The organism is Streptomyces sp. 840.1 (assembly GCF_003751445.1).
Classification (GTDB): Bacteria; Actinomycetota; Actinomycetes; order Streptomycetales; family Streptomycetaceae; genus Streptomyces.
The window spans coordinates 975606-1033276 of the sequence record NZ_RJUU01000003.1 but is presented as its reverse complement, the minus strand read 5'-3'; the positions used below and the strand labels follow the sequence as shown (position 1 = coordinate 1033276).

The 57671-nt window shown below is 72.5% G+C and carries 32 protein-coding genes and 3 pseudogenes (2 of these 35 cut by a window edge); 18 read left to right on the top strand and 17 right to left on the bottom strand.

Annotated elements, in window-relative coordinates:
- Together secD and EDD93_RS36955 are read left to right on the top strand one after the other, a co-directional pair.
- Positions 1-662, top strand: partial view of a protein translocase subunit SecD gene (gene secD, locus EDD93_RS36960; RefSeq protein ID WP_123530950.1) — the end only. Its footprint begins 1636 nt before the window's first position; 662 of the gene's 2298 nt are visible here — the last part of the coding sequence; its start codon lies beyond the left edge, outside the window; its stop codon occupies positions 660-662.
- Between the two features lie 130 nt (positions 663-792).
- A complete protein-coding gene (locus tag EDD93_RS36955) occupies positions 793-1536 on the top strand; it encodes a YoaK family protein (RefSeq protein ID WP_123530948.1) in 744 nt (247 codons plus the stop codon).
- A 28-nt stretch (positions 1537-1564) separates the two neighbouring features.
- On the opposite strand, the gene EDD93_RS36950 is transcribed toward EDD93_RS36955, so the two are convergent.
- Complete coding sequence (locus EDD93_RS36950; RefSeq protein ID WP_123530946.1) at positions 1565-2371, bottom strand: helix-turn-helix domain-containing protein; 807 nt, start codon at positions 2369-2371, stop codon at positions 1565-1567.
- 63 nt (positions 2372-2434) lie between these two features.
- Between EDD93_RS36950 and EDD93_RS36945 the strand changes: the two genes are divergently transcribed.
- Positions 2435-2740: a 4a-hydroxytetrahydrobiopterin dehydratase gene (locus tag EDD93_RS36945; RefSeq protein WP_123530944.1), complete on the top strand. Its 306-nt coding sequence runs from the start codon at positions 2435-2437 to the stop codon at positions 2738-2740.
- 38 nt (positions 2741-2778) lie between these two features.
- Here EDD93_RS36945 and EDD93_RS36940 read toward each other — a convergent pair whose 3' ends face one another.
- Positions 2779-3741 (bottom strand): LysR family transcriptional regulator, encoded by a 963-nt coding sequence (locus EDD93_RS36940; protein WP_123530942.1) that lies wholly within the window; start codon positions 3739-3741, stop codon positions 2779-2781.
- 90 nt (positions 3742-3831) lie between these two features.
- On the opposite strand from EDD93_RS36940, the gene EDD93_RS36935 reads away from it, so the two are divergent.
- Positions 3832-7029, top strand: a complete 3198-nt coding sequence (locus tag EDD93_RS36935; RefSeq protein ID WP_123530941.1) for a BTAD domain-containing putative transcriptional regulator — start codon at positions 3832-3834, stop codon at positions 7027-7029.
- Here the strand turns inward: EDD93_RS36935 and EDD93_RS36930 are convergent.
- The 4 genes from EDD93_RS36930 to EDD93_RS36915 form a co-directional block, all read right to left on the bottom strand.
- Complete coding sequence (locus EDD93_RS36930; RefSeq protein WP_123530938.1) at positions 6987-7775, bottom strand: ABC transporter permease; 789 nt, start codon at positions 7773-7775, stop codon at positions 6987-6989. The genes EDD93_RS36935 and EDD93_RS36930 overlap by 43 nt on opposite strands.
- Complete coding sequence (locus EDD93_RS36925; protein ID WP_123530936.1) at positions 7772-8752, bottom strand: ATP-binding cassette domain-containing protein; 981 nt, start codon at positions 8750-8752, stop codon at positions 7772-7774. The genes EDD93_RS36930 and EDD93_RS36925 overlap by 4 nt, the downstream gene beginning before the upstream one ends.
- Before the next feature lie 83 nt (positions 8753-8835).
- On the bottom strand, positions 8836-9201 hold the full coding sequence (locus EDD93_RS36920) for a DoxX family protein (protein ID WP_123530934.1): 366 nt from the start codon (positions 9199-9201) through the stop codon (positions 8836-8838).
- Complete coding sequence (locus tag EDD93_RS36915; RefSeq protein WP_123530932.1) at positions 9198-9815, bottom strand: TetR/AcrR family transcriptional regulator; 618 nt, start codon at positions 9813-9815, stop codon at positions 9198-9200. Before EDD93_RS36915 ends, EDD93_RS36920 begins: the two co-directional genes overlap by 4 nt.
- A 111-nt stretch (positions 9816-9926) precedes the next feature.
- On the opposite strand from EDD93_RS36915, the pseudogene EDD93_RS36910 reads away from it, so the two are divergent.
- Positions 9927-10683, top strand: a pseudogene (locus tag EDD93_RS36910) (methyltransferase domain-containing protein).
- A gap of 35 nt (positions 10684-10718) precedes the next feature.
- On the opposite strand, the gene EDD93_RS36905 reads toward EDD93_RS36910, so the two are convergent.
- Entirely contained in the window at positions 10719-11585 is an 867-nt protein-coding gene (locus EDD93_RS36905; RefSeq protein WP_123530930.1) for an NmrA family transcriptional regulator, read from the bottom strand.
- An 81-nt stretch (positions 11586-11666) separates the two neighbouring features.
- On the opposite strand from EDD93_RS36905, the gene EDD93_RS36900 reads away from it, so the two are divergent.
- Both EDD93_RS36900 and EDD93_RS36895 read left to right on the top strand, forming a co-directional pair.
- The gene (locus EDD93_RS36900) at positions 11667-12638 is read left to right on the top strand and encodes an AraC family transcriptional regulator (RefSeq protein ID WP_123530928.1); all 972 of its coding nucleotides are present in this window, start codon (positions 11667-11669) and stop codon (positions 12636-12638) included.
- Between the two features lie 20 nt (positions 12639-12658).
- On the top strand, positions 12659-13627 hold the full coding sequence (locus tag EDD93_RS36895; protein WP_123530926.1) for a trans-aconitate 2-methyltransferase: 969 nt from the start codon (positions 12659-12661) through the stop codon (positions 13625-13627).
- 169 nt (positions 13628-13796) lie between these two features.
- Here the strand turns inward: EDD93_RS36895 and EDD93_RS36890 are convergent, their stop codons facing one another.
- From EDD93_RS36890 to EDD93_RS36880, 3 genes are all read right to left on the bottom strand, one after another.
- Positions 13797-14633, bottom strand: coding sequence for an aldo/keto reductase (locus EDD93_RS36890; RefSeq protein ID WP_123530924.1), 837 nt, complete (start codon positions 14631-14633; stop codon positions 13797-13799).
- A 115-nt stretch (positions 14634-14748) separates the two neighbouring features.
- A complete protein-coding gene (locus EDD93_RS36885; protein ID WP_123530922.1) occupies positions 14749-16548 on the bottom strand; it encodes a long-chain fatty acid--CoA ligase in 1800 nt (599 codons plus the stop codon).
- Positions 16549-16881: 333 nt separating this feature from the next.
- The gene (locus tag EDD93_RS36880) at positions 16882-17766 is read right to left on the bottom strand and encodes a LysR substrate-binding domain-containing protein (RefSeq protein WP_123530920.1); all 885 of its coding nucleotides are present in this window, start codon (positions 17764-17766) and stop codon (positions 16882-16884) included.
- A 118-nt stretch (positions 17767-17884) separates the two neighbouring features.
- On the opposite strand from EDD93_RS36880, the gene EDD93_RS36875 reads away from it, so the two are divergent.
- Positions 17885-18919 carry a bile acid:sodium symporter family protein gene (locus tag EDD93_RS36875; RefSeq protein ID WP_123531652.1) on the top strand — a complete coding sequence of 345 codons (1035 nt, stop codon included), beginning with the start codon at positions 17885-17887 and terminating at the stop codon, positions 18917-18919.
- Positions 18916-19233, top strand: a pseudogene (locus tag EDD93_RS40885) (transposase); the annotation flags it as partial. The gene EDD93_RS36875 and the pseudogene EDD93_RS40885, both read left to right, overlap by 4 nt.
- Here the strand turns inward: EDD93_RS40885 and EDD93_RS36865 are convergent.
- Positions 19232-19342: pseudogene (locus EDD93_RS36865) on the bottom strand (IS481 family transposase); the annotation flags it as partial. The pseudogenes EDD93_RS40885 and EDD93_RS36865 sit on opposite strands and share 2 nt — an antisense overlap.
- Positions 19343-19471: 129 nt before the next feature.
- Complete coding sequence (locus EDD93_RS36860) at positions 19472-20296, bottom strand: SDR family oxidoreductase (protein WP_123530919.1); 825 nt, start codon at positions 20294-20296, stop codon at positions 19472-19474.
- Between the two features lie 883 nt (positions 20297-21179).
- Here EDD93_RS36860 and EDD93_RS36855 point away from each other — a divergent pair.
- The 3 genes from EDD93_RS36855 to EDD93_RS36845 all read left to right on the top strand — a co-directional run bounded on the left by EDD93_RS36855 (position 21180) and on the right by EDD93_RS36845 (position 43915).
- Complete coding sequence (locus EDD93_RS36855; protein ID WP_123530917.1) at positions 21180-21398, top strand: MbtH family protein; 219 nt, start codon at positions 21180-21182, stop codon at positions 21396-21398.
- 402 nt (positions 21399-21800) lie between these two features.
- A complete protein-coding gene (locus EDD93_RS36850; protein WP_123530915.1) occupies positions 21801-36350 on the top strand; it encodes a non-ribosomal peptide synthetase in 14550 nt (4849 codons plus the stop codon).
- The gene (locus tag EDD93_RS36845) at positions 36347-43915 is read left to right on the top strand and encodes a non-ribosomal peptide synthetase (protein ID WP_123530913.1); all 7569 of its coding nucleotides are present in this window, start codon (positions 36347-36349) and stop codon (positions 43913-43915) included. Before EDD93_RS36850 ends, EDD93_RS36845 begins: the two co-directional genes overlap by 4 nt.
- 331 nt (positions 43916-44246) lie before the next feature.
- Here EDD93_RS36845 and fdhD read toward each other — a convergent pair whose 3' ends face one another.
- From fdhD to EDD93_RS36820, 5 genes are read right to left on the bottom strand one after another with little or no spacing between them, the layout of a single operon-like run.
- A complete protein-coding gene (gene fdhD, locus EDD93_RS36840) occupies positions 44247-45098 on the bottom strand; it encodes a formate dehydrogenase accessory sulfurtransferase FdhD (protein ID WP_123530910.1) in 852 nt (283 codons plus the stop codon).
- 5 nt (positions 45099-45103) lie between these two features.
- Positions 45104-45964: a 2Fe-2S iron-sulfur cluster-binding protein gene (locus EDD93_RS36835; RefSeq protein ID WP_123530908.1), complete on the bottom strand. Its 861-nt coding sequence runs from the start codon at positions 45962-45964 to the stop codon at positions 45104-45106.
- Positions 45961-47802, bottom strand: coding sequence for an NAD(P)H-dependent oxidoreductase subunit E (locus EDD93_RS36830; protein ID WP_123530906.1), 1842 nt, complete (start codon positions 47800-47802; stop codon positions 45961-45963). Before EDD93_RS36830 ends, EDD93_RS36835 begins: the two co-directional genes overlap by 4 nt.
- Positions 47793-49730 (bottom strand): molybdopterin oxidoreductase family protein, encoded by a 1938-nt coding sequence (locus EDD93_RS36825; RefSeq protein WP_123530904.1) that lies wholly within the window; start codon positions 49728-49730, stop codon positions 47793-47795. The genes EDD93_RS36830 and EDD93_RS36825 overlap by 10 nt, the downstream gene beginning before the upstream one ends.
- Complete coding sequence (locus EDD93_RS36820; RefSeq protein ID WP_123530902.1) at positions 49727-50725, bottom strand: 2-dehydropantoate 2-reductase; 999 nt, start codon at positions 50723-50725, stop codon at positions 49727-49729. The genes EDD93_RS36825 and EDD93_RS36820 overlap by 4 nt, the downstream gene beginning before the upstream one ends.
- A gap of 315 nt (positions 50726-51040) precedes the next feature.
- On the opposite strand from EDD93_RS36820, the gene EDD93_RS36815 reads away from it, so the two are divergent.
- From EDD93_RS36815 to EDD93_RS36790, 6 genes are all read left to right on the top strand, one after another.
- The gene (locus tag EDD93_RS36815; protein WP_123530900.1) at positions 51041-51991 is read left to right on the top strand and encodes a beta-ketoacyl-ACP synthase III; all 951 of its coding nucleotides are present in this window, start codon (positions 51041-51043) and stop codon (positions 51989-51991) included.
- A 64-nt stretch (positions 51992-52055) separates the two neighbouring features.
- A complete protein-coding gene (locus tag EDD93_RS36810) occupies positions 52056-52733 on the top strand; it encodes a GntR family transcriptional regulator (RefSeq protein WP_123530898.1) in 678 nt (225 codons plus the stop codon).
- Positions 52734-52989: 256 nt separating this feature from the next.
- Positions 52990-54171 carry an ROK family transcriptional regulator gene (locus EDD93_RS36805; RefSeq protein ID WP_123530896.1) on the top strand — a complete coding sequence of 394 codons (1182 nt, stop codon included), beginning with the start codon at positions 52990-52992 and terminating at the stop codon, positions 54169-54171.
- A gap of 252 nt (positions 54172-54423) precedes the next feature.
- Positions 54424-55950 carry a sugar ABC transporter ATP-binding protein gene (locus EDD93_RS36800; protein ID WP_123530894.1) on the top strand — a complete coding sequence of 509 codons (1527 nt, stop codon included), beginning with the start codon at positions 54424-54426 and terminating at the stop codon, positions 55948-55950.
- On the top strand, positions 55947-56999 hold the full coding sequence (locus tag EDD93_RS36795) for an ABC transporter permease (RefSeq protein ID WP_123530892.1): 1053 nt from the start codon (positions 55947-55949) through the stop codon (positions 56997-56999). Before EDD93_RS36800 ends, EDD93_RS36795 begins: the two co-directional genes overlap by 4 nt.
- 70 nt (positions 57000-57069) lie before the next feature.
- Positions 57070-57671, top strand: the 5' portion of a protein-coding gene (locus tag EDD93_RS36790) for a substrate-binding domain-containing protein (RefSeq protein WP_123530890.1). It continues 439 nt past the right edge of the window; the window shows 602 of its 1041 coding nt (coding positions 1-602); it begins with the start codon at positions 57070-57072; its stop codon lies beyond the right edge, outside the window.

Here is a 57671-nt window from a genome sequence, read left to right as displayed (position 1 = left end):
ACACCCTGCGCGCCGCGCTGGCCCAGGAGGGCGGCGAGACCACCAAGGTCCGGGACGAGCTCATCGGGCCCAGCCTGGGCGACGAACTGCGGCGCAACGCGTTGATCGCGCTGGCCATCGCCGTACTCGTCCAACTCGTCTATCTGGCGGTCCGGTTCCGCTGGACGTTCGCGGTGGCCTCGGTCGGGGCACTGGTCCACGACGTGATCATTCTGGTCGGCGCCTTCGCCTGGCTGGGACGCACCGTGGACGGCATCTTCCTGGCGGCGCTCCTGACCGTCATCGGCTACTCCGTCAACGACTCGGTGGTGGTCTTCGACCGGGTGCGGGAGCTGTGGGCCAGGGCCCGCCGCGAGCCGCTGGGGAGCGTGGCGAACCGGGCCGTCCTGCAGACGGTGCCCAGAACCGTCAACACCGGGATGGGCGCCCTGTTCATCCTCGTCGCGCTGGCCGTCCTGGGCGGCGACTCGCTCGCGGACTTCGCCCTCGCCCTGCTGATCGGCATCGTCGTCGGAACGTACTCCTCGGTCATGACCGCGGTGCCGGCCGCGCTGCTCCTGGAACGCGGCAGCAAGGCTCCGCCGCCGGTCCGCAAGGGCGCCCCGCGCGGCAGACCAGGCGCCGGGCGCCGGGACCCGCTCGACAACGGGGCACGCGTGTAGCCCCGGCCGCTTCCCCTGCCTCGCCCCCGCGCCGCCCCATCGGCGCGGGGGTAAGGCGCGTCGGTCGTGGCATTCGTACCGGGCGCGACGGCACAATCACGATCGACCACCCACTGATCGGAGCGAGCCCGTGCCCGTCGTGCTGCGTGAGGCATGGACCACCCTCGTACCTGACATGAACGACCGGCACGGGCCGCTGCCGCCGCTGATGCTTGCCCTGACCGTCGTCACCGGACTGGTCGACGCCGTCAGTTATCTGCAACTGGGCCGGGTCTTCGTTGCGAACATGACCGGCAACGTGGTCTTCTCCGGCTTCGCCTTCGCCGGCGCCCCGGGCTTCTCGCTGGCCGCCTCGCTCGTCGCGCTCGCCGCCTTCGCGGCCGGGGCACTGGCCGGCGGTCTGCTCGTCCACCACTCCCACGCCCACCGCGGCCGCATGCTGCTGCACGCGCTGTGCGTCGAGACCCTGTGCGTACTGGCCGCCCTGGTCGTCACGCTGGCCTCGGGCAGCCCGTACGACGGCGGCGTACGGTTCGCCCTCATCGTGCTGCTCGCCCTGGGCCTCGGCGTGCAGAACGCCGTCTCGCGGGCGCTCGCCGTACCCGACCTCACCACCACCGTGCTCACGCTGACCATCACCGGCATCGCCTCCGACGGGCGGCTCGCCGGGGGCGGCGGCAGCCGGGCCGGCCGCCGGATCCTCTCGGCCGCCGCCATGCTGGCCGGTGCCCTGGTCGGAGCGGTGGCCGTACTGCACGGGCACCCGGTCCTGCCGCTGGTCCTGGCCGTGGCGATCCTCGCGGTGGTGTGCCTGGCCGCGCGGGTCCTGGCGCGCGACGACGGCCCGTGGAGCAGGCCCGTCGTCAAGAAGTGACCGCCGGGACGGGCCCGGCGCAGCACCGTCAGGAATCGAGCGAGCGCAGGTACGCCGCGGTCTCGGCGTCGGCGGGCAGGAACGTCTCGATGGCCAGCTCCGAGACCGTCACGTCCATCGGTGTGTTGAACGTGGCGATGGACGCGACGAACGAGAGCAGCCGGCCGTCCTGCTCGATCAGCAGCGGCAGCGCGAACGGCACCGACGACGAGGGCTCGTCCCACTCCTGACCGTCCGGCCTCGGCGCCACCGGATAGCCCGCGACCTCCTCGTACAGCGCACGCAGCTCCGCCGAACGGACCAGGGCGATCTGACGCTCCATCTGCGCCAGCAGATCGGTCCGCCACTCGCGCAGGTTGCGGATCCGAGGGGCCAGCCCCTCCGGGTGCAGCGTGAGCCGCATCGCGTTCAGCGGCGGGGCGAGCAGGTGCTCCGCCACGCCCGCGGTCAGCCGGGCGATCCCCTGATTGGCGGCCACCACGTCGTACATGCCGTCCACGACGAGCGCCGGATACGGGTCGTACCCCTGGACCAGCCGGTCCATCCCCTCGCGCAGCGCGCCCATCGCCGGGTCGTCGAGCGCGGTCTCCGTGTAGCGGGGCGCGTAACCGGCCACCACCAGAAGCGCGTTGCGTTCCCGGACGGGCACGTTCAGGTGCTCCGCCAGCCGCAGGACCATCTCCTCGCTGGGGCGGGCCCGGCCCGTCTCGATGAAGGAGATGTGCCGGGCCGAGGAGTCTGCCCGCAGCGCGAGCTCCAACTGGCTGATCCGGCTCCGCTCCCGCCAGCTGCGCAGCAGCGGCCCTACCCCCGTGTCAAGCGCGACAGTTGTCATGGCGAGACCGTAACGTCACCGGCACCGCCGACCGGCACCGACCACGAGTGAGGGAGCAACCGCATGCCTGCCGAACCGCTGCCGCGGAACGAGATCGAGAACCGGCTGGGCGAACTGCCCGGCTGGACGCTGGAGGGGGACCGGATCACCCGCACCTACCGGCTCCCGTCGCACTTCGCCGCCGCCGGGCTCACCGTCCACGTCGCCCAGATCCAGGACGAGCTGAACCACCACTCCGATCTGACGCTCGGGTACGACACCGTCGCGCTCTCGGTGAACTCCCACGACGCGGGCGGAAAGGTCACCGAGAAGGACCTGACGCTCGCCGCCAGGGTCGCGGCCGTCGCCCCGGGCCACGGGGCGCGCTGAGGGCTGTCCCATAATCCCTGGTGGATCAGCCCGCGCCGTCAGGACGTCGCGCCGAAGCGGGGATGCGCGGCCAGCCAGCGCGCGCAGCTCTCGCTGCGCTCCACCGCCTCGGCGTACGACGCCCGGGTGTGTCCGCTTACCGCCGGGGCCGCCGCCGACGCGGCCGCCGAGCGCGGATGCCAGCCCAGCAGATGGCGCCAGCTCAGCGGCGAGCCGGTGATCGGACGGGTCACCACGCCGGGCGTCGGCGGGAACGTTGCCCGGCACAGCCCGACGGCGCGCCCCACCCGCACCAGGTGCACCACCGACACGGTGTCCGTCTCGTACACCGACACCGGGCTGAAGCCCGCCCCCGCGCAGGCCGCCACGAAGCAGTCCGCGAAGCAGCCGTCGCCCGGCACGTCGGCCCAGCACTCGTCCGCCAGCGCGGACAGCTCCAGCTCGGGCTCCCCGGCCAGCGGATGGTCCTCCGGCAGCATCACGAAGACCGGATCGATCCCGACGACCTGCCACGTCAGCCGGTCCGCGTCCGGCGGCGGGCTCTCACCGCAGGCGCCGATGAGTGCGAAGTCGAGCCGTCCGTCGATCAGCTGGGCCGAGATCTCGGCCACCGACCAGCTGGTGTACGTGGACACCGGCGCGGCCGGGTGCGCCTCGGCCAGCCGGTCGACGAGTCCGCCGAGCAACGGGCCGTGCGTGCCGCCCAGCCGGAACCGCTCCATGGCCCCGCGCGCATTGGCGAACCGAACAGCCTCCGCCTGGAGTCCGCTGACGGCGGGCAGCACCACCCGGGCCCGTTCGAGCACCAGCTCACCCAGGGGCGTCGGCCGCGCACCCGTGTGGTCCCGGTCGAACAGCGGGCCCCCGAGCGCCTTCTCGATCCGCCGCAACTGCGCGCTCAACGCGGGCTGCGCGAGCCCGAGCGCGGCGGCCGCCTTGGTGAGACTTCCGGTGTCGGCGATGGCACGTACCGTACGCAGATGGCGCAACTCCAGCTCCATAAGCGAAAGTTATGGCCCCCGTGGGCTGCTGGCAATCGTGCGGAGCGGCGGGGCGGGCTCCGGTGGCCGGGGCTTGGCTAATCTGCACGGGTGACCACCGATCTGACCCTGCTGCCGCGTGTCGCCTATCGCGGGCAGGAGATCACCGCACCCCGGCTCCGCGGTCTGCTCGCGCTGCTCGCCGGCGACCTGCGCACCGGCTGCAGCACCGAGCGGCTCGTGGCGGGGCTGTGGCCGGACGAGCTGCCGCAGCGGCCGGGAAAAGCGGTGCAGGTCCTGGTGTCCAGGGCGCGGGCGCAGCTGGACGCCGGCGTCCTGGTGGCCACGCCGAACGGGTACCGGCTCGCGCTCGACGAGGACCGTGTCGACAGCTCCGTCCTCCTGCTGCGCGCCGGTGCGAGCGCGGACCGGGCCAGGGCCGGCGACCACACTGGATCGCTGGCGGAGGCCGAGGCCGGGCTCCGGCTCTGGGAGGGCGCGGGCGACGGGGCCGGCGGCGCGGCCGGCCCGGTGGCCGCGCTGCGCGCCGAGCGCGCTCCCGTCCGCCGCGCCCTCGTACGCGCGCGGGCCCTCGCGCTCGCCCGCCTCGGGCGGTACGCGGAGGCGGCCGGGCCGCTGGCCGAGGCCGCGTCCGACCGTCCGCACGACGAGGAGGTGCTGGCCGAACTGCTGCGCGGCGAGGCGGCGACGGCGGGCCCGTCCGCCGCGCTGAACCGGTACGAGGCGTACCGCCGCGAGCTGCGCGACGGGCTCGGCACCGATCCGGGCACCGGGCTCCGGGCCCTCCAGCACGAGCTGCTGTGCGGCGAGCCGCCGGTCGTCAGGCACGGCGTGCCGCACGAGCCGAACCCGCTCCTGGGCCGCCACGAGGACATCGCGGCGGTGGAACGGCTGCTGCGCGCATCCCGCGCCGTCACCGTCGTCGGCCCCGGCGGCCTCGGCAAGACCCGGCTCGCGCACGCCGTCAGCCGGCGGGCCGAGCAGCGCGTGGTGTACTTCGTGCCGCTCGCCGGTGTCACCGCGGACGCGGACGTGGCGGCGGAGGTGGCCTCCGCGCTCGGCGTGGGCGAGGGACGGCCCGGCGCCCTGGCCGGCCATGTCCCGGCCGACCCGGTGGCCGGGATCCTCGGTGTGCTCGGCCCCGGGTCCGCGCTGCTCGTCCTGGACAACTGCGAGCAGGTCGTCCGGGGCGCCGCCGGCCTCGTACAGGCTTTGGTCGCGTCCTCTGCGGACCTTCGGGTGCTCGCCACCGGACGCGCCCCGCTCGGCCTGTCGTCGGAGGCGGTGTACCCGCTGCCGGAGCTGGGTCTCGACACCTCCGTCGAGCTGTTCACCCAGCGGGCCCGAGCCACCCGCCCCGGCGTGCGGCTGCCGCCGGACTCCGTGGCAGGGCTGTGCCGCCACCTCGACGGGCTGCCGCTGGCCGTGGAGCTGGCGGCGGCCCGGGTACGGGTGCTCTCGGTGCCGGAGATCGCCCGCCGCCTCGGTGACCGGTTCGCGCTGCTGCGCGGCGGGGTACGGGGCGTGCCGGAGCGCCACCGCACACTGCACGCGGTCGTGGAGTGGAGCTGGAACCTGCTCACGCGGGACGCCCAGGCCGCGCTGCGCACCCTGTCCGTCTTCCCGGGCGGCTTCTCCGGCGATGCGGCGGAGCAGGTCATCGGTGAGGACGCGCTGCTCCTCGTCGAGCAGCTGGCCGGCCAGTCGCTGATCACCGTCACGGACACCCCGGCCGGTGTGCGGTTCCGGATGCTGGAGACCGTACGGGAGTTCAGCGCGGCCCGGCGGGCGGAGGCGGGCGAGGACGAGGAGGCCGCCGGCCGGTTCCTCGTCTGGGCGCGGGACTTCGGGGTCGCGCACCACGAGGTGCTCTGCGGCCCGGACCGGCCGGCCGCCTGGGAGCGGACCAAGGCCGAGCAGGACAACCTCGTGTCGGCCCTGCGGCAGGCCCTGGCCCGTACCGACGGCCCCTCCACCGCCGCTCTCACCGCCGTGCTGGCCGCCCTGTGGTTCACCGATTCCAACCTTCCCCGCCTCACCGCCCTCGCGGCGGACACCGGCCCACCGCTCTCGCACTACCGGCCGGGGCCCGACTACGTCGAAGTCGCCCGCTCCGCCGCGGTGTTGTGCACCGCGACCGTGCTGATGTGCCAGGGCCCGCGCGCCGTGCGCCAGCTCGTCACCCTCCGGAGGCTGCCGCCGGCCCGACCGGACACGCTGCTGCGGGCCGCCGCGACCGTACTGAGCGCGCTCCCCGCGATACTGCCCCCCGGCTACGACGTGCTGCGCGAGCTCTGCGGGAGCGAGCAGCCGCTCGTCGCCGGCGTGGCGGAGTGCACCGCCACCTACGTCTGGGAGTACGAGCACGAGATCGACCGGGCGCTCGCCTCGGCACGCCGGATGATCGCCGCACTGGGACCGGTCGACAACCCGGCCATGCAGGTCATGAGCCTGTCCCGGGTGAGCGAGCTGTGCCTGAAGACAGGGCGGGGCGACGTGGCGTACGGCTATCTGAGGACCGCGCTGGAGGCACTGCCCCGGCTCGGCGACGAACACGACTACATCGGCATCCGCAGCGGCCTGGCCCTCGCCTGCCTGCAGCGCGGCGACCCCGACGAGGCCGAGCACTGGCTGCGGGAGGCGGAGGGTGACGGCACGCCGCAGCAGGACCCCTTCTACAGCCCCGACCTCGGCGTGCGCGCCGAGATCGCGCTCGCCCGAGGGCTGACGGAGGCCGGGCTCGGGCTGTGGCGCGAGGCCGTGGACCGGCTGCCCGGGGCCGGCCCGATGTACGGCGGCGACCCGTGGGCCGACCCGTGGGCGCTGGAGATCCAGTCGGTTGCGGTGACGGCTCACGCACACGCCGGCCACCTCCGGTCCGTCGCGGAGGTGGTGGACCGGCTGCGGCGGCTCCTGCGGACGCCGGCCGCCGGACCGCCCATGGAGCTTCCCGTGGCCGGGACGGTGCTGCACGCGCTCGGTTCGGCGGGGCTCGCGTCCGGCGACGCCTCGGCCGCAGGCATGATCGCGCTGGCCGAACGGCTCGGTGCGCTGCGGGAGTTCCAGCCGACGATGTCGCGGGCCCGCGCCCGGCAGGCGGCCGAGGACGCCGACGGGGCGGCGTACGCTGACGCCGTGGCGCGGTACGCCGCCCTGGGGCGGGACGGGCTGCGGGAGGCGGTCCGGACGCTCACCGCTGCGCCCGCGACAGGCCCCGGCGCAGCCCAGGACCGTGACCGGGAAAGCTACTTCGGGTCGCGGCCGAACAACGAGGTCGACCACCAGTAGCCGAGCACGGCCAGGGCCGCGCACCAGGTGACGGCGAGCCACCCGTTGTGACCGATCCCGCTGCCGAGCAGCAGACCGCGAAGTGTCTCGATGGCCGGGGTGAACGGCTGGTACTCGGCGATCGGCCGGAACCAGCCCGGCATCGCGTCGACCGGGACGAACGCGCTGGAGATGAGCGGGAGGATGACCATCGGCAGCGCGTTGTTGCTCGCCGCCTCGGGGTTCGGGGCGGCCATTCCGATTCCGACCGCGATCCAGGTGAACGCCGTGGCGACCAGCACGAGCAGCCCGAACGCCGCCAGCCACTCGAGGGCCGTGGCGTCCGTGGAGCGGAAGCCGATGGCCACGGCGACGGCGCCGACCAGGACCACGCTGATGACCGACTGGAGCACGCTCCCGACGACGTGGCCGATGAGCACCGCCCCCCGGTGGATCGCCATCGTGCGGAAGCGGGCGATGATGCCCTCCGTCATGTCCATGGAGACGGACACCGCGGTTCCCGCCGGAGTGGAGCCGATGGTCATCAGCAGGATGCCCGGGACGAGATAGGCGATGTAGGCGGAGCGATCGGCGTCGCCGCCGATGCCCGCGCTCATCACGTCGCCGAAGACGTAGACGAAGAGCAGCAGCAGGACGATCGGCATGAGCAGCAGGTTCAGCGTGAGGGACGGGTAGCGCCTGGCGTGCAGCAGGTTGCGGCGCAGCATGGTGCCCGAGTCCTGTGCGGCGAGGGAGAGGGTGCTCATCGGACGGTCTCCCGGTGCTGCTGGTCCGGCACGGCCGTGCCGCTGGTCAGGGCGAAGAACACATCGTCGAGGTCGGGGGTGTGCACGGTCAGTTCGTCGGCCTCGACACCGGTGGCGTCCAGCCGGTCCAGCACGGAGCGCAGTTCGCGCTGGCTGCCGTCGCTGGGGATCCGCAGCGACAGCGCCCCGTCGTCCCGGGCGCCCTCGCGAAGGGCGACGGCGGCGCTCCGGTACGTGGACGGGTCGGTGAACCGCAGCCGTACGTGCCCGCCGGGGACGAGGCGCTTCAGCTCCTCGGCGCTCCCCTCGGCGACGATCCTTCCGCCGCTCAGTACCGCGATGCGGTCGGCGAGTTCGTCGGCCTCGTCCAGGTACTGGGTGGTGAGGAAGACGGTGACGCCACCGGAGACGAGCCGGCGGACGATGCCCCACATGGTGTGACGGCTGCGCGGGTCGAGACCGGTGGTCGGCTCGTCGAGGAAGATGATCCGGGGGTTTCCGACCAGGGTCATCGCGATGTCGAGACGGCGCCTCATACCGCCGGAATAGGTGGCGGCGGGCTTCCCCGCCGACTCCGTCAGGTCGAGCCGTTCCAGCAGTTCGGCGGCGGTGGCGCGGCCCTCGCGGCGGGGGAGGTGGTGCAGATCGGCCATGAGGAGCATGTTCTCCTCGCCGGTGATCAGGCCGTCGACGGCGGAGAACTGCCCGGTGACGCCGATCGCGCCCCGTACGGCCTGCGGGTCGGCGGCCAGGTCGTGGCCGCCGACCCGGATGCCGCCGGAGCCGGGACCGGGCCGGACGAGCGTGGAGAGGATCTTGACGGCGGTGGTCTTGCCGGCGCCGTTCGGGCCGAGCAGTGAGAAGACCGTGCCGGCCGGCACCGCCAGATCGATGCCGTCGAGGACCGTCCTGTCCCCGTAGGCCTTGCACAGCCCCCTGGCCTCGATGGCCAGGGAGCGAGAAGTCGTTGTGGTCATGCCGCAGAGACTGCGGCCCGGCGCATTCAATGCGGTTTCACCATGGTTTCAACGCCCCAGGACCCAGCGGTGGGCAGGCCCGGTCAGAGCGTGGACAGGTGGGACAGGAACAGGACGGCTGTCGACAGCGCGAGCATCCCCAGGCAGTTCAGCCAGAACATCCGCTTGAAGAAGCGTGCCCGGTAGTGGGCGTAGGCGGCGCACAGGAAGTAGGCGATCACCGCGACGTTGGTCGTCACGGCGACCCCCTCGTACCGCAGACCGGCGGCGAGCCCCGCTGCGGCCAGGAACTTGACGACCACCAGGACCCACCACCAGTCGCGCGGGAAGCGGACTCCGTCCAGGCACTGCTGGATGAACACCGGGGGACGCACCGACATGATCGCGTCGGAGAGGAGCGCCAGGGCGAGCAGTGCGGTCGGCCACCAGGGGTCGGGGGTGCTGATCATCGTTGGGTTCCTTCGCGGTCGACGACGAAATGGATGACTTCCCGGAACTGGGCGACAGCGCCCCGCTGGTCGAGAGCGCCGTAGCCCACGGTCATGAGGATGCCCAGGTAGGCGAAGTAGAGGGTGCGTGCGCCGCCTGCGGCCCCGGTCGCGGTGAGCGATGTGCGGGACAGGAGGGCTTCGAGTTCGGCGATCAGGGCCCCGGCGAGGGTCTGGAAGATCTCGGACTCGTGGGTGCCCCGGACGATGACCGCGGCGTATTCCCGGGACAGTTCGAGGTCGAGTGCGAAGTAGCTGATGAAGGGTTCGACGAGATCCAGGACCGCCTCGGCCGCCGCGCCGGGGGACAGCGGTGTCACCCCGCCACGCCCCTGCTCGGCCTCCCGGCCGTGGTGCACGGCGGCGATCCAGGTGTCGAAGATGGCGACGAGCAGCGCGTCCTTGTCGCCGACCGACATGACGGTGCCGGTGCTCACTCCGGCGTCGGTGGCGATCTGGCGGATGGTGCTGGAGCCGAACCCCTGCTCGCGGAAGAGCCGTTCGGCCGAGGACAACACCCTGAGCCGGGTCGCCTCCCGCTGCGCCACGCGTGACTGAACGCGTTCACTGAACATGTTCGGGATAGTAGGGCGCGGGAGATGCGCGCGCAAGGACCGCCGGCCGACCGGTGCGGGCAGCAGCAGCTCTGCCCCGCACGGCCGTTGAGGTGTCCTACAGTCACTCGGATGCTGGACTACAACGACGAGGCGGCCGTCTACGACTCCACGCGCGGTGGCGTGCCCCGGGCGGAGGCGGCCGCCACCGCGGTGCTCGGTCTGATCCCCTCCGGCGCCCGGCCACTGCTCGACATCGGCTGCGGGACCGGACTGGTCACCGAGCGCATCGCGGCAGGACGTCCCGGTCTTCGGGTGTCCGGGACGTCCTGCCCTCGGCATGGCCCGCGTCGCGAAGCAGCGCATCGGCGGTGTGGCACTCGCCGATGCGCGCCGGCTGCCCGTGCGGGACGCGGCCGTCGACGCGGTGGCGGCCGTCTGGCTGCTGCACCTGCTGCGCGGGAACGGTGACGTCCGGGCCGTGGTGGCGCAGGCGGCCCGAGTGCTGCGGCCCGGGGGCGTGTTCGTCACCACCGTCGACAAGGACGCCTCGCACGACGTGGCCAGTGACATCGACGCCGCGTTCGCCCCGTACCTGGCGGCCACCCCGTCCGACGCCGCCGACCGTGTGACCGGGTACGGGGCCGAGTGCGGCCTCGACCTGGTGGGGAGTGCCGGCTTCCGCGGGCACGGGCAGGGCCGGACGCCGGTGAGCGCGGCACGCGCGGTGCGCCGCGGCTACTACGCCTCGCGCCTGGAACTCCCCGGGACGGCGGCCGGCCGGCTCGCCGAGGCCCTGTCCGCGCTGCCCGGCCAGGACCGGCGCCGCGCCGAACCGGAGTACCGGCTGCTGGCGTTCCGCCGCCGGCCGGGCCCGGCCGGCGCGTGAGGCCGGGGAACCCACTGGCACCGCGACGCCCCGCGCTACGCGTCCCAGGCCCCGTTCCGCGCGGCCTCGGCTGCGAAGGCGGTGAACGATGACGCGTCACGGTCCAGGGCCCGCTTGACGCCCTCCGTGACCGTGGCGTTGTGCCCGTCCAGCAGCATGGCGAACAGCTCGGCCAGAAAGTCCGCTTCGGCCTGCGGAACCCCGAACTCCACCAGCATCGCCGCATACTGAGGCCCCGTCACAGCGGCGTACCGCACCTCGCGCCCGGTCGCCCGGGAGATCTCGGCGGCCGCCTCGGCGAAGGTCAGCAGCCGGGGCCCCGTCAGCTCGTGCACCTGGCCCGCGACGCCCTCCCCGCACAGCGCCGCGACCACCACGTCGGCGAGGTCCCCGGCATCCACGAACGGCTCGGCGGTGGAGCCGGCCGGGAACACCAGCTCGCCGCCCAGCACCCCGTCGAGCAGCGCGCCCTCGCTGAAGTTCTGCGCGAAGAACGCCGAGCGCACCACGGTGAGTCCGATCCCTCCGGCCGCCGACCGCAGCGCCTCCTCCGCGACCACCGCCTGCGGCTCGCCCCGCCCCGACAGCAGCACGAGCCGCCGCACCCCGCAGCTCCGCGCGATCCGCCCGAAGGCCGTCATCGCCTCCGGCGCACCGGGCGCCGCAAGATCGGGGTAGTACGCGATGTACGCCGCCTCCGCACCCCGCAACGCCTCCTCCCAGCCCGACTCGTCCGCCCAGTCGAAGACCACCTCACCGGTGCGCGACCCGGCCCGCACCGGCACCCCTCGCGCGGCGAGCCGCTCCACCACCCGGCGGCCCGTCTTGCCCGTCCCGCTCGTCACCAGGACCGGGCCGGCCGTGCGGGTCTCCTGCTGCTGTTCCGCCATGTCGTTTGTCATGCCCCAAGGCTCTCCGCGCGGCCCCGCCCCTGCCATGCCTCAGCCGCTCAGCTCCCTACGCGGACGTCTACGCTGCTGCCCATGGACGCACTTGCCGGACTCCTGGACGGGCCGAGGGCCAGAGGGGCCTTTCTGCTGCGGATGGTGATGGAACCTCCGTGGTCCGTACGGATCGAGGACCGGGCCCCGCTCTGCCTGATGTCGATGACCGGGGGCGAAGCCTGGATCGTGCCCGCCGCAGGCGCCGAACCCGTACTGCTGCGCCCCGGTGACCTGGCCATTGCGCGCGGCCCGGAGCCGTACACCGTCGCGGATCTGCCCGGCACCGAGCCCCGGGCCCGGATCGGTCCGGGCGGCACCTGCACCACGCTGCACGGCGAGCCGCTCTCCCAGTCCATGCGCCTGGGCGTACGCACCTGGGGCAATGCCCCGGACGGCGCGGCGACCATGCTCATCGGCACCTATCTGCTGGACGGCGAGATCAGCAGGCGGCTCCTGGACGCGCTGCCCGCCCTGCTCGTCCTGCCCGGTGACGGTCCGGGCGGCCTCCTGCTGACGCTGCTCGACAGTGAGATCGCCAGGGACGAGCCGGGGCAGAGCGTGGTGCTGGACCGGCTGCTCGACCTGCTGCTGATCGACGCGCTGCGCACCTGGTTCTCCCGGCCGGGTGCCGAGGCCCCCGCCTGGTACCGGGCGATGGGTGACCCGGTCGTCGGCCGCGCTCTGCGGCTGCTGCAGAACGAGCCGGCCCAGCCGTGGACGGTCGCCGCCCTGGCCGAGCGGACCGGGGTCTCCCGGGCCGGGCTCGCCCGGCGGTTCACCGAGCTGGTGGGGGAGCCCCCGATGGCGTACCTGACGGGCTGGCGGCTCGCCGTCGCGGCGGATCTGCTGCGGGAGACGGACGCGACGGTCGAGGCGGTGGCCCGGAAGGTCGGCTACAGCCAGGCGTTCGCCTTCAGCACCGCCTTCAAGCGGGTCCGCGGGGTCGGCCCGCAGGACTACCGCAACGGCCGCGGCTTGCCGGACCGGCAACAAAGTTTGCCTGTGGCCTGATCCGTGGTGAGGCTGTTCCCATGAGCAACGACACCGGTCACGGTCCTCACCACGACAGCAGCCACGGCGACGGCCACGGGCGCGAAGGCGGCCACGGCGGTCACGGCGGACACCGGCACGAAAGCGGCCATGCCCACCATCACGGCTCCGGTCTCGACTGGGACGCCATCGGTCCGCTGCTGGAGAAGAACGCCGAACTCAGCTCCGCTCACTACACGGAGGCGGCCCGCTGGATCGCCGGTCAGCCCGACGCCCCCAAGGTCCGCCGGGTCCTGGACATCGGCAGCGGACCGGGCGTCGTGGCCTGTCTGCTCGCCGAGGTGTTCCCGGAGGCCGAGGTGGTCGCCGTGGACGGCACCCCGGCCCTGCTGGAGCGCACCGGCGCCCGTGCGCAGCGGCTCGGGCTCGGTGACCGGGTCACCACCCTGCTCGCCGACCTGCCCGGCGAGCTGGACCGCGCCGGTGAAGCGGATCTGATCTGGGTGGGCAACGCGCTGCACCACATGGGCGATCAGCGCGCCGCACTGGCCGGGTTCGCCGGGCTGCTGCGTCCAGGCGGCACCGTCGCGCTCGTCGAGGGCGGACTGCAGCCGCGCCATCTCCCGCGCGACATCGGCTTCGGGCGGCCCGGTCTGGAGGAGCGGCTCGACGTGCTCCAGGCCGAGACCTTCGAGCAGATGCGGGCGGACCTGCCCGGTACCAAGCGGGAGACCGAGAACTGGGCCGCCCTGTTCAGCGCGGTCGGCCTCGACCCGCAGGGCACCCGGAGCTTCCTGCTCGACCTGCCCGCGCCGCTCACCGACGTGGCACGTGACCACGTCATCGACAACTTCACCCGCCGCCGCGAGAGCCTGGGCGAGCGGCTGGGCGCCGAGGACAGTGCGGTGCTCGACCGGCTGACCGACCCCGAGGACCCGGCCGGACTGCACCGGCGCACCGACACCTTCCTGCTGATGGCCCGGACGTTCCATCTCGGCCGCAAGGCCTGAGCACGACCGCAGGGCCTGAGCGCGGCCGCAGGGCCTGAGTGCTACCGCAAGGTCTCAGGACTACCGCAAGACCTGAGCGCGGCCGCGAGAGCCTGGACAGCGGCAATCCGCCGCCCGGCAGCCGGGCGGCGGATTCAGGCTGTGCCGGTCAGCGGCGGTACGCCACGGCTCAGGCGCCGAGGTTGAACTCGGCCGGGTGCGAGCCCAGCCGCTTGCCCTCGTCGAGCGCCGCGAACGCGGCCAGGTCGTCCTCGTCCAGCTCGAAGCCGAACACATCGATGTTCTCCGCGATCCGCGACGGGGTCACGGACTTCGGGATCACCACGTGACCGGTCTGGAGGTGCCAGCGGAGCACCGCCTGGGCGGGGGTGCGGCCGTGCTTCCGTGCGACCGCGACAACCGTCGGGACCTCCAGGAGGCCCTTGCCCGAACCCAGCGGCGACCAGGCCTCGGTCACGATGCCGTGCTTGGCGTGCAGCGCGCGGGACTCGGCCTGCTGGAGCTGCGGGTGCAGCTCGATCTGGTTGAGCGCGGGCACGACGGAGGTCTCGCCGAGCAGCCGCTCCAGGTGCTCGGGGAGGAAGTTCGACACGCCGATCGCCCGTGCGCGGCCGTCCGCGTAGATCTTCTCGAACGCGCGGTAGGTGTCCACGTACGCGTCCTTGGCGGGGACCGGCCAGTGGATCAGGTACAGGTCGACGTAGTCCAGACCGAGCTTGTCCAGCGAGGCGTCGAACGCACGCAGCGTCGAGTCGTAGCCCTGCTCGCTGTTCCAGAGCTTTGTGGTCACGAACAGCTCGTCGCGGGCGACACCGGAGGCGGCGATGGCCCTGCCGGTGCCTCCCTCGTTCCGGTAGACGGCGGCGGTGTCGATGCTGCGGTACCCGGACTCGATGGCTGTGGCGACCGCCTTCGCGGCCTCGTCGTCCGGCACCTGCCAGACTCCGAAACCGAGCTGGGGCATCTCGACGCCGTTGTTGAGGGTGAGGGCGGGGACGTGGCTCACGAGCGGTCGATCCTTACGTTGGGAGGTGGGACTCGAACCTTCAACGATCAAGACGGTCCGCACATTCCCGTTCCGGCCGATTCTTCCCGGCCGAGCGGTACGGTCCCTCGCCGGCTCAGCGGTACAGGGCGTCGACCTCGGCCGCGTACGCCGCCTCGATCGCCTTGCGCTTCAGCTTGAGCGACGGTGTCAGCAGCCCGTGCTCCTCGGTGAACTGGTGCGCCAGGATCCGGAACGTCCGGATCGACTCGGCCTGCGACACGGCCGTGTTCGCGGCGACCACCGCCCGCCGGACCTCCATCTCCAGATCCGGGTCCCGCACCAGCTCGCCCGGTGAGAGCCGCTGGCGCCCCTGTATCGAGAGCCAGTGCTCCACGGACTCCTGGTCCACGGTGACCAGGGCCGCGATGTACGGCCGGTCGTTGCCGACCACGATGCACTGCGCCACCAGCGGATGCGCCCGCACCCGCTCCTCCAGGCCGGCCGGTGAGACGCTCTTGCCGCCGGACGTCACCAGGATCTCCTTCTTGCGCCCGGTGATCGTCAGATAGCCGTCCTCGTCCAGCGCGCCCAGGTCGCCGGTGGCCAGCCAGCCGTCGTTCAGCACCGCGTCGGTGGACTTCGGGTCGCCGAGGTACCCGGAGAACACATTGCTGCCGTACACCCAGATCTCGCCGTCGGCGGCGATGTGCACCGTGGTCCCGGGGATCGGCTGCCCGACCGTGCCGTACCGGGTGCGCTCCGGCGGATTGGCGGTGGCCGCGGCGGTCGTCTCGGTCAGCCCGTACCCCTCGTACACCGTGACACCGGCGCCCGCGAAGAACAGGCCGAGCCGCCGCTCCATCCCCGAGCCGCCGGACATGGCGTGCCGGATCCGGCCGCCCATCGCCTCGCGCACCTTCTTGTACACGACCTTGTCGAAGAACTGGTGCTGCATCCGCAGTCCGGCGGACGGGCCGGGACCGGTCCCGAAGGCCCGTGCCTCCATCGCCTCCGCGTACTTCACGGCGATGTCCACGGCCTTGTCGAAGGGGCCCACCCGGCCCTCGGTCTCCGCCTTGCGGCGGGCCCCGTTGAAGACCTTCTCGAAGATGTACGGCACCGCCAGGATGAACGTGGGGCGAAACGTCACCAGATCGGGCATCAGCGCCTTCGCCGACAGCTCCGGCTGGTGTCCCAGCTTCACCCGGCCCCGGATCGCCGTGACCTCCACCATCCGCCCGAAGACGTGCGCCAGCGGCAGGAACAGCAGGGTCGCGGCCTCGTCGCCCGGCCGGGAGTGGAAGACCGACTCCCAGCGGGAGGCCATCGTGTCCGTCTCGAACATGAAGTTGGCGTGCGTGATCACACAGCCCTTGGGCCGCCCCGTCGTGCCCGACGTGTAGATGACGGTCGCCACCGAGTCGGGCGTCACCGCACGCCGGTGGCGGTGCACCACCTCGTCCTCGACGTGGGCGCCCGCGGCCACCAGCTCGGACACCGCGTCGGTGTCCAGCTGCCACAGCCGTTTCAGCTGGGGCAGCTGGTCGATCACCGAGGCGATCGTCATCGCGTGGTCCTCGTGCTCGACCATCACCGCGGACACCTCGGCGTCGTGGAGCATCCACAGGACCTGCTCGGCCGAGGACGTCGGATAGACCGGAACGGACTGCGCGCCGACCGCCCACAGGGCGAAGTCGAAGAGCGTCCACTCGTAGCGGGTGCGCGACATCAGGGCGACCCGGTCACCGAACCGCACGCCGTGCGCGATCAGCCCCTTGGCCAGCGCGAGCACCTCGTCGCGGAACGTCGCGGAGGTGATATCGAGCCAGCGTCCGGACGCGTCCTTGCGGCCGAGGGCGATCCGGTGCGGATCCTCCTCGGCATAGTCGAAAACCACATCAGCGAGCCCGCCCACGTGGGGCGCGGCCGCCATGGGTGGGACAGTGAACTCGCGCAATGACCTGCTCCTTGTGGCGCTCCGCACAGCGCCGTGACGCTACCCCACAGGGCGCCGCCGCGGGAGAGTCCGAAGCGGCCCGTGAAACGTGGCGTCTGCACTGGTCAGGGGCTGAAATCCGGCCAGATGGGCAAGGCTCGGGCGCGCTTCCGACCAAGGAGTAAGTGGCTCGCGCGGGAATCTCCACCGAATCTGTACGCCGCGATCACTGCCGTTCCGTGCGGATACGGGGGGTTGGTCCGCAGCTGCCGGACCTGACCGGGTTGGGCCGCCCCGGCGGAGACCGCCGCATGCCGTTGATTGTCCCCCTCAGGACGGCCCCTCAATCCCGGGCCGGCGGATCAGACGGTCGCCGCCCGCCAGGATCGCCGCCGCGAGCGCGTCCGCCGCCTGCTGCGCATTGTCGTGGCGGCGGCCGTGCAGCAGGACGAAATCCACCTCGCCGAGCTCCGGCAGCCCCGCCCTGGCCGGCAGTGGGACCAGGCCGGGCGGAACCAGGCCCCGGCTGTGCGCCATCACGCCGAGCCCCGCGTGGGTGGCCGCGATCAGCCCGCTGAGGCTGCCACTGGTGCACGCCACCCGCCAGGACCGGCCCTGGCTCTCCAGCACCTCCAGGGCGCGGGCCCGGGTGATGCCCGGCGGCGGGAAGAGGACCAGCGGCACCGGCCGGTCCGGGTCGAGCCGCAGACCCGGCGCACCGATCCAGATCAGCGCGTCCTGCCAGACCAGCTCCCCGTGCGTGTCACCGGTCCGCCGCTTGGCCAGCACCAGGTCGAGCCGGCCCGCCGCCAGCTGCCGGTGCAGGATGCCCGACAGCTCCACGGTCAGCTCCAGCTCGACCTCCGGATGGTCGCGGCGGAAGGACTGGAGGATCTCCGGCAGCCGGGTCAGCACGAAGTCCTCCGAGGCCCCGAACCGCAGCCGCCCGCGCAGCCGGGTGCCGGTGAAGAACGCCGACGCCCGTTCGTGGGCCTCCAGGATCGTCCGGGCGAAACCCAGCATCGCCTCACCGTCCACGGTGAGGTCGACCCGGTGGGTGTCCCGGGTGAACAGCTGCCGCCCGGCGGCCTCCTCCAGCCGCCGCACGTGCTGGCTCACCGTGGACTGGCGCACCCCGAGCCGGCGGGCGGCCCGGGTGAAGCTCAGTGTCTGCGCGACGGCGAGAAAGGTGCGCAACTGCGCGGGGTCGTACATGCCGACACGTTATCGCGAACCGTGATCACAGTCAGAGCGGTATACGGGATTCCCGATGTCGATGATCAGGAGCAGGATGGAAAGGGCACGACCCTGAACGAGAGAACACGTGGAGCACATGAGCCGCCGCACGCCGCAGTTGCCGTCCTGGCTGCCGATCGACCCGTACATCCTGGCGTTGATCGGCACCGTCGTACTCGCGGCGCTGCTGCCGGCCTCCGGAAGGGCGGCCGATCTCGCGGGCGGGGCCTCGACCGGGGCGGTGGCCTTCCTCTTCTTCCTCTACGGCGCACGCCTGTCCACCGCCGAGGCGCTCGACGGGGTCAGGCACTGGCGACTCCACCTCACCGTCCTGGCCTGCACGTTCCTCGCGTTCCCGGTGCTGGGGCTGGCGAGCAGGGGACTGGTTCCGTACATACTGACGCCCCAGCTCCAGAGCGGCTTCCTGTTCCTCTGCCTGGTCCCCTCGACGATCCAGTCGTCGATCGCCTTCACCTCGATCGCCCGGGGCAACGTCCCCGCCGCGATCTGCGCCGGCTCCTTCTCCTCGATAGCGGGCATCTTCGTCACCCCGCTGCTCGCGGGCGCGCTGCTCGGCAACAGCGGCGGCGGCTTCTCCGGGGACGCCCTGCTGAAGATCGGCGTCCAGCTGCTGCTGCCGTTCGTCGCGGGACAACTGCTGCGCCGCTGGATCGGCGGCTTCATCGCCCGGCACAAGAAGGTCCTCGGCTATGTCGACCGGGGCTCGATCCTGCTCGTCGTCTACACCGCCTTCAGCGAGGGCATGGTCGCCGGCATCTGGCACCAGGTCACCCCGGCCAGGCTCGGGGCGCTGCTCGGCGCCGAGGCCGTGCTCCTCGCCCTGATGCTCGCGCTGAGCTGGTACGGGGCGAAGCGGCTCGGCTTCGGGCGGGAGGACCGCATCGCCATCCAGTTCGCCGGCTCGAAGAAGAGCCTGGCCTCGGGGCTGCCCATGGCCAGCGTCCTGTTCGGCGCGCAGGCGAGCCTCGCCGTGCTGCCGCTGATGCTCTTCCACCAGATGCAGCTCATGGTGTGCGCGGTGCTCGCGAAGCGGCGCGCCAGGGACCCGCTGGAAGCGGGCGCGGGCGCGGACGCCGCGGTGGCGGAGCGGGAGCCCGTTCCGGCGACCTGACGGGCCACGCGAGCCGGCTGGACAGCCGTCGGAAGTCGGTCCAGCCGATGGCCGAGCGGTTACCGGATGGGAACGTGCAGGCCCTGCAGCAGTTCGTGAACCAGTCGCGGTGGGATCCGTTGCCGGCGCGGTGACGGATCGCCCGGCGGCTGACCGAGGCGATCGGGCCGCAGGTGTGGGGGATCGACGATGTGTCGTTCCCCCAGTGCGGCCGGTCCTCGGCCGCACTGGCCCGCCAGTACTGCGGGGCTCTCGGGAAGCGGGCGAACTGCCAGGTCGCGGTCAGTGTCCATGCCGGCTCGGACACTGCGTCGTGATGCCCATCTCGGCTGCGACATGGCCTACCGGACGACGGCCGGACGTGACACCTTCGACCAGCAGAAGCCTCCCGAGGACCGTCAGCCGGGCATCACGGTGACACACGAAGACCTCCGTGTGTGGTGTGGAGCCTGGACACCTCCACCACACCGGAGGTCTTCGCCTTTGATCAACCCCGTTCAACAACGCTCGTGATCAATACACCTGGGGCCTGTCCGGCGGACAGGCCCCGGCTCAGCCCTGCGCCAGCTCTGCTACGGGCTGCCACTTCTCCCAGACGGCGAGTCGCTGCTCGTAGTCGGCCTTGGCGATGCCCAGCGGCGCCGAGCCGAAGAAGCAGCGCAGCGGCGGCTCGTCGGCGTCGACGATCTCCAGCACGGCGGCTGCGGACGCGGCCGGGTCGCCGGGTGTTCCGACACGCTTGCGGCGCTGCTCCTGCACCTCCTTGTGGAAGTCGGCGTACGCGGGCAACGGGTCGGACGTGCTCGACGACGAACCCGCCCAGTCGGTGGCGAAGCCTCCGGGCTCGATCAGCGTGACCTTGATGCCGAACGGCGCCACTTCCTGGGCCAGTGCCTGGCTGATGCCTTCGAGCGCCCACTTCGACGCGTGGTAGATCCCGACCAGCGGGAAGGCGCTGATGCCTCCGATGGAAGAGACCTGGAGAATATGGCCGCTGCCCTGCTCGCGCAGCAGCGGCAGCGCGGCCTGGGTGATCCACAGGGCGCCGAACAGGTTGGTGTCCAGTTGCGCGCGCGCCTCGGCTTCGGTGAGCTCCTCGACCAGGCCGAAGTGGCCGTAGCCGGCGTTGTTGACGACCACGTCGAGACGCCCGAACCGTTCGTGTGCCTGCTGCACGGCGGCGAAGCCCGCTTCACGGTCCGTCACGTCGAGACGCAGAGGCAGCAGCCGTTCTCCGTACTTCTCGCGAAGGTCACCCAGAGTGGAGAGGTCGCGCGCGGTCGCGGCCACCGAATCGCCGCGTTCGAGTGCGGCGACGGCCCACTCCCTGCCGAAGCCGCGCGAGGCACCGGTGATGAACCAGATCTTCTGCGTCATGGTGTGCTCCTCCAGAAACCCGTCATCCGCTCGGACAACATCTCCCGCCAGACAACACCTTCGAGTGGACTCGAAGACAAGTCGTCAGGCGCGTGGCGGCCGCCGAAACGCCGAGATCGGCTGCGCCCTGGCCTCGGCAGTCCCTGCGGTCGGGGCGCCACAGCGGGGCGTGGACCGGCGGGATGCCGCGCATCGGCGGATCGGGGCCGGTTCGGCGATGACGTCAACGGTCCGGAGGCTGACCGGCGGGGATCGGGGCGGCCCGCTGGGGGCCGTGTCCTCAGCACTCCCGCAGGCGTTGGCTCTCCGGAGACGCGGCGCACCGACGCGTTTGGCGCGGCCGGTCTCCCGCCGTGCGACGGACACCCCTTTGCCTCTCCTTGGCTGGGCGGGACGGGGCGCAGGCGGGGCGCGTACCCGGCGTACGGGAGCGCGGTGTGATCTCGGTGTGTCAGAACGTCAGCGGGCGTACGCCACCGGCTATCCAGAATTGAACGGGTCGTATTCGGCGATACTCGCCCAATAGGGACATGGGATGGCTGAATGTTTCTGTTGTGACCCGACTGGCATATGCCCCGTGGGCGTCTCGGTCGTTGTAGGCCCTTTGGGTAATCGCGGGCAATGGGCTGAATTTGCGTCGTCGGCCGTCGAAAGTCCTCTATTGTGATTGGCGTGAGCGAGTCAAGTAGGGGGAGTCCCGCTCGGTCATCGGTGTGACGTCGGTATCCCGAGGCGTAACGAATCTTCGCCCCGCGTGGTCGAGATATCGCACCGTGGCGGGGTGGACGGTTCGGTGGGTCGCTGCGGACATCGATGTGCGGTGCGCCCGAAAAAGGCTGATGAACATGCCGTGGAAAGTGCGAGAACAAGTGGGGGGACGGTCGTGACCAATCCTTTCGATGACGAGTCGGGGCGGTTCGTGACGCTGGTGAATGGCGAGGGGCAGTACTCGCTGTGGCCGGCGCACATCGAAATCCCGGGCGGCTGGAGTGTGGCCGGCCCGGAAGGATCGCGTCAGGAGTGTCTGGACGCGATCGAGGCTGGGTGGACCGATATGCGGCCCACCAGCCTGGTGCGGACGATGGAGGCCGACGCCGGGTAGTGGGGCGTCCGAGCTTTTGAGGCCGCCGTAGACGGCCACCCAGGACGGGGCATGTTCCGGCGCTCCAGCCCGATCATCTTCGCTCGCAATCGAGCAGAATCGATCAGGCTGGAGCGGCAAACATTCACGCCTGGCTCATGAGCGATCATGTTGCCTTTATTTGGCTTTCGTGAATCAGTGATGGACCGCCTCGCGGATCGCCCTCGATACGTCAGTCGGTGGAGTGCCTGTCGATCTACCGGGTCGTCAGGGGCGCCACCGGTATTGATGCCATGGGTTCGGCGACGCTTCTCTGTGATTTCATCTGCCCGCGGTCGGCTAAATGTGATGCGCCGGTGCGGGCGGTTTTGTCGCGCCCTCTTCGTCCCCCGTGAAAATCTCTCCCCAAAGGTGTGATCCGGCATGCGCGAAAACAACTCCGACTCCTCGGGCTCTGTTCCCGAAAACTTGTTCGGGACGACCGCGGCTCAACAAGGGGTCTGGTACGGGCAACTGATCGATCCGCAGAGCCCGAAATACAACATCGGGGAATGCATCGAGGTCCGGGGCGGCCTCGACGAGGTGTTATTCGCCGCCGCGCTCGACCGGGCCGCCGCGCTGTGCGACAGCCTCAACACCGTGTTCGTCACCGAGGACGGCGCGGTCCGCCAGCGTGTCGTCCGCCGCTCCCCGGACGGGGCCGGCCTGCTCCGCCGGGTCGACCTGTCCGACGCCGACGACCCCGCCGGCGCGGTCGAACGCTACCTGGCCGACGACATGGCCACCGTCGACACGATCGAGGCCCCGTCCCACCACTTCGCTCTGCTCCACGTCAGCGACCGACTGCACTACTGGTACGTGAGGTTCCACCACATAGCCGTCGACGGCCTCGGCGGCTCCGTCTTCACCCGCACCGTGGCCGATCTCTACGGGCGCGCGGTGCGGGGGGAGAACCTCGACACGGCCGAGGTGCCCGCCGCGTCCCTGCGCGATCTCGTCGCCGACGAGGAGGCCTACCGCGCATCGGACCGCTACGAGGCCGACCGCGCCTACTGGACCGGCCGATTCGCGGACCTGGTCGCCGACCGCACCGCATCGGACACACCCGGCCCTGCTGACCCGCACGGACCGGGCGACGCAGCGGGCGCGCACACCGGCCGCGCGCTCATCCGCCGGCGCACCGACGCTCCGCCACCGGCCGCCCCCGACGCACCGGAGGAGGTCCGGCTGCACACCGGCGAGGCGCTGCCCGTCGCCGTCCGCGACCGCCTGCGCACGATTGCCTCCGCCAACCGCACCACCTGGAGCGCCGTCCTCGTGAGCGCGGTCGCCGCCTACATCGGCCGGGCCACCGGGACACAGGACATCACCGTGGGCCTCGCCTCCAACGGCCGCCACAGCGGACTCCGCCATATCGTCGGCATGACCTCCAACATCCTGCCGCTGCGCCTCACCGTCACCCCCGAGATGACGGTCGGCTCTCTCGTACGCGCCGTCGCCGCCGAGATGCGCGGCGCCCTGCGGCACCGCCGGTTTTCCCGCGAACAGCTGGCGCGCGAGCTGAACATGACTGACGACGCGACCCGCCTCACCGGTCTCGTCGTCAACATCATGGGCTACGACTACGACATGGACTTCGCCGGCAGCCCCGGTGCCTCCCGCGTGCTGTCCGTCGGACCGGCCGACGACGTGTCCTTCTTCGTCTCGGAACGGGCCGATGACAAAGGGCCGTTGATCGGATTCGACGCCAGCCCGGAGCTCTACGGGCCGCAGGACGTGCGGCTGCTCCAGCAGGCCGTCGTCTCCTACCTGTCCGCTCTCGCGGACGCGGACCACGACCTCCCGCTGCGCGACCTGCCGTTCCTCGACGAGACCGCCACCGAGGCCCTGCGCGTACAAGGGTGTGGTGCCGCCATCCCGGCGGAGACCGTGGCATCGGGCCTGCCGGAGGCGTTCGGTGCGCAGGCACGCCGGACGCCCGACGCCCCGGCCGTGGTGGACGGCGCCGTCACGCTCTCGTACCAGGAGCTGGCCGGAGCGGCGGAGGACCTCGCGGGTGCCCTGGCCGGCTGGGGCATCGGGGCCGAGGACGGCGTCGGCGTGCTCGTCGGCCGCTCGGCGGCCGTGCTGTCCGCCACGCTCGGCGCGGTCCGCGCCGGAGCGGCGTACGTACCGATGGACGCGGCCTGGCCCGGCGAACGGCTCGACCGCGTCGGGCAAGCGGCCCGCGTACGCGCCCTGGTGACCGACGAGGCGACTGCCCGGCAGCCCTGGGTGTGCGAGCAGACAGCCGCGGGCCTGCCCGTGATCGTCCTCGACCCGCTCGGCGGTGTCCTGCGTGGCCCGCCGCCGCGGCCGGGCCCGCTGCCGCGCGTGATCCGCGGTGACCGGCTCGCCTACGTGATGTTCACCTCCGGGTCCACCGGACTCCCCAAGGGCGTCGGCGTCACCCACGCCGACGTCCTCGCTCTGGCCGCCGACAGCACCTGGACGGGCGGCGTGTCCGACGCGGTGCTGATGCACTCGGCGTACGTCTTCGACGCCGCCACCTTCGAGATCTGGGCGCCGCTCCTCAACGGCGGCCGCGTGGTCGTCGCGCCCGCCGGCGTCCTGGAGGCACGGGTCCTCCACGACACGGTCGAGCGGCACGGCGTCACCGCGCTGTTCCTGACGACGGCCCTGTTCAACGTGATGGCCGAGGCGGACCCGGCCGCCTTCGCCGGGCTCCGCATGGTCGCCGCCGGCGGTGAGGCGGCCACGCCGGAACTGATGCAGCGGGTGGCCGCCGCGACGCCCGGCACCCGCGTCCTGCACGTCTACGGCCCCACGGAGACCACGACCTTCGCCACCCGCCATCCGGTCGTCCCCGGAACCACGGGCGTGCCGCCCATCGGCCGGGCCCTGGACGGGATGCGCCTGTACGTCCTGGACGACACCCTCGCCATGGTGCCGCCCGGCGTCGTGGGGGAGCTGTACGTCGGCGGCCACGGCGTCGCCCGCGGCTACCAGGGCAACCCCGCGCTGACGGCCACCCGCTTCGTCGCCGACCCGTACGACGCGTCGGGCCGCCGGATGTACCGCACGGGCGACCTCGTGCGCTGGACCGCTCGCGGCGACATCGAGTACGTCGGGCGTGCGGACGGCCAGATCAAACTCCGAGGGTTCCGCATCGAGCCGGCCGAGACCGAGAACGTCCTGCTGGCCGCCCCGGACGTGCGGGGCGCCTGCGTCGTGGTCCGTGAGGACATGCCGGGCGACCGCCGGCTCGTCGCCTATGTCGTACCGGCTCCCGGTGCCCGGCCGGACGCATCCGCCCTGGCCCGCAGAGCAGCCCGCGCACTGCCCGCGTACATGGTGCCCTCCGCCTTCGTGACGCTGGACGCGCTGCCCCTGAACCCCAACGGCAAGGTCGACCGGCGCGCCCTGCCCGCACCCCGCGCCGTCACGTCCGGGGGCCGCGCCCCGCGCACCCCCTACGAGGAGGTCCTGGCCGGTCTCTTCGCCGACGTCCTCGGCGTGGCGGCGGTCGGGACCGACGACAACTTCTTCTCCCTGGGCGGCCACTCACTGCTCGCCACCCGCCTCATCGGCCGGGTGCGGACGGCCCTGGACGCAGAACTGGGCCTGGGCACCCTCTTCGACCACCCCACTGTCGCTTCCCTCGCCGCGGCCCTGGACACCACCGGCGCGACCCGGCCCGTCCTCTCCCCGCAGCCTCGGCCAGAAGCGGTGCCGCTGTCCTTCGCGCAGCAGCGCCTCTGGTTCCTCAACCGGTCGGAGGGCCCCGACAGCAGCTACAACGTCCCCCTCGTCCTCGAACTGGACGGCCCCCTGGACGCGGACGCCCTGCGCGGCGCCCTCGCCGACGTGGTCGCCCGGCACGAGAGCCTGCGCACGGTCTTCGCCGAGCACGACGGCGTCGCCCGCCAGGAAGTCCTGGACGCGGACGCCGCCGCCTCGCTCGTTCCCCTCGTCGTCGAACAGCCGCGGGCCGGGGACGACGCGGGCACCTGGGCCGAGGAGACGGTGCGTCACCTGACCACCGCGCCCTTCGACCTCGCGGGAGACACCGCGGTCCGTGCCCATCTGCTCCGCCCGGGACCCGACCGCCACGTCCTCGTCCTCGTCCTGCACCACGTCGTCGCGGACGGCTGGTCCCTCGCCCCGCTCAGCCGCGACCTCGCAGCCGCCTACCGCGCCAGGATCGAGGGCACGGGCGCCCCCGACTGGGCTCCCCTGCGCGTGCAGTACGCCGACTACGCGCTCTGGCAGCGTCGGCTGCTCGGCGACGACAGCGACCCGGACAGCCTGGGTGCCCGACAAACCGGCTTCTGGAAGGAGGCGCTGCACGGCGCCCCCGACCTGCTGGACCTGCCCCTCGACCGGCCCCGCCCGGCCGTGCCCAGCCATCGGGGCGACGCCGTCCCCTTCGAACTGCCCGCCGCCGCGCACGCCGGCCTCACCCGGCTCGCCCGCGCCGTCGGCTGCACGCCCTTCATGGTGCTCCAGGCAGCCCTCGCCGTGACGCTCCAGGCCCACGGCGCCGGTTCCGACATCCCGCTGGGCACCGCTGTGGCCGGACGCACCGACGAGGCCCTGGACGACCTGGTCGGGTTCTTCGTCAACACCGTCGTCCTGCGCGCGGACCTGTCCGGCGACCCGAAGTTCCGGCAACTGCTCGACAGGGTCAAGGAGTTCGACATCGCCGCGCTCAGCCACGGCGACATCCCCTTCGAGCGGATCGTGGAGGCCGTCAACCCCGAGCGGTCCGGCGACCACCACCCCCTCTTCCAGACCATGCTGGTCCTTCAGAACCAGGAGCGCACGAGCCTCGAACTGCCGGGCGTCACCGTCCACGACCGGTCGCGGCACCGCGGGGGCAGCAAGTTCGACCTGACGTTCTCGCTCACCGAAGTGCCGGGACCTGCCGAAGTAGCCGGGAGCACGAGATCCGCCGGGGCCACCAGACCCGCCGGAGTTGGCGGACAGGCCGACCCGACGCGGAGCGCCACGGGCACCCTGCCCGGTGCCGCAGACGTCGGCGGAGGCATCCGCGGCTACCTGGAGTTCGCGACCGACCTCTTCGACGCCGCCACCGCTCGCGCCCTGTGTGCCCGCTTCGCCCACGTCCTCACCCTGGCCGTGGCCGAGCCGGACCGGCCCATCAGCGACCTGGACCCGCTCACCCCGGCCGAGCGGGACCGCCTCCTGGCGCAGGGACGCGGAACGGAGCGGCCGCTGACCTCCCGTACCGTCTCCGAAGCGATCCGGGAACGGGCCGCGCGCGAACCCGGCGCCGTCGCCGTGCGCGACGCGCACACCAGCCTGACCTACGCCGAGCTCGACGCACGCGCCGACAACCTCGCCCACCTCCTGCGGGAGCGCGGCGCGGGCCGTGAGACCAGGGTGGCCATCGCGGCGCCGCCCTCCGTGGACACCGTCGTCGCCATGCTGGCCGTGCTGCGGGCCGGCGCCGCCTACCTGCCGGTCGACCCGCAGTACCCGGCCGCCCGCATCCGCCACATGCTGGCGGACGCCCGCCCCGTCCTGCTGCTCGGCACCGCGGACGTCCACGCGGAACTGCCCGACTGCGACGTACCGTGGCTCGCCCTCGACACCCCGGCCACGGCGCGTGCCGGGCACACCCTGGACACACCCCACCCGGCGGACCCCGCGTACGTCATCTACACCTCCGGCTCCACCGGCCGCCCGAAGGGCGTGGTCGTCCCGCACGCCGCACTGGCCAACCACATGGCCTGGATGGCGGGGCACCTGGCGATCACTCCGGACGACCGGGTGCTCGCCCGTACCTCCTCCAGCTTCGACGCCTCCGTGTGGGAGCTCTGGCTCCCGCTGATGAACGGCGCCGAAGTCTGCCTGCTGCCGGACGGGGCCAACACCGAACCCCGTGCCCTGGTCTCCTGGATGAGCCGATTCGACGTCACAATCGCCCAGTTCGTCCCCTCCCACCTGGCCCTCGTGCTCACCGAGGCGGCACACGCCGCGCCGCTGCCCGGCCTGCGCGCCGTGCTGTGCGGCGGCGAACCACTGCCGCGTGCCCTCGCCGCCGAGGCCGCCGAGCTGTGGCGGGCCGACGTGCACAACCTCTACGGGCCGACCGAGGCCACCATCGACGCCACCGCCCACCGGATCGACGTGCCGGGAGACGGCGGGCACTCGGCGTCCGGCACACCGTACGAGACCGTGCCGATCGGCCGCCCCGTCGACACCATGCGTGTCTACGTCCTCGACGGCCGGCTGCGGCCCGTCGCGCCGGGTGTCACCGGTGAGCTGTACCTCTCGGGTCCCAACCTCGCCCGCGGCTACCTCGACCGCCCCGGCCTGACCGCCGCGCGGTTCGTCGCCGACCCGTTCGACGGAGCGGGCGCGCGGATGTACCGGACGGGCGACCTCGTGCGCTGGAACCACCAAGGTCTGCTCGACTACGTCGCACGCGCCGACGACCAGGTCAAACTGCGGGGCTTCCGCATCGAGCTCGGCGAGGTCGAGGCCGCACTGCTGGCGATGCCCACCGTCACCGCCGCCTGCGCCGTGATCCGTGAGGACACCCCGGGCGTGCGCCGCCTCGTCGCCTACGCCGTCACCGGCGACCCGGCCCAGCGCCCCGTCACCCTGCGCGACGCCCTCGCCGAGAACCTGCCGCACTACATGGTGCCCGGCGCCGTCGTCATCCTGGACGACCTCCCGCTCCTGCCCAACGGCAAGGTGGACCGGCGCGCCCTTCCCGAGCCCCCGCGGGGCTCGGACAACAGCGACGGAACGGGGCGGCACACCCTCCAGGAAGGCCTGCTCGCCGGTATCTTCGCCGACGTCCTGCGACGGCCTACGGTGGGTTCGCACGACAGCTTCTTCGAGCTGGGCGGGCATTCGCTCCTCGCCATGCGCGTCGTCAGCCGCATCCGCGCCGTCCTCGGTGCCGAGATCGCCGTACGCACCCTCTTCGAGCACCCGACCGCCGCGGGCCTGGCCCGCGTCCTGGACACCCGGAGCCGGGCCCACCCACCCGTCGTCCCCGCGGCGCGGCGGCCCGATCCGCTGCCGCTGTCCTACGCCCAGCAGCGCCTGTGGTTCCTCAACCGGTTCGAAGGACCCAGCTCCGCCTACAACATCCCGCTCGTCCTCGAACTCGACGGGGCCCTGGACACCGACGCCCTGCGTGCCGCGCTCGGTGATGTCGTGCAGCGGCACGAGGCGCTGCGCACCCTGTTCCCCGAACGCGACGGCGTACCGCATCAGGTGGTTCTTCCCGCCGGGACCGCCACACCCCCGCTGCCTGTCGTGAGCACCGCCCCCGCAGATCTGGAGGCCGCCGTCCTGGCCGCCGTGCGCGAGCCGTTCGACGTCCTCACGGACCCGCCGCTGCGCGCCCTCCTCCTGCGGTCCGCGCCCGGCCACCACGTCCTGGTGCTCGTCCTGCACCACATCGCGGGCGACGGCTGGTCCCTCGCCCCGCTCGCCCAGCACCTCGGCGAGGCCTATGCGGCCCGTCTCGCGGGCCGGGAGCCCGAACCGGTGGCCGGCACCGCGCTCCAGTACGCCGACTACACCCTCTGGCAGCACGCCGCCCTGGGCGACGGTCTCGCGCCCGAGAGTGTCCTGCGGCAGCAACTCGACCACTGGCACACCGCCCTCGCGGGCCTGCCCGGCCTCATCGACCTCCCGCTGGACCGGCCGCGCCCGGTCACCACCGACCCCGCAGGAGCCGTCCACACCTTCGACATACCGCCCGCCCTCCACGCCCGGCTCCTGCGCCTGGCACGGGAGTCGGGAAGCAGCCTCTTCATGGTGCTCCAGGCGGCGGTCGCCACCCTGCTGCACCGGCACGGCGCGGGCGACGACATCCCGCTCGGCTCGCCCGTCGCCGGCCGCACGGACGAGGCGCTGGAGGAGCTGGTCGGGTTCTTCGTCAACACGCTGGTCCTGCGCACGGACCTGTCGGGCCATCCGACCTTCCGTGAACTCCTGCTGCGAGTGCGGGAATTCGACCTCGCCGCGTACGCGCACCAGGACGTGCCCTTCGAACGTCTCGTCGAGAGCGTCAACCCCGTCAGGGCGCGCAACCACCACCCGCTGTTCCAGGCCATGCTGGTCCTGCAGAACCAGGAGACCGCCCTGCCCGGCCTGCCGGGTCTCACCGTCGGGAGCCGGCTCGTCCACAACGGGCTCAGCAAGTTCGACCTCACCTTCGCCTTCGACGAGGAGCGCGACGACGGGGGCCTGAGCGCCGGGATCGAGTACGCCACCGCCCTCTTCGACCGATCCACCGTCCAGGCCCTCGCGGGCCGCCTGGTCCGGCTCCTGGAGCAGGTGGCCGCCGATCCCGCCCTGCCCCTGACGGGCTACGACCTGATGACACCGGACGAGCACGCCCGCGTCACGCGCCGGGGCACCGGCGGAGCCCTGCCCGCGCACACCGAGGACGCCACCCTGCCCGCGCTCTTCGCCGCCCAGGCGCACCGCGCACCTGATGCCGTGGCCGTCACCGGCGACGGCGGCGCCCTCACCTACGCCGAACTCGACCTGGCCTCCGCCGGGCTGGCCCGCGCACTGGCCGGCCTGGGCGTCCGCCCCGAGACCGGGATCGGCGTACTGCTCTCCCGGTCACCGGCGGTCGTGACGGTGTCGCTGGGCGCGGTCCGCGCGGCCGGCGCGTACGTCCCGCTGGACGCGCGCTGGCCTGCGGAGCGGCTGGAACAGGTGGCCGACGTGGCCGACGTGCGGGTCCTCGTCGTCGACGAGGACGCCCTCGCCTCCCCCTGGGTGGCAGAGACCGAGCGCCGGATCCCGGTCGTGGTCGTGGACCGGCTCGGCCGGATCCTCCGCGGCGCGCCCGAGCAGCCGGGACACCCAGCAACCGTCCGGAGCCCCGGCGCCCTCGCCTACGTCATGTTCACCTCCGGCTCCACAGGTCTGCCCAAGGGCGTCGGAGTCACGCACGCCGACGTGGTGGCGCTGACGGCCGACTCCGCCTGGCAGGGCGGCGCCGCCGACGCCGTCCTGATGCACTCGGCGTACGTCTTCGACGCCTCGACGTTCGAGATCTGGGCCCCGCTGCTGCACGGAGGGACGGTCGTCGTCGCACCGGACGGCGTCCTGGAGGCCCGCGCCCTCGGCGATGCCGTGCAGGAGCAGGGGGTCACCGCGGTCTTCATGACGACGGCCCTGTTCAACGTGATCGCGGAGACCGATCCGGGCGCCTTCACCGGCCTCCGGCTCGTCTGCGCCGGAGGAGAACTGGCCTCACCGGACGCGATGCAGCGGGTCGCGGGCACCGCGGCCGGTACGCGCGTCCTGCACGTGTACGGACCCACGGAGACGACCACCTTCGCCACCCGCTACGACGTGGCGCCCGGCCTGCCGGCCGGCCCGCCACCCATCGGGCGCGCCCTGGACGGGATGCGGCTGTACGTCCTCGACGGCTCCCTGGGCCAGGTCCCGCCGGGCGTCACGGGCGAGCTGTACCTCGCCGGACGCGGCGTGGCACGCGGGTACACCGGCCTCCCCGGACTGACCGCCACCCGGTTCGTCGCCGATCCGTTCGACCCGTCGGGCGGCCGCATGTACCGCACCGGCGACCTCGTGCGGTGGACCCGCGACGGGCAGATCGCCTACGTCACCCGCGCCGACAGTCAGGTGAAGCTGCGCGGCTACCGCATCGAACTCGGTGAGATCGAGGGGGTGCTGGCCTGCTGCGAGGGCGTCGCGGACTCCTTCGCCGTCGTCCGCGAGGACACCCCGGGCGACCGGCGGCTCGTCGCGTACGTGGTGCCCGCGGGCGGGGCGCGCCCCGAACCCGCCGAACTTGCCCGAGCCGTCGGCCGGTCCCTCCCCGCCTACATGGTGCCCTCCGCGTTCGTCCTGCTGGAGACCCTGCCGCTGACCGTCAACGGGAAGGTGGACCGACGCGCCCTGCCGCAGCCCGCGTACCACGCACCGGCCCGCGGACGCGCCCCCCGCACCGCGCGCGAGGAGATCCTCTGCGGACTCTTCGCCGATGTGCTCGGCCTCGAAGGGGCGGGCGCCGACGACGACTTCTTCGCCCTGGGCGGTCACTCCCTGCTCGCCACCCGGCTGGCCGCACGCATCCGCACCGCGCTCGCCGTCGAGGTCCAGGTCAAGACCGTCTTCGAGCACCCCACGCCGGCCGCGCTCGCGGCCACACTGGACGGCGCGGAAAAGGCCAGGAACCGGCTGGAGCGTGCTCCGCACCGCCCCGATCCGCTGCCGCTGTCCTTCGCCCAGCAGCGCCTGTGGTTCCTCAACCGGTTCGAGGGGCCGAGCGCCACGTACAACGTGCCGCTCGTGCTGCGCCTGGACGGCCCGCTCGACGCGGAGGCCCTGGAGAGCGCCCTCGCGGACGTCGTCGAACGCCACGAAAGCCTGCGCACCGTCTTTCCCGAGACCGACGGGGTGGCGCGTCAGCTGGTCCTCGACGCCAGTGGAGCCGACCTCGACCTCAGTCCCCGCGACACCGACCCCGCCCGTCTGGACGAGGTATTGACCGTGGAGGTCGCGCACACCTTCGACGTCGGAACCCAACTGCCCGTGCGGGCACGACTGCTGCGGCTCGCCGCCGAATCCCACGTCCTGGTGCTGCTCGTCCACCACATCGCGGGCGACGGCTGGTCCCTCGCCCCGCTCGCCCGCGATCTGGGCGCCGCCTACCGGGCGCGGGCCGAGGGCGAGGAGCCGGCCTGGACGGAACTCGGCGTCCAGTACGCCGACTACACCCTGTGGCAGCGTGCGCTGCTCGGCGCGGAGGACGACCCGTCGAGCCAGGCCGCCCGCCAGCTGGACTTCTGGCGCACGGCACTCGCCGGAGCCCCCGACCTGCTCGACCTGCCGTGCGACCGGCCGCGCCCCGCTGTCACGGCGTACGACGGAGACGCGTTCGCCTTTCCCGTCGACGCGGACACCCACCGGGCCCTCGCGGAACTGGCCCGGTCCCGCGGAAGCAGCCTCTTCATGGTGCTCCAGGCCGCGCTGTCCGTTCTGCTCTCCCGGCACGGCGCCGGTGAGGACATCCCGCTCGGCACCGCCGTCGCCGGACGCACCGACGAGGCCCTCGACGATCTGGTGGGCTTCTTCGTCAACACCCTCGTCCTGCGCACCGATCTGTCCGGAGACCCCACCTTCGCCGAAGTCATCGACAGGGTGCGGGAGTTCGACCTCGCCGCCTACGCCCATCAGGACGTGCCGTTCGAACGGCTGGTGGATGCCCTCAGCCCGGTGCGGGCCCAGAACCACCACCCGCTGTTCCAGACCATGCTCGTCCTCCAGAACCAGGCGGACACCACCGTCGACCTGCCCGGTCTCACGGTGACCGGGCAGCCTGTGCACACCGGCATCAGCAAATTCGACCTGACCTTCACCTTCACCGAGACGCGCGACGGCGAGGGCCGCCCCGCAGGACTCGACGGCATCCTGGAGTTCTCCACCGAACTCTTCGTCCCCGCCACCGCTCACGCCCTGGCCGCACGACTGACCCGCCTCCTCACCGCACTCGCCACCGCCCCCGGACGGCGCGTCCACACGGTCGAGGTCCTGGACACGGCCGAGCGGCAGAGCCTGGAGCGGGCCGCACACGCCACCGCCCGGCCCCTGACCGCGCGCACCGCACCCGAGGCGTTCCGCCGGCAGTCCGCCAGAACCCCTGCGGCGATCGCCGTGCGGGGCGGCGCGCACCGGCTCTCCTTCAGCGAACTGGACTCCCTCTCGGACGACTTGGCACACCATCTGCACGACCGGGGCATCGGCCGCGGCGACCTCGTCGCCCTCGCTCTGGAAGGCACAGCCGACCAGGCCGTCGCCATGCTGGCGGTGGCGAAGGCCGGAGCCGCCTACCTGCCGGTCGACCTGGAGTACCCGCAGGCGCGGATCACCTACATGCTCGACGACGCCCGCCCGGCGCTGCTCCTCACCCACGGCACCACACGCGCCGCGCGGTACGCCGCGTCCCTCCCCTGCCTCGCGCTGGACGACCGGTCGGCCTGGACCACGGGGCGCGGGGCACCGGCCGGCGCCGGACCGGCCCCGCTCGACGCGGCATACGTCATCTACACCTCGGGCTCCACCGGCCGCCCCAAGGGCGTCGTCGTCACGCACGCGTCCCTGACCAACCACATGGCCTGGATGGCCGGCCACCTCGCGCTCACCGACGACGACCGGGTCCTGGCACGCACCTCCCCGAGCTTCGACGCCTCGGTCTGGGAGACCTGGCTGCCGCTGCTCCACGGCGGCACCACCTGCCCCGTGCCGCCCGCCGCCAACCACGACCCCTCCGCACTGCTCGCCGGCATGCGTGACGCCGGGGTGACCCTCGCGCAGTTCGTGCCCTCGCACCTCTCGGTCGTCCTCACCGAGACCGGCCCGGAGGAGGCGCCCGCGACGCTGCGGGCCGTCCTGTGCGGAGGCGAACCCCTGCCCACGTCCCTGGCCGAGCGCGCCGGACAGGCCTGGCGGGTCGAGGTCCACAACCTGTACGGACCCACAGAGACCACCATCGACGCCACCGCCCACCAGCACCGGAACGGGGAGCAGACCACCACGGCGGGGGAGGCGGGCGTGCCGATCGGCCGCCCCGTCGACAACACCCGCGCCTACGTCCTGGACGCCGGGCTCCGGCCCGTGCCGCCGGGTGTCACCGGAGAGCTCCACATCGCCGGTGACGGTCTCGCCCGCGGCTACCTGGGCCGCCCGGGGCTGACCGCCACCCGGTTCGTCGCCGATCCCTACGGCCCCGCCGGCAGCCGTATGTACCGCACGGGAGACCTCGTCAAACGGGACGCCGACGGCCTGCTCACCTACGTCTCGCGCGCCGATCACCAGGTCAAGCTGCACGGCTTCCGCATCGAACTCGGCGAGATCGAGGCCACGCTCACCCGGCTCGACGGCATCGCCGCCGCCTGCGCCCTCGTCCGCGAGGACCGGCCGGGGGAGCGGCGCCTGGTCGCCTACACCGTTCCCGACCGGCGCGGTGACAGCGCGCGCCCCACGGACAGCGAACTGCGGACCCGGCTCACCTCGGCCCTGCCCCCCTACATGGTGCCCGCCGTCTTCGTCGCCCTCGACGCGCTGCCGCTCCTGCCGAACGGCAAGACCGACCGCAGGGCCCTGCCCGCCCCGGAACGCCCCACCGCCACCCGGCCGGGCGGGCAGCCGCGCACCGCACGGGAACGCGTCCTGTGCGACGTCTTCGCCTCCGTCCTGCGCGCCCCGGCCGTCCGCACGGACGACGACTTCTTCGCGCTCGGCGGCGACAGCATCCTCTCGATCCAGCTCGTCAGCCGGGTCCGGGAGGCGGGGTTCGGGGTCACACCCCGCGACGTCTTCGTCCACCGCACCCCCGAGGCCATCGCGGCCGCCGCCACCGCGCTCGACCAGGACACCACCGCGCAGGCCGACCAGGGCACCGGCGAGATGCCGCCGACGCCCATCGCCGCCTGGCTCCTGGAGCGGCCGGGCAGCACGGACGGCTACAACCAGTCCGGAGTGCTGAGCACGCCCGCGGGAGCCGAGGAGGACACGCTCGTCGCCGCCCTCCAACTCCTCATCGACCACCACGACATGCTCCGCCTGCGCCTCACCCGCCCGGCCGGCGGCGAACCCGTCCTCGAAGCACTGCCGCCCGGTGCCGTCCCGGCCCGCCGCCGCTTCACCCGCGTCGGCATCGAGGGCCTCGACGCCGAAGCCGCCCGCGCCGCCACCACGGCGGCCGGCGAACAGGTACGCAGACGGCTGCGCCCCGCCGAAGGGAACGTGGTCGAAGCCGTCTGGTGCGACGCCGGACCGCACGCCCAGGGGCGCCTGCTGCTCGTCGTGCACCACCTGGCCGTCGATGCCGTCTCCTGGCGCATCCTCGCCGCGGACCTGGCCCGCGCGTGGCAGGCCGTCACCGAAACCGGCACCGCGGGAGAGAGCCCCGCCACCGCACTGCCCGCGGTCACCACGTCCTACCGAAGCTGGGCACACCTCCTCGCGTCCCAGTCCCGGAGCACCGAGCGGGAAGCCGAACTGCCCCTCTGGCAGGACGTACTGAACACCCCGGACCCCCAACTGGGATACCGGCCCCTCGACCCCCACCTGGACACCGCCGACGGCACCCGCACCCTCGTCACCCACCTACCCGCCACCTGGACACAGTCGCTGCTCACCACCGCCCCCGGCGCCTTCCACGCGGGTGTGGACGACATCCTGCTCACGGGCCTCGCCCTCGCCGTCCGCACCTGGCGGGCGGAACGGGACGCGGTCCCCGGCGCAACCCGGCCCACCGGCACCGGCGTCCTCATCGACCTGGAGAGCCACGGCCGCGAGCAGATCGCCGACCACATCGACCTCTCCCGCACCGTCGGCTGGTTCACCAGCCTCTACCCCGTCCGGCTCGACCCCGGGCCCGTCGACGCCCGCGGACCAGGAGGCTTCGGCGCCGCGCTGGTCGAACGCGCGGTCAAACGCGTCAAGGAACAGCTACGGGCCGTGCCCGACCACGGCGTCGGCCACGGAATGCTGCGCCACCTCAACCCGGCGACCCGCCCCCGGCTGGGCTCTGCGGCCGCCCCCCAGATCGGCTTCAACTACCTGGGCCGGTATGCCGCTTCACACGGCACACCGGACGGCGGGACGGGCGCCGACTGGGACGTACTGCTCGACGGCGGCGGGCCACGCAGCCAGGACCCGGACATGCCCGTGCACCACGTCCTCGACATCAACGCGCACACCGAGGACCTGCCGGACGGCCCGCGACTCGTGACCCGCTGGACCTGGCCCAGCGACCTCCTCAAGGAGGAGGACGTGGGGGCGCTGACCGATGCGTTCACGCGGGCGCTGCGTGCCATCGCCGACCACGCCGAACGGCCCGACGCGGGCGGCTACACGCCGTCCGACCTTCCCCTGGTGTCGCTCAACCAGGCCCAGATCGACCGAATGCAGAACAAGTGGGGTGGACGCAAGTGACCGGTTTCCAGCTGGAAGACGTACTACCGCTGACGCCGCTTCAGGCAGGCATGCACTTCCACGCCCTGTACGACTCCCACGCCGTGGACGTCTACACCGCGCAGTTCGTCTTCGACATCGAAGGCCCCGTCGGCGTCCCCGCACTGCGCGCCGCCATCGGCAGCCTGCTGCGCAGGCACGCCAACCTGCGGGTCGGATTCCTCCACGAGGGCCTCGACGAGCCCGTGCAGGCCGTAGCCGCCGAGGTGCCGGTGCCGCTGGAGGAGCTCGACCTGACCGGCACGCACTCCACGGGCCCGACCGAGGAACGCCTCGCCGCGTTCCTCGCCGCCGACCGCACCCGCCGCTTCGACCTGACCACCCCGCCCCTGCTGCGGTTCACGCTGGTACGCACCGCGCCGCAGCGCCACCGCCTCGTCATGACGAGCCATCACATCCTTCTCGACGGCTGGTCGATGCCCCTGCTCGTGCGGGAGCTCTTCGAGCTGTACGCGACCGGGGGCGACGACAGCACCCTGCCGCGCGTCACCCCTTACCGCACCTACCTCGGCTGGCTCGCCCGGCAGGACCGCGCGGCCGCGCTGGACGCCTGGTCCACCGCCCTGGCCGGGATCGAGGCGCCGACCCTGATCGCCGGACCCGGCCGCGCGGGCGCGCCGGACTCCGCCGAGCTGCCCGAAACGCTTGTGCTCGACCTGGACGCGGCCACGACGACCCGGCTCCGCGAGACTGCCCGCGCCCACCGCCTCACCCTCAACACCCTTGTGCAGGGCGCCTGGGGCCTGCTGCTCGGGCACCTCACGGGACGCCCCGACGTCGTGTTCGGCGCCACCGTGTCCGGCCGGCCGCCGGAGATCCCCGGCATCGAGTCGATGATCGGCCTGTTCATCAACACCGTGCCGGTACGGCTCCGCCCCGAGCCCGGCGAAACGCTGGCCGCGCTCCTGACCCGGCTCCAGGAGGAACAGGGCCGGCTCCTCGACAGCCAGCACGTGGGCCTGAGTGAGATCCGGGGCGTCACCGCACTGGACGAACTCTTCGACACCCTGGCCGTGTTCGAGAACTACCCGATGGACGACGAGGCCCTGCGCACCGCACAACGGGGACTGCCCGGACTGGCCGTCACCGGGTTCAGCGGTACGGACGCCGCTCACTACCCGCTCACCCTCACCATCGCCCCGGGCGACACCCTGAGGATCACCTTCGGTTACCGGGCCGCTGTCCTGGACCACGACTACGTCGCCCGGACGGTCGCCCGGATGCGGCGCCTGCTGACGGTGATGGCGCAAGGGCTCGACCGCCCCGCCGACGCCGTGCCCGTCCTCCTGGACGGTGAGCGCGAGACACTGCTCTCCCAGGGGCGCGGAGCCGAACTGGCCTCCGAAGCGCCGGACATGAGCATCCCGGACGCCGTGGCGAGGCACGCCGCCCGGCACCCGGACGCGGTGGCCGTGTCCGGCGCGGGCGAGCAGCTCACCTACCGGCAGCTCTGTGACCTCTCGGACGGTCTCGCCGGCGCCCTGACAGCAGCCGGGACCGGCGCGGAGGACGGCGTCGGCATCCTCGTTGCCCGCTCGGCCGCCACCGTCACCGCCTCCCTGGCCGCCCTGCGCGCGGGCGCCGCCTACGTGCCCCTCGACCCACGCTGGCCGGTGGAACGGCTCCGCAGGGTCGTGGAGGTGGCCGCCGTGCGTGTCCTGATCGTCGACGAGAGCACTCGCACGCACCCCTGGGTACGAGAACTCGGCCCGGACACAGCCGTGCTGAGCGTCGATGGCGCCGGCCGCGTCAGGCAAGGGGACCCGGCCGGGCCGGGCGCCCTCCTCGCGGTCACGGGCGGCACCCGGCTCGCGTACGTGATGTTCACCTCCGGCTCCACCGGTCTGCCCAAGGGCGTCGGCGTCACCCACGCCGACGTGACCGCCCTCGCCTCGCACCGGGCCTGGCAGGACGGCGCGGCCGACGCCGTCCTGCTGCACTCGGCGTACGTCTTCGACGCCTCCACCTTCGAGATCTGGGCCCCGCTCCTCAACGGGGGCCGCGTCGTCGTGGCACCCGAAGGCACGCTCCAGCCCGCCGTGCTCAGGGACCTCGTCACCCGGCACGGCCTGACGTCGGCGTTCCTGACGACGGCCCTGTTCAACGTCCTCGCGGAAGCGGATCCGGGCGCCCTCGGCCTGCTGCGTACGGTGGCCACCGGAGGCGAGGGCGCCGCACCCGGCGTGCTGCAACGCGTCGCCGCCGCCCACCCCGGCACCACCGTCCTGCACGTCTACGGCCCCACCGAGACGACCACCTTCGCCACCGTCCACCGCGTCCGCCCCGGCGACGCGCCCACCGGCGCCGCCCCGATCGGCCGGCCGCTCGACGGCGTGCGCGCCCACGTCCTGGACCCGGCGATGCGACCCGTACCGACCGGCGCCGAGGGCGAGCTGTACATCGCGGGCGCCGGAGTGGCGCGCGGCTACCTGGGGCGGCCCGGCCTCACCGCCACCCGATTCGTCGCCGACCCGTTCTCCGAAGCCGGGGAGCGCATGTACCGCACCGGCGACCTCGTACGCCGGGACGCCGACGGCCTCCTGCACTACGTGGCCAGGTCCGACCAGCAGATCAAACTCCGCGGCCACCGCATCGAGCCCGCCGAGATCGAGACGGTGCTCCGTACCGATCCGTCGGTGCTGGCCGCCTGCGTCCTGGTCCGCGAGGACCTGCCCGGCGACCGCACCCTCACCGCCTACGTCGTCCCCGCACCCGGACAGCCCGCCCCGGACCCGGACCGGCTCGCCGCGCACGTCGGACACCACCTGCCCGCCTACCTGGTCCCCTCCGTCATCCAGCCGGTCGGCACGCTGCCGCTGACCCCCAACGGCAAGCTCGACCGGGCCGCCCTGCCCAGGCCTGACGGCCCGCCCGCCGCGCAGGGCCGGCCGCCGCGCAGCGCCATGGAGGAGATCCTCGCCGGCCTCTTCGCCGACGTGCTCGGCGTGGAGCGCGTCGGCATCGACGACAGCTTCTTCGCCCTGGGCGGCCACTCCCTGCTCGCCACCCGACTCGTGGGCCGTGTCCGCGCCGCCCTCGACACCGAGACCGAGATCCGCACCCTCTTCGAGAACCCCACCGTCGCCGCACTCGCCACCGCCCTGGCGGAATCGGGCCACCCGCCCCGCCCCGCCCTCACCCCGCAGGAACGTCCCGCCACGATTCCGCTGTCGTACGCCCAGCAGCGCCTGTGGTTCCTCCACCGGCTCGAAGGCCCCTCCTCCACGTACAACATCCCCTTCGCCGTACGCATCGACGGACCTCTCGACACGGAGGCCCTGCGCCTGGCCCTGCACGACGTCGTCTGCCGGCACGCCGCCCTGCGCACGGTCTTCCCCGAAGGCGACACCGGACCGCACCAGCACATCACCGCCCCGGACGACGTCAGACTCCCGTTCGCATCGGAGACGATCGACGAGGACAAGATCCACCACCGGATCAGAGCCGCCGCGGCAGAGCCGATCGACATCGAGCACCGCCTCCCGCTCCAGGCGACCCTGTTGCGCCTGGCCGACGACGCCCACGTCCTGGTGCTCGTGATCCACCACATCGCCGCCGACGGATCCTCCCTCGCGCCTCTCGTCCACGACCTGGGCGCCGCCTACCGGGCCCGGCTCCGCGCAGAGGAACCCGCACGGCCCGCACTGCCTGTCGACTACGCCGACCACACCCTCTGGCAGCGCCGCCTCCTCGGCGACGAGCACGACCCGGACAGTCTCGTATCGCGCCAACTGGACTACTGGAAAGCCGCACTGGACGGCCTTCCGGAGATGGTCGAGCTGCCGTGGGACCGGTCGCGCCCGGCCGTACCCCGGCACACCGGAGCCACCTACGACTTCGCCGTCACCGCCACCACCTCCAGGCGGATCGCGGAACTCGCCCGGACCAGCGGATGCAGCGCCTTCATGGTCCTCCAGGCCGCCCTGTCGACCGTCCTGTCCCGGCACGGCGCCGGCGACGACATCCCGCTGGGCACGGCAGTCGCCGGACGCACCGACGAAGCCGCCTCCGACCTCGTCGGACTCTTCGTGAACACCCTCGTGCTGCGCACGGACCTGACAGGCGACCCGACGTTCCTCGAACTGCTCGACCGCGTGAAGGACTCCAACCTCTCCGCGTACGCGCATCAGGACGTCCCCTTCGAGCGACTGGTCGAACTGCTCAACCCCACGCGTTCACAGAGCCACCACCCCCTCTTCCAGACCATGCTCGTCCTGCAGAACCACGCGCCCGCTGCCGCGATCGACCTGCCGGACCTGACCGTGAGCGGCGTACCGGTCGTCGCCGGGGTCAGCAAGTTCGACCTGTCGTTCACCTTCACCGAGACGTACGACGACAGCGGCGCCCCGGACGGCATGCGGGCAGCGGTCGACTACGCGACGGAACTCTTCGACGAGGCGACGGTCCGCGGCATCGCCGACCGGCTCGTCCTGCTGCTCGACACCGTCACCGCGGACCCCGAACGCTCCCTGCACACCTACGACGTGCTCACCGCCGCCGAGCGCACCCGCCTCACCGACTGGGGGACCGGGCCCGTCGAGCACCACACCGGGTCGACGGTTCCCGCGCTCTTCGAGCAGTGGGTCCGGCGCACTCCCGACGCCCCGGCCGTCCGCGACGCCACGACCACCCTCACCTACGGCGAACTCGACGCCCGCGCCGAGACCCTCGCCCACCACCTCGCCGCACAGGGCATCGGCCCCGAGGACCGCGTCGCCGTCGCCCTGCCCCGCACCCACCACCTCGTGGTGGCCCTGCTCGCCGTCCTCAGGACCGGCGCTGCCTACGTGCCGCTCGACCCCGACTACCCGGCCCAGCGCCTGTCGTACATGCTCGACGACGCAGCCCCACGCCTGCTCCTCACCACCCCCGCGATCCACCGCCGCCTTCCCCCGGCCTCCGTGCCGCACCTGTACGCCGATCAGCTCGGCGACCACGCCCCGACGACCGCCCGCACCGGCACGGCCCCGCGACCGGCACACCCCGCATACGTCATCTACACCTCCGGTTCCACCGGCCGGCCCAAGGGCGTCGTCGTCACGCACCGGGGCGTCGGCGCCATGGCACAGACCCAGAGCGAGCGGCTGAACGTCACCCCGGGCAGCCGGGTCCTGCACATGGCGTCCGTCAGCTTCGACGCCGCGTTCTGGGAACTGTGCATGGGCCTGCTCTCCGGAGCCTGCCTGGAGATCGACGAGCGCGACGCACTGCTGCCAGGCCCCACGCTGGCGGCGCTGGTCCGCGAGCGCGGCATCACCCACCTCACCCTGCCACCCGCCGCACTCGCCGTGATGCCGCCGGACTCACTCCCGGCCGGCACCACCATGGTCCTCGCCGGCGAGGCGTGCCCGCCCGCCCTGGTACACGCCTGGGCGGGCGACCGCTTCCTCGTCAACGCCTACGGCCCCACAGAGACCACCGTCTGCGCCACCATGAGCGGCCGCCAGCACGCGGACGGGCCGCTTGCGCCCGACCGCACGGTGCCCATCGGAGCCCCGGTCAACGGCACCGTGGTCCACGTCCTGGACGACCGGCTGGCACCCGTACCGCCCGGCGTGGCCGGTGAGCTGTACGTCTCCGGGGCGGGGGTCGCCCGCGGCTACCACGGCCGCGCCGCGCTCACCGCCTCCCGGTTCCTGGCCGACCCGTTCGACCGCGCCGGGGGTCGCATGTACCGCACGGGCGATCTGGCGCGCTGGACGGCAAAGGGGGAGCTCGTCTACGTCTCCCGGGTCGACGACCAGGTCAAACTCCGCGGCTTCCGCATCGAACTCGGCGAGATCGAGGCGGTCCTGGCCGCGATGCCCGCTGTGGCCGCGGCCTGCGCCGCCGTCCGTGAGGACCGCCCCGGCGACCGGCGCCTGGTCGTCTACACCGTGCCCGCGGACGGCACGCCGGGCCCCGACGAGGACGAGGTGCGCGCACACCTCGCGGCGAGCCTGCCCGACCACATGGTCCCCGCCGCCCACGTCAGCCTCGCAGCCCTGCCCGTCACCCCGAACGGGAAGACCGACCGGCGCGCACTGCCCGCCCCCCACCGTGCCGCTCCGGCGGGCGGCCGCCCGCCGCGCACCGCCCGCGAACGCACCCTGTGCGAGGTGTTCGCGGAGACACTCGGCGTGCCGGAGGTGGGCGTCACGGACGACTTCTTCGCCCTGGGCGGCCACTCCCTGCTCGCCGTCACCCTGGCCCGGCGGATCGGTGAGCGATGCGGCCGGCGCCCCTCCCTGCGGGCCCTGTTCGCCGCGCCCACCGTCGAAGGTGTCGACCGTCTGCTGGGGCAGGCGGCGGGGGAGGAGGACCAGGCGGAGACCGTCACGGCGGACCTCGCCGCCGAGGTCCGGCTGGCCACGGACATCTCGGGCGCCCGCCGGCAGGGCGCGTCCCTGCTGCCCGCCCCGCGCCGGCCCCTGCGTCCGTCCGCCCGGCCCCTTCTGACAGGCGCCTCCGGCTTCCTCGGCGCGTTCCTGCTGCGCGACCTCATCGAGACGACGGACGGGCCCGTCGACTGCCTCGTCAGGGCGCGGGACAGCCACAGCGCCGCCCACCGGCTGCGCGCCAACCTGGAGCGCTACGGCCTGTGGCGCCCCCGGTACGAGGACCTGATCCACGCTGTCCCGGGCGATCTCGCCGCCCCGGGTCTGGGCCTGTCACCCGAGGACAGGACCGCCCTGGTCCGCCGCCTCGGTACCGTTCTGCACAACGGCGCGAGAGTCAACTTCGCCGCCGCGTACGGTGATCTGCGCGACGCGAACGTGGCCGGCACCGAAGAACTGCTGCGGCTGCTCGCCGACTCCGCCTCACCCGGAATGCACTACATCTCGACCACCGGCGTGTACGCCCCGGCGCCCGGCCCTGATCCCGTCACCATCACCGAGTCGACGCCGACGGGCCCCGCACCCGAACTGCCCGACGGGTACGGACAGAGCAAGTGGGTCGCGGAAGGACTCGTCGGCCTGGCCCGCGAACGCGGCCTGCCGGTGACCATCCACCGCCCCGGCCGGATCAGCGGCGACACCACCACCGGCGCCTGCCAGGACCGCGACCTGCTGTGGCAGCTCATCAAGGGCTGCCTCCAGGCGGAAGTGGTGCCCGACCTGCCCCACGGTTCGACGGGCTGGGTGCCCGTCAACTACGTCAGCGCCGCAGTCGTGGCCCTCGCCCTGTCCGGGCCGGCCGGAGCACAGACGTACCACCTCACCAACCCGGACGCGCCGGGCCTGGACCGCGTCTTCGAAGCGGCCGCCCGGCTCGGGCACGAGCTGCGAACCGTACCCGCGCCGCAGTGGCAGGCCCGCGTGGCCGCGCAGCCCGACAACGCCGCGCAACTGTTCCTCGGCGACGAGGGGCGGAGCCAACCAGAGGCCAAGGACCTTCGCCGCTTCGACTCCCGCCGGACAGCCAGAGCCGCAGCAGCCGTGGGTATCCACCGGACACCCCTCACCGACGAGATCCTGATCCGCTACCTGACGTACTTCCACGGCACGGGCTACCTTCCCGTGCCGGGGACACGGGCCAGGTCGTAGCGGGCGGCCGGACGCCGCCTCGAAGCCCGGCCGAGGCGGCGTCACCGTGCCGGAGACAGCCGGCCGGGGCGGGCGGGAGCGTCCGGTGATCTTTTGGACTCTCTCGGGGAAGCCCGGTGGCGTGAGCGGCCCGGACCCCGAACACATCACCCACGCATTTCGCCAACTCACCCCGAAGCCGCTCCACATCCCCAGCTTCACACTCGAAGGATCCCCACCACCAGGCAAGATCACCCAAGGCAACGAAGCACTACCAGGTGGACCGGGGCCGGCCGGCGCAGGGGGCGCTCCCCGTCGGCCGGCCCCGCACCCGTGCAGCGGGCGGGGCGCCTCAGCGGCTGTGGACGGCCGTCGCCTCCAGAGCGATGCGGTGCTCACCCGCGTACACGTTCATGGAAGGGCCCCGCAGGAAGCCGACCAGGGTCAGGCCGGTCTCGGCCGCCAGGTCGACGGCGAGGGAGGACGGCGCCGAGACGGCCGCCAGCATCGGGATGCCCGCCATCACCGCCTTCTGCGCCAGCTCGAACGAGGCCCGCCCCGAGACCAGCAGGATCGACCGGGACAGTGGCAGCCGGTGGTCGGTGAGGGCCCGTCCGACCAGTTTGTCGACCGCGTTGTGCCGGCCCACGTCCTCGCGTATGTCCATCAGCTCGCCCGTCTCGGAGAACAGCGCCGCCGCGTGCAGGCCCCCGGTCCGGTCGAAGACCTGCTGCGAGGCGCGCAGCCGGTCGGGGAGGGCGGCCAGCAGCGAGGGCTCCACCCGGACCGGGGGAGTATCGGCGACGGGGTGCCGGGTCGTGGTGCGGACCGCGTCCAGGCTGGCCTTTCCGCACAGCCCGCAGGAGGACGTCGTGTAGACGTTGCGCTCCAGCGTGATGTCCGGGACCACGACGCCGGGCGCGAGCCGCACGTCCACCACGTTGTACGTGTTGACCCCGTCGGCCGTCGCCCCGGCGCAGTACACGATCGACTGCACCTCGTGGCCCTCGCCGATCACGCCCTCGCTCACCAGGAAGCCGGCCGCCAGCGCGAAGTCGTCACCCGGGGTGCGCATGGTGATGGCGAGCGGCTTGCCGTTCAGCCGGATCTCCAGGGGCTCCTCGGCGACGAGGGTGTCGGGGCGCGTGGACACGGCCCCGTCCCGGATGCGGATGGTGCGGCGGCGCTCGGTGACCCGTCCCATGACCGTTAGACCCGATTCTGTACGTGTTGGAAGCCGAAGCGGCCCTTGATGCAGAGGTTGCCGTGGGTCACCGGGTTGTCGTGCGGCGAGGTGACCTTCACGATCTCATTGTCCTGCACATGGAGCGTGATGTTGCAGCCCACCCCGCAGTAGGCGCAGACAGTGGTGGTCTCCGTCTGTGCCGGTTCGTCCCAGGTCCCGGCCGCCCGCATGTCGAATTCCGACTTGAACGACAGCGCCCCCGTCGGGCAGACCTCGATGCAGTTACCGCAGTAGACACAGGCCGAATCGGTGAGCGGCACCCCGTGCTCGGTGGAGACACGGGCGTCGAAACCGCGGCCCGCGATGGCGATGGCGAACGTGTTCTGCCACTGCTCGCCGCACGCGTCGACGCACTTGTAGCACTGGATGCACTTGTCGTAGTCCCGGACGTAGAGGTCGTTGTCGACCTTCGGCTCCTCGTTGACCCGGGCCGCGTCGGCGCCGAAGCGGCCCGGCTCCGCCCCGTACTCCTTGATCCACCCGGCGGCCCCGGGCGTCGTCGACAGGTCGGTGGACGAGGCGAGCAGCTCCAGCACGACCTTGCGGCTGTGCCGGGCCCGCTCGCTGTCGGTACGCACCGTCATTCCCGCCTCGGCCCGGCGCGAGCACGCCGGGGTGAGGGTACGGGCCCCCTCCACCTCGACGACGCACACCCGGCAGGCGTTCTTCGGGGTGAGCGTGTCGCCCTGGCAGAGCGTCGGTACGTCCGTGCCGGCGGCCCGGCACGCCTCCAGGATCGTCGATCCCTCGGGCACCCGGGTCTCCCGGCCGTCCAGGGTGAACTCGATCAGCCGGCGCGGCAGTCGCAACGGAACAGCGGTCACTTGTAGACCCCCAGACGGTCGATGGCGGACTCGACGGCATTCCACGCGGTCTGGCCCAGACCGCAGATCGAGGCATCGCGCATGGCCTGCCCCACCTCTCTCAGCAGGGCGATGTCATCGGCGGCCGCGGCGCCGGTACGGTCCTTGATCCGGTGCAGCGCCTCCTCCTGGCGCACCGTGCCGACCCGGCAGGGCACGCACTGGCCGCACGACTCGTCCCGGAAGAACTCCGCGATCCGCAGCAGGACACGCGGCAGCTCCACCGAACCGTCCAGAACCAGTACGACGCCCGAGCCGAGCGTGGTGCCGGCGGCCCGGGTCCCCTCGAAGGTGAGCGGGATGTCCAGCTCGCCGGGGCGGACGAACCCGCCCGCGGCCCCGCCCAGGAGCACCGCGCGCAGATCCTGCGGCGGGCCCGCGAGCTCCAGCAGCTCCCGCAGGCTCGCACCGAACGGCAGCTCGTAGACCCCGGGCCGGGCCACCTGTCCCGATACGCAGAACAGCTTGGTGCCGGTGGACGAGCCGGTGCCGGTGGCCGCGTAGGCGGCGGCACCGTGTTCCAGGATCGCCAGCACGTTGACCAGCGTCTCGACGTTGTTCACGGCCGTCGGCTTCCCGAACAGGCCCTTCTCGACCGGGAACGGCGGCTTCGAGCGCGGCTCCCCGCGCAGGCCCTCGATCGAGTTGAAGATCGCGGTCTCCTCGCCGCAGATGTACGCCCCCGCGCCCCGCCTGATCTCGATGTCGAAGGCGTACCCCTGGCCCAGGACGTCGGGACCGAGCAGGCCGCGTGTGCGGGCACTGTCCAGGGCGTGGCTCAGCCGCTCGTACGCCAGGGGGTACTCGCCGCGCAGGTAGACGAACCCCTGCCGGGCACCGGTCGCGTAGCCGGCCACGGTCATTGCCTCGACGAGGGCGTACGGGTCGCCCTCCATCAGCACCCGGTCCTTGAAGGTGCCCGGCTCGCTCTCGTCGGCGTTGCAGACGAGGTAGTGCGGGGTGTCGGGCTGCTGCGCCGTGGCCTCCCACTTGCGGCCGGTCGGGAAGGCGGCGCCGCCGCGGCCGACGAGCCCCGCGTCGAGCACCTCCCGGATGACGCCGGCGGGGCCCAGGGCGAAGGCGCGGCGCAGCGCGGTGTAGCCGCCGCTCGCACGGTAGTCGTCGAGGGAGGCGGGGTCCGTGGTGCCGATGCGCCTGAGGAGAACGAGTCCGGGGCGGCCGGCCTGGGGGACGGCGGCTTCGGGCGGGGGCCCGGCGGGGGCGGCCCCGGGGGCGCGGGCCGCGTCGGTGAGGGCTCCGGCGGTGGCGGGGGCGACGACCGAGGCGGTGTGCGGGGCGCCCGCCCGGAGCAGCAGCGCGGCCGGGGCCCTTTCGCACAGGCCCAGACAGGGGCTCTCCTGCCAGACCGCACCCCGCACCGGTGTGCCCGCCGGGGCCAGGGACGCCGTCAGCTCCGCGCCCAGCGCGGCCGAGCCCCGGGCGGCACAGGCCAGGTCCGTGCAGACGTGGAGGACCTTCGCCGGGCGGGGGCGCAGCGAGAACATCGCGTAGAACGTCGCGACCCCGTACGCCTCGGCCGGGGCCACCGTCAGCCGGCGGCAGATGTAGTCCAGGGCGCCCTCGCTGATCCAGCCCACCCGGTCGTTCACCGCGTGCAGGGCGGGCAGCAACTGGTCGCGCCGGTCCTTGGCGGCCGCCGCGCCGCCCCTGGCCCACCGCAGGTCCTCGTCGCTGCGGGTGGCCGCTCCCTCCCAGCCGGACGCCGGCGGGCCCAGCAGGGCGTCCACCGCCTGCCGTTCGGTGTCCGTGGGGGTGGCGCCGGTGAATTTCAGGTCCATGCGGGCACCAGCTTCTCGATCCGGATCGCGGAGGCCTTGAACTCGGCGGTGCCGGCGATCGGACAGTTCGCCTCGATCGTCAGCACGTTGGTGTCGACCTCGTCGGGGAAGTGCATCGTCATGAAGGCGAGTCCGGGCCGCAGTCCGGCCTCGATCCAGACCGGCGCGGTGACGCTGCCCCGCCGCGATGACACCCGGACCTCCTCGCCGGTCGCGACCCCGTAGGCGGCGGCGTCCTCCGGGCAGAGCTCGATGTACTCGCCGCGCCGCAGTGGTGAGGCGTAGCCACCGCTCTGCACACCGGTGTTGTAGGAGTCCAGCCGCCGCCCCGTGGTCAGCCGCAGCGGGTACTCCTCGTCGGTGAGGTCGACCGGCGGATCGTGCCGGACGAGACCGAAGGGGGCGGCCCGGCCGCGCCGCACGGGATCGGTCTCCCAGAGCCGGGCGTGCAGGAAGCTCGACGGCAGCCGGTCCGTGTCGGGGCAGGGCCACTGGAGCCCCTGGTGTTCCGCCAGCCGGTCATACGTCATCCCGAAGTGGTCGGGGGAGAGTGAGCGCAGCTCGTTCCACACCGTCTCGGCGTCGGTGAACTTCCAGTCGTGGCCCAGGAGTCCGGCGAGCGCGCAGAGGATGTCGATGTCCTCCCGGGCCTCGCCGGGCGGCACCAGCGCCGCCCGTACCCGCTGCACCCGGCGCTCGCTGTTGGTAGTGGTTCCGTCCGTCTCGGCCCAGGCGGCGGTCGCGGGCAGCACCACGTCCGCCAGCTCCGCGGTCCTCGTCAGGAAGATGTCCTGCACCACCAGGTGGTCCAGGGCCTCCAGCCGCCGTACGGCCTGTTCGCTGTCGGCCTCCGACTGGGCCGGGTTCTCGCCGATGCAGTACACCGCACGCAGTGCGCCGCTCTCCATCGACTCGAACATCTCGGTGAGCGTCATTCCGTACCGGGGCTGGATGACCGTGTCCCAGCTCCGCTCGAACTTCTGCCGGGAGTGCGGGTCGAGGATGTCCTGGAAGCCGGGCAGCTTGTTGGGGATGGCGCCCATGTCGCCGCCGCCCTGCACGTTGTTCTGCCCGCGCAGGGGCTGGACGCCGGAGCCGTACCTGCCGACGTGGCCGGTCAGCATCGACAGGTTGATCAGGGCGCGGACGTTGTCGGTGCCGTTGTGGTGCTCGGTGATGCCCAGCGTCCAGCACAGCTGGGCCCGTTCGGCGGTGGCGTAGGCGTGGGCCAGGTCGCGGATCGCCTCGGCCGGTACCCCGGTCACCTTCTCGGCCGCCGAGAGCGTCCAGGGTTCGACGAGCGCGGCGTACTCCTCGAAGCCGGTTGTCGCGCGGGCCACGAACGCCCGGTTGACCAGCCCGGCGTGGATGATCTCGCGGCCGATCGCGTGGGCGAGCGCGATGTCCGTACCGACGTTCAGGCCGAGCCAGCTCTCCGCCCACTCGGCCGTGGAGGTGCGGCGCGGGTCGACGGCGTGCATGCGGGCGCCGTTGTGGATGCCCTTCAGCACGTGCTGGAAGAAGATCGGGTGCGCGAAGCGGGCGTTGGAGCCCCACATCACGATGAGATCGGTGTGCTCGACCTCCTCGTAGGAGGAGGTGCCGCCGCCCGAGCCGAACGCCGCTGAGAGGCCGGCGACGCTGGGGGCGTGACAGGTCCGGTTGCAGGAGTCCACGTTGTTGGTGCCCATCACCACCCGGGTGAACTTCTGCGCCACGTAGTTCATCTCGTTCGTGGCGCGGGCGCAGGAGAGCATCGCGAAGGCGTCGGGCCCGTACTCCTGCCGGGTCTGCCGGAACCCGGCAGCCGCGCGGGCCAGCGCCTCGTCCCAGCCGGCCCGGCGCAGGGTGCCGTCCGGATCCCGGACCAGTGGGTGCGTCAGCCGTTCGTACTGCTTGCGCTCACGTCGCTTGCGGTTGTTGTTCACGGTGCGCTCCCTGCTGGGGCCGGGGCGGGCGAGGAGGTGGTGGCGAGGAGATCGGCGAGCGCGTGCACGGCGCGCAGGGTCGGTACGGGGACACCGGCCAGGGCCGCCAGTTCGACGACGGCCGCGAGCAGCACGTCGAGTTCCAGGGGCTTGCCCTTCTCCAGGTCCTGGAGGGTGGAGGTCTTGTGGTCACCGACGCGCTCGGCGCCCGCGAGGCGCCGCTCCACGGAGATCCCGGGCCGGCAGCCGACCGCGGCCGCGACGTCGAGGGTCTCGCGCATCATCGAACCGACGAGTGCGCGGGTGTCCGGGTGGCGGCAGATCTGGCCCATGGTGGCTCTGGACAGGGCGCTGATCGGGTTGAACGAGATGTTGCCGAGCAGCTTGATCCAGATGTCCTTGCGCAGATCGGGCTCCACCGGGCATTTGAGCCCGCCGGCGACCATGGCCTCGCTGAACTCCCGGCAGCGGCGGGAGACGGTCCGGTCGGGCTCGCCGATGGAGAACCTGGTCCCTTCGAGGTGGCGGACGACACCGGGTGCCTCGATCTCCGTCGCCGCGTAGACGACGCAGCCGATCGCCCGCTCGGGCGGCAGCGTGGAGCTGACCGTGCCGGCCGGATCGACGCTGTTGATACGGCGGCCGGCGTGCGGGCCCGCGAGCCCGTGGAAGTACCACCAGGGGATGCCGTTCTGGGCGGCGACGACCGCTGTGCGGTCGTGCAGCAGGGGGTGGACCAGGGGGCCCGACGCGGCGTACGAGTTGGCCTTCAGCCCGAGGAACACGAAGTCGACGGGCCCGACCTCCGAGGGGTCGTCGGTGGCCGACGGGCGTGCGGTGAAGTCGCCGCGCGGACTGAGGACGCGTACGCCGTCGCGGCGCATGGCGGCCAGATGGGGCCCGCGGGCGATGAGATGGACCTCGGCGCCGGCGCGGTGGAGCGCGGCCCCGACATAGGCGCCGATCGCGCCGGCACCGACAACTGCGACTTTCACGGGGCTCTCCGTTCGGTAGGGACCGAGCGAGGCGGGAGCGGGGGAAGCAGTGCGAGGAGTACAGCAGGAGGGAGCGGGACAGCGGGTCGGAGAGGTGGAGCGGAAGAGCGGGGTGCGCCGGGAAGCGCGGGACCGGAACAGGAGACGCTGTCAAGTCGACAGAATATTGTCTACAGTATGCTGTCTGTCGGGTCAAGGCTGTTGTCAAGCCTCCAATCGCCGAGCGGTATTCCTGTGGGATCACGTGCCTCTGTACCGGTCGGTAGCGACCAAGACTGGATGGTTCCTGCCATATGTAGCGAGGGGAACCTGAATATGACCGGCTCACGTGTCGTGGCGCTCGGCCACTATCAGCCCGCCAAGGTGCTCACCAACCATGACCTGGCCGCCATGGTGGACACCAGTGACGAGTGGATCACCAGCCGCGTCGGCATCAAGACCCGTCACCTCGGTGGCCCCGACGAGCCGGTGGACGAGCTGGCCGCACACGCTGCGGCCAAGGCGCTCGCCACCGCCGGGCTCCAGCCCTCGGACATCGATCTGGTGCTGGTCGCCACCTCCACCGCGATCGACCGGTCGCCGAGCATGTCGGCCCGCGTCGCCGCCCGCCTCGGCATGACGTCACCCGCGGTGATGGACATCAACGTGGTCTGTTCCGGTTTCACCCACGCCCTCGCCACCGCCGACCACGCCGTGCGCGCCGGAGCGGCCACCCGCGCGCTCGTGATCGGTGCCGACAAGATGGGCGACATCGTCGACTGGACCGACCGCACCAGCTGCGTGCTGATGGGGGACGGCGCCGGGGCCGCGGTCGTGGTCGCCGACTCCGGCTCGGCCGCCCGGCCGGGCATCGGCCCGGTGCTGTGGGGTTCCGTGCCCGGCATGGGGGACGCGGTACGGATCGAGGGGACGCCGCCGCGCTTCGCCCAGGAAGGGCAGTCGGTCTACCGCTGGGCGACCACCCAGCTGCCGCCCATCGCCCGCAAGGTGTGCGAGAAGGCGGGGCTCACCCCCGAGGACCTCGCCGCGGTGGTTCTGCACCAGGCCAACCTGCGGATCATCGAACCGGTGGCCAGGAAGATCGGCGCCGTCAACGCGGTCATCGCCCGGGACGTGGTGGACTCCGGCAACACGTCCGCAGCCTCGATCCCGATGGCCCTGTCCAAGCTGGTGGAACGGGGCGAGGTCGCCACGGGCGCGCCGGCGCTGCTCTTCGGCTTCGGCGGGAACCTCAGTTACGCGGGTCAGGTGATCCGCTGTCCCTGAGGGGACTTGTGCTCGGTAGACTGTAGACGATAAGCAATTGCTCGTCGCTCGGAGGGGGACCGCAATGTTGTCCGCAGGACTGCCGCAAGGGACCGTGCCGAAGCTGGAACGCCCCGGTCCGCTGCGTGAGCGGGTCTACGAGGCGCTTCTCGAACTCATCACCACCCGTGCGCTCCGTCCCGGCCAGCACCTGGTCGAGAGCGAGCTGGCCGGCCATCTCGGGGTGTCCCGGCAGCCGGTGCGCGAGGCCCTGCAGCGGCTCAACACCGAGGGCTGGGTCGATCTGCGGCCCGCCCAGGGCGCGTTCGTCCATGAGCCCACGGAGGACGAGGCGGACCAGCTGCTGTCGGTCCGTACGCTCCTGGAGGCCGAGGCCGCCCGGCTCGCCGCCGCCAACTCCGGCAGCGCGGGCATCGCCGCCCTGGAGGAGCTGTGCGCCAGGGGTGAGCGGGCCGTCGCCGACGACGACGTGGACCTGGCGGTGGCGACCAACGCCGCCTTCCACGCCAAGGTCATGGAGCTGGCCGGCAACGTCGTCCTCGCCGAGCTGGCCGGCCAGGTGGACCGCCGGGTCCGCTGGTACTACACCCCCGTCGCCCGTCAGCGGGGCACCCGCTCCTGGACCGAGCACCGCGCGCTGATCGCCGCGATCTCCTCGCGCGACGAGCAGCAGGCCACGGCCGTCATGCGCTCCCACACCGAGCACACCCGCCAGAGCTACCACCAGCGCCAGGAGGGCTGACCTCCACGCTTCCCGTGCCCTCGAACGCCGGCTGAGGAATCAGCCCGTCCGGCGATCGGGGGCATCGTCGTGCCCGGCGCCGGCGGCGGCCGGTACCCGCCCTCCGGGGCCGGCGCCCGCACCCCTTTGTCCTCAGGGTGGAGAAAGTTGTGGTGGATTCCTGCGCAACTTCTTCCCACTCCGGGCAAGCGCTGCTACGTTCCCCTCCAAAGCCCGACGGACAGGCCGATGTGGCGGGGAGGGGCGCGTGAGACGTATGACGGCACGACCCGCGAATGCGCATCAGGCGCGACTGCTTCGGCTGTTGCGCGACGGCGGGCCCAACTCACGGGCACAGCTGGGGGATCAGGTCGATCTCTCCCGCTCCAAGCTCGCCGTCGAGGTGGACAGACTGCTGGAGACCGGCCTTGTGGTGGCCGACGGACTCGCCGCATCCCGCGGCGGGCGTCGCTCGCACAACATCCGGCTCGCCCCGGCACTGCGCTTCCTCGGCGTCGACATCGGCGCCACCTCGGTCGACGTGGCGGTCACCAACGCGGAGCTGGAGGTCCTGGGCCACCTCAACCACCCCATGGACGTACGCGAGGGCCCCGTCGCCATCTTCGAGCAGGTGCTGTCCATGGCGGCCAAGCTCCGGGCCTCCGGGCTCGCCGAAGGGTTCGACGGCGCGGGGATCGGCGTACCGGGACCGGTCCGCTTCCCCGAGGGGATCCCGGTCGCACCGCCGATCATGCCCGGCTGGGACGGCTTCCCGGTCCGCGAGGCGCTCAGCCAGGAGCTGGGCTGCCCCGTGATGGTCGACAACGACGTGAACCTGATGGCCATGGGGGAGCAGCACGCGGGCGTCGCACGCTCCGTGGGCGACTTCCTCTGCGTCAAGATCGGCACCGGTATCGGCTGCGGCATCGTCGTCGGCGGAGAGGTCCACCGCGGTACGACGGGCAGTGCGGGCGACATCGGCCACATCCAGGTCGAACCGGACGGGCGCCCCTGCGCCTGTGGCAACCGGGGCTGCCTGGAAGCGCACTTCAGCGGCGCCGCACTGGCCCGCGACGCCGAGGACGCCGCCCGCGCCGGGCAGTCGACGGAGCTCGCGGCCAGGCTGTCGGCGTCCGGGAAACTCACCGCCGTCGACGTCGCCGCCGCCGCGGCCGCGGGCGACGCCACCTCGCTCGACCTGATCCGCGAAGGCGGAAACCGGGTCGGGCAGGTCATCGCGGGACTCGTCAGCTTCTTCAACCCCGGTCTGGTGGTGATCGGCGGCGGTGTGACCGGACTGGGTCACACGCTGCTGGCCAGCGTCCGGACCCAGGTCTACCGGCAGTCACTGCCACTGGCGACCGGCAACCTCCCCATCGTGCTGGGCGAGCTGGGACCCGCCGCCGGAGTGATCGGCGCGGCCAGGCTCATCAGCGACCACCTCTTCTCACCGGCCTGACCCCGGCACCACCGGCCCGAAACCGGCACCACCGGCCTGCTCACCGGGCCGCAGCACGTGCAAGAGCCGCGCACCATCCGCCCGATCGCTCTCCCGCCTGATCGCTCTCCCGTCCGATCCGCCTCCCGCCGGACCGATCCTCGGCCGGCCGGCAAGAAAGGCACCGCCCCGCGCCAGCGGCCGGGGTCCGGGTGAACCCCGGGACCGTACTTCGCCCTGCCCGCTCACCGGCACCCGCCGAGGGGATTTGTCATGGCTCCAGAACCACCCCTGCTCACCATGTCCGGCATCACCAAGTCCTTCCCCGGCGTGCGCGCCCTGGACGGCGTCGACCTGGAAGTCCAGGCCGGCGAGGTCCACTGTCTGCTCGGCCAGAACGGGGCGGGCAAATCCACCCTCATCAAGGTGCTCGCCGGGGCCCACCAGCCCGACGACGGCGAGATCATCTGGCGCGGCTCACCCGCTGTGCTCAAGACGCCCATCACCGCGATGCGCCTCGGGATCGCCACCATCTACCAGGAACTCGACCTGGTGGAGGGGCTGTCGGTCGCCGAGAACGTCTTCCTCGGCCACGAGCCGACCACTGCGGGCTTCGTCGTCCGCACCCGGGACGGCCGCACCGCCGCCGCCGCGCTGCTGAAGCGCCTCGGGCACCCGGAGATCGACCCGGCCCGTCCGGTGGGTGAACTCTCCGCCGCGCAGCAGCAGATCGTCTCGATGGCCCGTGCGCTCTCCCACGACGTACGGCTCATCGTGATGGACGAACCGTCCGCGGCCCTCGACCCCGACGAGGTGTCCAACCTCTTCCGGATCGTCGCCTCGCTGACCGCCGACGGGGTCGCCGTCGTCTACATCTCCCACCGGCTGGAGGAGATCCGCCGGATCGGCGACCGGGTGACCGTGATCAAGGACGGCAGGACCGTCGCGGTGGGCCTGCCCGCCGAGTCCACACCCACGCGCGACATCGTTGCCATGATGACCGGCCGCAATGTCGAGTACGTCTTCCCGCCGAGGCCGGACACCGCGGCCGCGAGCAGCGTGGCCGAGCCGGTGCTCAGGGTCGAAGGCCTCACCAGGAAGGGCGAGTTCGCCCCGGTCGACCTGGAACTCAGGCCCGGCGAGATCGTCGGCCTGGCCGGGCTCGTCGGCTCCGGGCGCTCCGAGATCCTGGAGACCATCTACGGAGCCCGCCGCGCCACCGCCGGACAGGTCACCGTCGCCGGCAAGCCCCTGCGGCCCGGCAGTGTCCGCGCCGCCGTCGCGGCCGGCATCGGCCTCGCCCCCGAGGAACGCAAGGCGCAGGCCCTGCTGATGCTCGAATCCGTTACCCGCAATGTCTCCGTGTCGACCATGTCCCGCTTCTCCAGGGGCGGTTGGCTGGACCGGGGCGCCGAGCGCAAGGCGGCCCGCGCCGCCACCCGCGAGCTCTCGCTGCGCCCCGACAACCCGGACGCCCCCGTCCGCACGCTCTCCGGGGGCAACCAGCAGAAGGCGGTCCTGGCCCGCTGGCTGCTGCGCGGCTGCCGGGTGCTGCTGCTCGATGAACCGACCCGCGGAGTGGACGTCGGCGCCCGCGCCGAGCTCTACGCCGTGATCCGCCGGCTGGCCGACGAAGGCCTCGCCGTACTGCTCGTCTCCAGCGAAGTGCCCGAAGTCCTGGGCCTCGCCGACCGGGTGCTGGTGCTCCGTGAGGGTCACGTCGTGCATACGGCGGACGCCACGGAGCTCGACGAGCACCGCGTACTCGACCTCGTGATGGAAGGGAGCCCGACGTCATGACGCAGCCCGTCTCCTCGGCACAGCAGAGCGGGCCGGACAAGGGCGCCGCGCCCGTATCCGTCCCCGCGCCCCCGTCGAAGAAGGACAGGTCCCCGCGAGCCCTCGGGCTGCGCGTCGACCTGCGCAGCCTCTCGCTGCTGGGCGTTCTCGCCGCACTGATCGTCGTCGGCGCGATCACCGAGCCCGACGCCTTCCTGGACACCGGGAACCTTCAGCTGATCCTGACCCAGGCCTCGGTCATCGGCGTGGTGACCGTCGGGGTGACCTTCGTCATCACCAGCGGCGGCATCGACCTGTCCGTCGGCGCCATGGTCGCCCTCGCCTCGGTCTGGGCGACCACCCTGGCCACCCAGGAATACGGCTTCGTGGGCATCCTGTTCACCGCGATGCTCGTCGGCCTCGGGGCGGGACTGATCAACGGCGTGCTCATCGCGTACGGCCGGCTGGTGCCGTTCATCGCGACACTGGCGATGCTCGCCTCCGCCCGGGGCATGGCCCTGCTGATCACCGACGGCAAGACCCAGATCGTCACCGTCAAGTCCGTCCTGGACCTCGGCCTGCCCGGCTCCTACGTCCTCGGCATCCCGCCGCTGGTCATGATGTTCGCGGTGGTCACCGTCATCGGCTGGCTGCTGCTGAACCGTACGACCTTCGGCCGCCGCACCGTCGCCGTCGGCGGCAACGCGGAGGCGGCCCGGCTGGCGGGCATCGACGTACGGCGCCAGCGCCTCTACCTCTACCTGCTGTCCGGACTCTGCTGCGGCATCGCCGCCTTCATGCTGATCATCCTGTCCGGCTCGGGGCAGAACACCAACGGCAACCTGTACGAGCTGGACGCCATCGCCGCCGCGATCATCGGCGGCACCCTGCTCACCGGCGGCCGGGGCACCATCGTCGGCTCCGTGCTGGGTGTCCTCGTCTTCACCACCATCACCAACATCTTCGCGCTCAACAACCTGCAGAGCGACGTCCAGCAGATCGCCAAGGGCGCGATCATCGTCGCCGCCGTACTGGTCCAGAGCCGCACGTCGGCCCACCGGGATACCTGACTTTTAGTCAACTCGCCATCCTTTCCCGCCTGTTCCGCATGCCCACGCACGGATGAAGGGTTTGACAGCCATGCCAGAAACCAGCCGAAGAGGACTGCTTTTCGGGACCGCGGCGGTCTCCGCGGGTGCCTTCCTCAGCGCCTGCACCAGCAACGACCCCAAGGAGAAGGACACCGCGGCGCAGAGCAACGCGCCCGCCGCCGACGACAAGCCGGGCAAGCCCCTCACCATCGGCTTCGCCGGTCCGCAGGCCGACCACGGCTGGCTCAACGCGATCAACGAGAACGCGAAGTCGCGGGCGAAGAAGTACTCCGAGATCACGCTGGAGACCACCGAGGGCTCCAACGACACCGCCGCCCAGATCGGCCAGGTCAAGACCCTCATCAACAAGAAGGTCGACGTCCTCATCATCCTGCCGGCCGACGGCAAGGCGCTCACCCAGGTCGGCCTGGAGGCGATGCGCGCGGGTATCCCCGTCGTCAACCTGGACCGCATCTTCGCCTCCCCGCAGGCCTACCGCTGCTACGTCGGCGGCGACAGCTACGGCATGGGACTCAACGCCGGGACCTACATCGGCGAGCAGCTCAAGGACAAGCCGAACGCCAAGGTCGTCGAGCTCGCCGGCATCGACAGCCTGGAGCTGACCAAGCAGCGCAGCCAGGGCTTCGCGGA

Coding starts and splice junctions, on each gene's coding strand:
- EDD93_RS36925 (WP_123530936.1), bottom strand. CDS start 8,752: ATGACCACAACGACTTCTCGCTCCCTGGCCATCGAGGCCAGGGGGCTG.
- EDD93_RS36885 (WP_123530922.1), bottom strand. CDS start 16,548: ATGGCGGCCGCGCCCCACGTGGGCGGGCTCGCTGATGTGGTTTTCGAC.
- EDD93_RS36900 (WP_123530928.1), top strand. CDS start 11,667: ATGGACGCACTTGCCGGACTCCTGGACGGGCCGAGGGCCAGAGGGGCC.
- EDD93_RS36930 (WP_123530938.1), bottom strand. CDS start 7,775: ATGAGCACCCTCTCCCTCGCCGCACAGGACTCGGGCACCATGCTGCGC.
- EDD93_RS36895 (WP_123530926.1), top strand. CDS start 12,659: ATGAGCAACGACACCGGTCACGGTCCTCACCACGACAGCAGCCACGGC.
- EDD93_RS36795 (WP_123530892.1), top strand. CDS start 55,947: ATGACGCAGCCCGTCTCCTCGGCACAGCAGAGCGGGCCGGACAAGGGC.
- EDD93_RS36880 (WP_123530920.1), bottom strand. CDS start 17,766: ATGTACGACCCCGCGCAGTTGCGCACCTTTCTCGCCGTCGCGCAGACA.
- EDD93_RS36805 (WP_123530896.1), top strand. CDS start 52,990: ATGACGGCACGACCCGCGAATGCGCATCAGGCGCGACTGCTTCGGCTG.
- fdhD (WP_123530910.1), bottom strand. CDS start 45,098: ATGGGACGGGTCACCGAGCGCCGCCGCACCATCCGCATCCGGGACGGG.
- EDD93_RS36875 (WP_123531652.1), top strand. CDS start 17,885: ATGAGCCGCCGCACGCCGCAGTTGCCGTCCTGGCTGCCGATCGACCCG.
- EDD93_RS36915 (WP_123530932.1), bottom strand. CDS start 9,815: ATGTTCAGTGAACGCGTTCAGTCACGCGTGGCGCAGCGGGAGGCGACC.
- EDD93_RS36950 (WP_123530946.1), bottom strand. CDS start 2,371: ATGACAACTGTCGCGCTTGACACGGGGGTAGGGCCGCTGCTGCGCAGC.
- EDD93_RS36940 (WP_123530942.1), bottom strand. CDS start 3,741: ATGGAGCTGGAGTTGCGCCATCTGCGTACGGTACGTGCCATCGCCGAC.
- EDD93_RS36920 (WP_123530934.1), bottom strand. CDS start 9,201: ATGATCAGCACCCCCGACCCCTGGTGGCCGACCGCACTGCTCGCCCTG.
- EDD93_RS36945 (WP_123530944.1), top strand. CDS start 2,435: ATGCCTGCCGAACCGCTGCCGCGGAACGAGATCGAGAACCGGCTGGGC.
- EDD93_RS36815 (WP_123530900.1), top strand. CDS start 51,041: ATGACCGGCTCACGTGTCGTGGCGCTCGGCCACTATCAGCCCGCCAAG.
- EDD93_RS36860 (WP_123530919.1), bottom strand. CDS start 20,296: ATGACGCAGAAGATCTGGTTCATCACCGGTGCCTCGCGCGGCTTCGGC.
- EDD93_RS36800 (WP_123530894.1), top strand. CDS start 54,424: ATGGCTCCAGAACCACCCCTGCTCACCATGTCCGGCATCACCAAGTCC.
- EDD93_RS36830 (WP_123530906.1), bottom strand. CDS start 47,802: ATGGACCTGAAATTCACCGGCGCCACCCCCACGGACACCGAACGGCAG.
- EDD93_RS36850 (WP_123530915.1), top strand. CDS start 21,801: ATGCGCGAAAACAACTCCGACTCCTCGGGCTCTGTTCCCGAAAACTTG.
- EDD93_RS36905 (WP_123530930.1), bottom strand. CDS start 11,585: ATGACAAACGACATGGCGGAACAGCAGCAGGAGACCCGCACGGCCGGC.
- EDD93_RS36810 (WP_123530898.1), top strand. CDS start 52,056: ATGTTGTCCGCAGGACTGCCGCAAGGGACCGTGCCGAAGCTGGAACGC.